Here is a 54,759-nt window from a genome sequence, read left to right on the forward strand (position 1 = left end):
GAACTGCCCGGCCCACTCGACAAGCAAACCGACGGCCTTGTCGGCGGCAGCGGTGCCGGCGGAGGTCTGGACCGTGTCGACGGTGTCGGCGATGACCCGGGCTTGGTCGACTGTGATGTCTCCGGTGGCCAGGGCGGCGCGTACCCCAGGGTTGCCGGCGTCCAGGGCGGCGGCGAGGTCGACGAGCCGGCGGGCGGTGGGAACGGTGAGGCGGAGTCGCTCACGCAACCACACGGCTGTCGACGATGCTCCCTGCGTCACGGCCGTGCCACGGCCGTCCAGCTCTCGAACCAGGGACAGCTGCACGGCCGCCAGGCGCTGCTCGAGCCGGTGTGCGGCGTCGAGTGCCGCGACGAGGTCGGACTCCGAAAGAGCCCAGGTCGACGCAACGGCGCACGTGGCGACTTCCGCCTCGGCCTGCGTCAACTCCTCCAACATGAACCGAGAATAGAACAGGTGTACGACAATTTTCCGGCCCCTGCCGGGGACGGGCCGCTGTGCCGAGGGGCGGTTCAGCGGGGGATGCCCCTCTGGGTTTCGGCAGGGAATCGGGTCGGCGTCGGCGCTGTGGTACGGGCAGGATGGTGTGGTGCCTGATCTGCTGTGGGATGACGTCAGGTGGTTCTTCGATCCCGCGGTGATGGGGTCGTTGCCAGACGTTTACGTGCCTGGCGCCTCGATCGAGGACTGGCAGTCGATCCTTGATCTCGTCGTCGCTCATGACTGGGAGTTCCAGTACTCCGAAGGCGCGGCGGTGCTGCCGCTGCCCGCGGCGGCGGCCGTGTTGTCCCGCCCGGCTGACGCCGAGTGCCCGGCACTGCGGGTCTGGCCGTCGGTGGATGTTCTGGCGATCTTCCGGTTCTCTGCGGCGAACGAGATCGACTTCGATGTCGATCTGCGGGAGCTCCAGGGGCAGGAGCGGCTCGATGTGTTCTGCGGTTTCCTGACCGCGATCGGAAGGTGCCTGGGCAAAGCCGTGCTGATGGATTCCGAAGGCGGCGACGGGAGCCATCCGGTGCTCGGCTTCGACGTCGAGGCGGACCGCGTTGTGGTGATGGCGGAGCCGCCGGTCAGGTGAGCATCTATCCGGTGAGTCGTTCGCGTTATCAGCTCGACAGCGCCGTGAGGAGACACGTCGACCACCAGCGGCTGGTGACCACCCCGTGTGGGTGGCCACCAGCCGTACCGGTCAGGACAGCGAGCAGGGGTTGCCGTTGACGGTGACCAACCCCGGGCTGGGGTTGGCGCCGCCGGAGGTCGTCGCGTTGAAGCCGAACATCACACTGCCGCCGGGTGCGATCTTGGCGTTGTGCGACTCGTTGCGCGCGGTTACGGTCGCGCCGGACTGGGTGACCTTCGCCAACCATGCCTCGCGGACCCGCTGGTCGCCGGTGAACGCGAAGCGCACGTTCCAGCCGTTGACAGCCGTGGCGCCGGTGTTGCGGATGGTCAGCTGGGCGGTGAACCCGGTGCCGCCCTGCCAGGTGCCGAAGTTGCTGTAGCTCACCGAGCAGGTGCTGGCCGGCACCGCGCCGGCGTCACCCTGGTCGGCCAGGAACGAGGAGATCCAGGCCAGCGCCGAGTTCCAGTTGATCGCCACCTCGTTCGTCGAGTACGAGTTGATGTCGTCGACGTAGCAGAACATCGGGGCGCAGCCGGTGAGCAACTGGGCCACGAACGGGTCCTGCAGGGCCGCGTTCGCCCCACCGGCGAGCGAGCCGGCGGGCGGGTGGGGCAGGTCCGGGTTGAGCTGGTTGCCGAAGATCCGACTGTGCTGGTTCTGCGCCGCGTGCTCACCCCAGCCGGTGACGTAGGAGATGTTCAGGGCGTTGCGGCCGAAGATGTAGTCCATCGCCTGCACGGCGCCGTCGCGGTAGGCGGGGTTCCGGGTCAGGTCGAACGCGGTGGCCAGCACGACTGCGTTGTTGATGATGCTGCTGTTGCCGCCCCAGAAGTAGCTGTTGGCGTCGCCGGGCATCGGCAGCCCGTACGCCTGCCGGCGCAGCTCGGCGAGGTACGCGTCGGCAGCGGTGGTGACCGAGGCGCGGACCCGGGTGAGGTCGGCGGCGGGCAGGCCATTCGGCACGGTGGCCAGGTCGAGGCGGCCCAGTGCGGCGACGCTCTGCCAGCCGAAGCCGCGCGGGTCGAACACGTCACCGGTGTGGTGCGGCGACGAGGTCAGGTCGGTCAGGTAGGTCGACGCGCCGGTGGTCAGGTACAGCTCGACCGCCGCCCAGTAGAACTCGTCTGTGACGTTGCTGTCGTCGTACGCGCCGCCGCCGGTGCCGTCGGTCGGGCTGGCGTACACCGCGGGGTGGGCCTTGGCGGCGCTGTAGGCCGTCTTCGCGGCGGTGCCGCAGCGGGCCGCGAACGCCGCGTCGTAGGGGGCGAAGAGCCGTGCGCACTGCGCGGCGGTGGCGGCCAGGTTGAGGGTGGCCGCGGTGGACGGTGCATGCAGCTCACGCGGCTGCGGGTCGTCCTGCGGGGCGAGCGGCAGCCCGGTCCAGTTCTGGTCGTGGATCTTGTGGTGGACCATGCCGGCCAGCGGCTTGCCGGCCGGTACCTGCATGCGCAGCAGGAACTCCAGCTCCCAGCGGGCCTCGTCGAGGATGTCCGGCACGCCGTTGGCGCGTTCGGGCACCCGCAGTGTGCCGTCGGCGAGTTCGGCGCCGCCGTCGGCGGTGGCCGCGGTCTTGGTGCGCTCGAAGGTGTTCAACAGTTGGTAGGTGGCGATGCCACCGTTGACCACGTACTTGCCGTGGTCGCCGGCGTCGTACCAGCCGCCGCGTACGTCAAGCGAGTAGTCGCAGACGCCCGGCTGGCAGGGCACGTTGGTGTCGCCCTTGTTGGGTGCCACGTCGAGGTGCCCGGCGGGGCGGGCGTACTCGTCGCCGATCAGGTCCCCGTCGATCGCGATGCCACTGCGCTGCGCGTAGAAGAACTGCAGCGAGTCGGAGCGCAGTTGGTCGTAGAGGGCGCCGGAGATGGTGAACGGGTGACTGGTCTCGCCGTCGACGGTGAGCGTCAGGCCGTTGCCCGGGGTGCGGTAGCTGGAGAAGTCGACGGTCTGCACGTTCTGCGCCGAGGCGGCGTCGACGCCGCGGGTGGTGGTGGTGCCGCTGGCCACGACGGCACCCGCGGCGTTGCGCAGCTGCCAGGGCAACGGGGTGGTGGCCTCGGTGACGACTGTGGCGTTCTTCGGGCCGCCGGGCAGGTAGCCGACCTGGTTGACGCGGACCCGTGGCCCGGTGTCCGGCACGTACGGCTCGGGCGGCTCGCCGCCGCGCAGCGAGACGTCGTCGAGGCAGATGGTCTGCGCCTGGGCGGAGCCGCCAACCTGGAAGATCAGTTGGGCGTTCGGGTTGTCGTCCGGGACGGTGAAGGTCTGCTCGACCCGCTGGGCGGTGCCGGTCGCTGTGGCGTCCACTGCCGCGTACGTGGTGTAGGGGGCGCTGCCGAGTTGCAGCACGGCCTTGACGGCGGCGCCGGGGGTGGCGGAGACGGCGAAGCCGAGGGTGTATTCGGCGCCCGCGATCAGTGGCACCCCGTCCTGGCCGATGCCGGCGTCCCAGGGGTTGGCCAGCCCACCCGCGACGGTGGTGCAGAGCCGGCCGTCGGTGACGGCGAGCGCACCGGTGCCGAAGGAGAACCAGGGGCTGACCCCTTCGCTGAAGTCGCCGTTGTCGATCTGCTCGGGGGCGTCCGGTGGTGGTTCGGCGTAGGCCGCGCCGGCGCCCGCGCCGGTGAGGGCCAGGGTGGTCGCCGCGGCCAACAGGAGGCGGCGTCGGGATCTCGTCACGGGGAGTCCTTCCGGACGGGTGGGGGACGGTGGTGGTGGAAAAACTTGGGAGCGCTCCCAGGTATCGGCTCGATGTTTCCAGTGGCGGCACCCCGTGTCAATTGATCTGACTGGATGGGTTCTGGCGTGCGACGAGGGCGACCACCCCGCCCGGCCCGACGCGGCGGACCGGCGTGCGGACGTGAGATTGGCCGCGCCACGCGCTGTCGTCCTGATCTCCTAGAGACAACTGCGCCCTTCGCCTGGCAGGCTGCCTCCCATGACCCTGAAGCTGCGTTCCGTCGGAACGAGCGACCGTGGGCTGATCCGCAGCGGAAACCAGGACGCCCTACACGCCGGAAACTGGCTCGTCGCCGTCGCCGACGGCATGGGCGGGATGGCCGCCGGCGACCTGGCCAGCGCCCTCACCATCGACGCGGTGGCTCCGCTGGACGTGGAGACGCCCGAGGACGCCCTGGTCGCCGCGCTCGAAGGTGGCATCGCGTTGGCCACCTCCCGGATCCGGCAGGCGGTCGCCGAGGATCCCGAGCGCCAGGGCATGGGCACCACACTCACGGCCCTGCTCTTCGCGCGTACCGGCAGCTGCCTGGCGCTGGCGCACATCGGCGACTCCCGGGCCTACCTGTTCCGCGAGGGCGTGCTCAAGCAGGTCACCCGGGACGACACGTTCGTCCAGATGTTGGTGGACCAGGGCGTGATCACCGCGGACCAGGCCAGCAGCCACCCGCGCCGCGCCGTCGTCACCCAGGCCCTGCAGGGGGACGAGGTCACCCCGTCGTACTCGACGATGGTGCCCCGGGTGGGCGACCGCTGGCTGTTGTGCAGCGACGGCCTCTCCAACGTCGTCCGTCCGGACACCCTCACCGAGGTGCTCAGGGACTATCCCGACCGGACCGCCTGCACGGGCAAGCTCATCGATCTGGCCCTGCACGCCGGAGCACCGGACAACGTGAGTGTCGTGGTGGCCGACGTCCTGGAGGAGTAGGGCCGGCGTTCAGCGTCGGCGTGGCGTGACGCGTCGGGTGGGCGTCGCCGTTCGCGGATCCTCCGGCCAGGGGTGCCGGGGATAGCGCCCGCGCAACTCGCCACGCACCTGCGGGTAACCGGTCCGCCAGAACGACTCCAGGTCGGCGGTGACCGCCACCGGCCGGCCCGCGGGGGAGAGCAGGTGCAGCAGCACCGGCGTCCGCCCGGCACCGACGCGGGGAGCCACCGACCAGCCGAACGTCTCCTGAAGCTTCACGGCGAGCACCGGCGCGGCCGGATCGGAGTAGTCCACCCGCACCCGGGAACCACTCGGCACCTCGATCCGCTCCGGGGCGAACTCGTCCAGGCGGGCCGCCTGCGCCCAGGGCAGCAGCCGGCGCAGCGCCGACGGCACGTCCACCCGGGCCAGGTCGGCGCGACGCCGGGCCGCGGCCAACTCGGGGCCCAGCCAGGTCGCTGCGGCGTCGAGCAACGCCTCGTCGGTGACCTCGGGCCACGGGTCGCCCAGGTGGTGCCGGAGGAAACCGAGGCGTTCGCGTAGCGCCCGTGCCGCCGGCGTCCAGGTCAGCAGCCCCAGCCCCTCCTGGCGGAGACCGGTGAGCACGGCCGCCGCCACCGCTTCCCGCTCCGGCCGGTCCAGCCGCCGCTGGAGCAGCTCGATCGCGCCCAGTCGGGTCACCTCCCGGGCCACCACGTCACCGTCGGACCAGCCGACCTCACGACTGGTCCGTAGCAGCGGGCCGGCCGCCTCCCGGGCCGTCGCCTCGTCCACCGGCGAGGCCCGGCGGATCCGGGCCGACGGCGCGCCGGGGGTGCGGTCCGCGACCGCCACCGCCAGCCAGTCGGACCCGGCCAGCCCCGACCCGGCCATCAGCTCCGCGGCGGTCCCGCCGGTCATCAGGTACGCCGATCCGCCCGGCCGCCGCACCCGGGCCAACCGCTCCGGGTACGCCAGCCCGACCAGAAGCCCAGCGGCGAGATCGTCAGTGAGCCCACCCGTGCGGTCAGCCCGGTGCCCTTCGACACGGTTGGCCCCAGCGCGGCCGGCTCCGGCCCGGTCGACTGCGATCTCGTCGGCTTCGGTCCGGCGGCCTGCGGGGCTCGCTGCGGTGCTGGCCTCGGCGCGGCCGTCGGTGCTGGTCTCGGCGCGGCCGCCGGTTGGGGAGCCGGAAGGCAACGCGGCGCGCAGCCGGCGTACCTCGGTGCGCCAGCGTGCTGTCGCACCCGCGTCGACGCCGGCGCGCAGCCGACGCCAGCCGGCGACCAGGTCGTCGCCGGGGCCGGCAGTGCTCTCCTCGGCGAGCAGCGCCACCACCTCGGCCGCCCGGTCGGCGCCGACCCGACCGGCACCGTCCAGCAGTGCCCGGGCCAGTCGGGGGTGTGCGCCGGCGGCGGCGATCGCCCGTCCCCGTGTGGTGATCCGCCCGTCCGCGTCGACAGCGCCCAGGGTGCGCAGGGTGTCCCGGGCCACCGTCAGCGCGGCAGCCGGTGGCGCGTCGGGCAGCGCGAGCCCGACGCCGTCCGGCCGGCCCCAGGCGGCCAGCTCAAGCGCGAAGCCGGTCAGGTCGGCGGTGGCGACCTCCGGCTCGGCTCGGGCGGGCAACCGTTCGTGGGTCGCCGCGGACCAGCACCGGTAGACGTACCCCGGCGCCTCCCGGCCGGCCCGACCGGCCCGCTGGGTGGCGGCGGCCCGGGAGACCGGCACGGTGACCAGCGCGCCCAGCCCACGGGCCAGGTCGATGCGGGGCACCCGGGACAACCCGGCGTCCACCACCACCCGCACGCCCGGCACGGTCAGGCTGGTCTCGGCAAGCGCGGTGGCCAGCACGACCCGCCGTCGATCAGCGGGGCGCAGGGCCGCGTCCTGCTCGGTGCCCCGCTGCCGACCGTGCAGCGGCAGCAGCGCGACGGTGTCGCGCAGGTCGGCCAGCCGACCGCTGACCGCCGCGATCTCCCCGGCTCCGGGCAGGAAGACCAGTACGTCACCGGCACGTTCGCGCAACGCCCGCCGGACGGTCGCGGCCACGTGGTCGAGCAGCGCCCGATCCACCGGCCCGGCTCCGGAGGCGACGATCGGGCGGGCCGGCGGTGCCCAGATGCGCTGCACCGGGTGCAGCGCCGACTCGGCCCGTACCACCGGGGCCGGGGCGGACCCGCCGAGCAGCGCGGCGAAGCGGTCGGTGTCCGGGGTGGCGGACATCGCCAGCAGCCACAGATCCGGCCGGAGGGCGGCCCGCGCCTCCACAGTGAAGGCCAGCGCCAGGTCGGCGTCGAGTTGCCGTTCGTGGCACTCGTCGAGCAGCACCGCGCCCGTGCCGGGCAGCTCCGGGTCGTGGTGCAGCCGGCGGACCAGCAGGCCGGTGGTGACCACCTCCACCCGCGTCGCGGAGCTGACCCGACGCTCGCCGCGCACCGCGTAGCCGACCCGGTCGCCGACCCGCTCGCCGAGCAGTTCGGCCATCCGCCGGGCGGCGGCGCGTGCGGCCACCCGACGGGGTTGCGCGATCACCACCCGACCACTCACCCGGTCGGCCACGGCCAGCGGCGCGAGGGTGGTCTTGCCGGTGCCCGGCGGGGCGACCAGGACGCCGGCCCCGGCCGCGTCGAGTGCCGCGACCAGCGCCGGCAGCACCGGCCGTACCGGCAGGTCCACTGTCACGTCGGAGAGCACGGCCCAGTCTCGCACCGGCGCGGGTGCCGCCGGAGCGGCGGACCTCGGCCTCGCGGGACTACGCGGGCTCGTCACGCGCGCGGGACAAGGGGGTATGACGATGGGCCGGGTCTGTCGACCCGGCCCATCGTGGTGAGCTACCTCAGTACGTGCCGTCGAGCTGGCCGCGCAGCTTGGTCAGCGCCCGGGTCAACAGCCGCGAGACGTGCATCTGCGAGACACCGATCTGGTCGGCGATCTGCGACTGGGTCAGGTTGCCGTAGAAACGCAGCGTGAGGATCTTCTGCTCGCGCTCGTCGAGGGTGGCCAGCGCCGGGCCGAGGGCGACCCGCAGCTCCGCCAGCTCGAACTCGCTGTCCTCGCCGCCGAGCATGTCGCCCAGCTCGGTGGCGCGCTCGCCGTCACCGGTCGGGGTGGACAGCGATACCGCGTTGTAGGCGCGGGCGCCCTCCAGGCCCTCCAGCACCTCTTCCTCGGTGAGCTTGAGGTGGGCGGCGATGTCGGCGACCGTCGGCGAGCGGCCGAGGGTCTGCAGCAGCGAGCTGTTGGCGTCGGAGATGGCCAGCCGCAGCTCCTGGAGCCGGCGGGGCACCCGGATGTCCCAGGTGCGGTCCCGGAAGTGCCGCTTGAGCTCGCCGATGATGGTGGGGATCGCGTACCCGGCGAAGTCGACACCGCGCGACGGGTCGAACTTGTCGATGGCCTTGATCAGGCCGACCGCGGCGGTCTGGGCCAGGTCGTCGGTCGGCTCGCCACGGCCGCTGTAGCGGTGGGCCAGGTGGTTGGCCAACGGCAGCCAGGCCTCGATGGCCCGGTCCCGCAGTGCGGCGCGCGACGGGTGGTTGACGGGCAGCGCCGCCATGGCGTTGAGCAGGTCGGCGGCGCTGTCGGTGAGCGCACGCGGGTCGAGCTTGGTGGTGGCCTTCGCAGTGGTGCTCGGCTGCTCGGTGATCGTTGGCGCGGTCATGGGTGGTCCTCCCTGCACCTCGTCCGCGGACAAAAAGGTGTGACGCTTTGGTTTAGCTTTCAATGGGCCGTTCGGGACTCACCTTAACCTGATCGTCTTCCCAAAATCTAGCCGAAAGGTTGATGTACTTAAGGTGTGTCACACCACAAAGGGTGCGAATAGGGCAGAGTTGCGGGCGATGTGATCACCCTTACCCACTGCTGACTGCCGCTCAGCCGCTCAGTGGGCCGGTCCCTCCGGTCAGCCCGGCCGGATCAGCCGACCGGTCAACACGAAATCCGACAGTCGGCCAGCAGTGTCGACTATCCGTCCTTGTCCCGCCGGTGGGACCGGCCGTAGCGTCGCGGGTACACACCCGGTTCGGAGGCACCGTGCTCGATCCAGCCGCTCCCCAGCTCGTCGTGAACAGCCGTACCCTCTACTTCAGCTGGATCCCGGCGGACCCGGACGCCGTCGCCGCACTCGTCCCGCCGGGCCTGTGCCCGCGCCCCGACCACCAGGTGTTCCTCAACCAGTACGTCGTCGAGGACGAGACGCAGACCTCCGGCTTCGGCGCGTACACGCTCACCTATCTCGGCATCTCGCTACTCGGCGTGGACGCGCCCGGCGGGCTCAACCCGGGCGGCTGGTGGACCGCCTACGTGGCCTCCAGCCGGCTGGTCCGGGAGTACGCGGCCGCCCGCGGCGCCCCGGTGTCCACCGGCCGGACCCGGATCGAGGTGAGCGGCGAGACCCTGCTCTCCGAGACGGAGATCGACGGGACGACGTTGCTCCGGGCGCGGTGCCGGGTGGGGGAGACCGGCCACGCGATCAGCAGCGGGCACCACCGCTACTTCACCCGCCGTGACGGCCAGCTGCTCAGCTCGGTCTACCCGTTCGTCGCCGAACCGGTAGCCCCGTTCGAGATCGAGTCGGTGGAGTTCCTCCAGCCGGGGCATCCGATCTACCAGCTCCGCCCGGCCAACCCGCTCACCATCGGCTTCGGCTACTACTCACCGCGCTCCTCGTTCGCCTACCCCGGCGGGCTGAGCGTCCATCCGGTCGTCGCCGCCACGGTGGAGCCGATCCGGTCGACTCACCAGGTGCCGGCCACCCTTGCCCGCAGCGGCCTGCCATCCGGGTCGTAGACCAGCCGGTACACGGGCAGCGCCCAGGCGCGGGTGTACCACGGCAGCCGCTCCGGGCGGTGCGGGCGCAGCCGGCCGGGCGGTCGTTCGCCCACCTGGCCGTCGTCGTACCACCGTTGGAGCGCGTCGGCGGCGGCCGTGACGGCCGCGACGGCGTCCGCCGGGTCGAGCAGGTCGGCGTCGTCCGCGCCGTCCGGGTCCCGGTCCAGGTGCTCGCGCCACAGCCGTAGCCGCAGGTCCCGGGCGAAGACCCGCGCCCCGTCGCCGCGGCCGCCCGGGTCGGTGGGCGCCCGCTGGTCGCGGGTGTCGTCGAGCACCGCGCAGGACAACTCGCTGTCGTGGGTCCAGGACCGGCGGTTGAAGTTGTCGCTGCCGACACTGGCCCAGACGTCATCGACCACGCACACCTTGGCGTGTACGTAGACCGGGCCGCCGGTGCGGTTCTCCACGTCGAACACGTGCACCCGGTCCGGTGCGGCCCGTTCGCACAACGACAGCGCCTGCTCGCGGCCGACCATGTTCGGCGGCAGGGCCAACCTGCCGTCGACGTCCGGGTGCCGGGGCACCACAGCGACCAGGTGCAGCTCGGGATTGTCCCGCAGCGCGCGCGCGAACAGGTCCGCCACCTCGGCCGACCACAGGTACTGGTCCTCCAGGTAGATGAGTCGACGGGCGCGGCGTACCGCCTTTGTGTAACCGCGGGCCACGGTCCGTTCGCCGTCGGGTGCGAACGAGTAACGCGGGCGCACGGCGGGGTAGGTGCGCAGCACCTGAATCTGGTGCGGGCCACACTCGGGCGGGTCGGCCGGTTGCTCGGGCAACGGATCCGGTCGCAGGTCCGCGCCGCGCAACCGGTCCCGCAGGTAGGCCATCGGGTTCTCCGAGTCCAGTGGCATCGGGTCGGTCCAGCGCTCCCGGAACAGCGTGTCCAGCGCGCCGACCACCGGCCCGCGCACCGCGAGCTGCACGTCGTGCCAGGGCGGGTTGGGCCCGTACCGGGGCGACATCTGCACCGGCTGCGGATCACCGTGGTGAGCGGCGTCGTCACGTCGGCTGTGGCACAGGTCGATCCCGCCGGCGAACGCGATGTCCCGTTCGGGTGCGCCTGGGTGCCGCAGCACCACGAGCTTCTGGTGGTGCGAGCCGCCGCGGCGGACCCGCTGGTCGAGCAGCACCTCGCCGCCGGCGGCGGAGATCGTCTCGCTGAGGTCGCGGTTCTCCGCCTCGCTGTAGGCCATCGCGTCGAGGTGCGAACGCCAGATCAGTCCCTTGACCACCACGCCGCGCTGGGCGGCCTGGGCGAAGAGCTGGGCCACGGTCGGGCCGTCGGGACGCAGCCGCTGGTCCGGATCGCCCCGCCAGTCGGTGAAGAACAGGTGGTCGCCGGGCCCCAACGCCTGCACCTCGTCGACCAGCCGGTCGAAGTACGCGGCACCGTGAATCAACGGCTCGGCGAGGTTTCCCCTGGTCCAGACGGGTAACCCAGAGACCGGGTTGGCGCGTTCCTGTGCGGTGAGGAACCAGTCCTGCGACGGCAACGTCCAGCCCCCCTGGAGGTCGGCAACGTCCTCACGGTAGGACCCCGGACGCGGGTCCGCATGTCAGGCCGCCCGAGCGGTGACCTGGATGACGTTCAGCGCGAGCACGACAACCGAGGAGGCCACACCATGCCCCGCGAGACGACGAACCCCGTGACCGAGTACCGCGAGCCGGCGGTGGAGAGCGAACGGGGCGCGCTGGTAGCGGTGTTGCTGATGGTGATTCTGGGCGTCGCCGGGATTTTCGCGGTCTCCTGAGCCGCCCGGGCGCCCCGTGCTGTCGACGGGGCACCCGGGGTGATCTCGCTGACTCGGGTCAGGGACGCGGGCCCTGGCCGTCGGTGTGCGGGACCCGCTCGGCGGGGATGACGCCGAGCCGGCCGGCCTTGAAGTCCTCGAACGCCTGGAGCAGCTCGTCGCGGGTGTTCATGACGAACGGGCCGTACTGCGCCACCGGCTCCCGGATGGGCTGACCGCCCATGATGTAGAGGTCCAGCGCCGGGGTGTTGCTGTCCTGGGCGGGGTCCGCGCCGAAGCGCAGCGCGTCGCCCGGGCCGTGCACCGCGAGCTGACCGGTACGCACCGGTCGCCGCTCGGTGCCGACCGTGCCACGACCGCCGAGCACGTACACCAGGGCGTTGAAGTCGGGCTGCCAGGGCAGGTCGACCTGCGCGCCCGGCTGCACGGTGACGTGGGTGATGGTGATCGGGGTGAAGGTCGACCCCGGACCGCGGTGCCCGGCGATCTCACCGGCGATGACCCGGATCAGCGCGCCGCCGTCGGGGGTGCTGAGCAGGGCCGACTGCCGGCCCCGGATGTCCTGGTAACGGGGCGGGTTCATCTTGGCCGAGCGGGGCAGGTTCACCCAGAGCTGGGTGCCGTGGAAGAGCCCGCCGCTCATCACCAGGCGCTCCGGCGGCGCCTCGATGTGCAGCAGCCCGCTGCCGGCCGTCATCCACTGGGTGTCGCCGTCGGTGATGGTGCCACCGCCGCCCTGCGAGTCCTGGTGGTCGAAGATGCCGTCGATGATGTAGGTGACGGTCTCGAAGCCGCGGTGCGGGTGCCACGGCGTGCCCTTGGGCTCACCCGGCGCGTAGTCGACCTCGCCCATCTGGTCGAGGTGGATGAACGGGTCCAGGTCGGTGGTCGACACCCCGGCGAAGGCACGCCGGACCGGGAAACCCTCACCCTCGAAGCCGCTGGGCGCGGTGGTCACCGTGCGGACCGGGCGGAAGGTGGTGCCGTCGCCGAGTTGGGGCAGGCGCGGCAGGACAACGATGTTGTCAACGGTGATCGCGGGCATCGGAGGGCTCCTTAACGTGTGGCGTGGGTGCTCGACGTGGTCCGGGCCGCCCGCAGGCGGTGGCCGAGCCGGTCGAAGACCCGGGTGAGGCAGGCGACCTCGGCGTCGTCGAGGTCATCCATCAGGTGGGCCCGCACCGACGCGAGGTGGTGGGGTGCGGCTTCGGACAGGGTGAGCAGCCCGGCGGCGGTGAGCACCGCCTCGCTGCCGCGCCTGTCGTCCGGGCAGGGCTCCTTGCTGACCAGGCCGCGGCGCTGCATCGAGGAGATCTGGTACGTCAGTCGGCTGGGGGAGAAGACCAGTCGGCCGGCCAGCTCCCCCATCCGCAGTCGTTGCCCCGGTGCCTCGGAGAGCAGGACCAGCACGTGGTAGTCGGCGAAGGTGAGGTCGCTGTCGGTGCGCAGGTCGTCTTCCAACTGGGTGAACAGGCGCTGGCTGGCCTCGATGTAGGCACGCCAGGCGGCCGCTCGGGTGCTGTCCAGGCTCTCTGTCACGTCCACCACAGTAGCACTCGTTCAAAATTTAACTAGCGCTGTTTGGCGTTGCCTGCGTCACGTCTGCCCGGTGGGCGCCGCACTTGGTGCAGTTTTGAAGAAAGCGCGGGCCAGTCCGGCGGCGATGTCGGCGCGGTCTGTGCCAGACTCCGGCCTCGTGGAACACGTGGAACTCGCCGCCGCCGACCTGTTGCTGCGCCCCTGGCGAGACGAGGACGCCCCGGCGGTGCGCGACGCCCTCCGCGACCCGGCTATCGCCCAGTGGAACCCGCAGGGCGGCGGCCCGATCGACGACGAGTTCGCGCTGCTCTGGGTGCGCCGCCGGGCCGACTGGTCCACCGGCGGCCACGCCTCGATGGCGGTCACCGCGGCGGCCGACGGCGAACTGCTCGGTTCGGTGTCACTGCACAGCATCCACGACGGCAACGCGTCCATCGGCTACTGGACGGCGCCCGCCGCCAGGGGACGTCAGGTGGCAGTGCGCGCCGTCGTCCGGCTCACCGACTGGGCGTTCGCGGATCTGGGGCTGCACCGCGTGGAGTTGTGTCACGCGGTGGCCAACCCGGCGTCCTGCCGGGTCGCCGACCGTGCCGGCTACCCCGCCGAGGGGACGCTGCGCGAGTCGCACCGGTACGGCGACGGCCGCCGCTACGACGAGCACCTGCACGCCCGCCTGGCCACCGACCACTAGCCGGGACCGGGCCGGGGTCCGCACACGCTTCGGCCCCGGCCGCCTCGAACCGTCACTCGGTGACCTTGCGGAGGAACGTCGCCAGGGCCGTCCGGACGCGGTCGATCCGCTCCGGCAGGGGCAGCGGCTCGGGCGCGGGCGGCCCGGCGTGCTTCTTGCCCCGCAGATACAACGAGCAGGCCAGGTCGGAGCACAGATACGTGCCCACGGAATCGCCCTGCCGCCCGCTCGGGCCAGCCTTGGGGGCGGTCATCAACGAGACGCCTCCGCCGAGGTGCGTGGTCAGGCAGAACGAGCACATGCTGTGCCGTACGCGCCCCGTCTGGTGCGTCGCGGCCCGCAGCACCACCCCGGCCAGCTTGCCGTCGGTTTCGGCGACCAGGTAGGCCCGCTGCGGCGCGGAGGGATCCCGCCAGCCGAGGAAGTCGAGGTCGTCCCACTGTCGCATTTCAAGATCGTTCGGTACGGCCAGCCGCTTCGCCTCGCCCCGGCTGCAGTTGACGAAGGAGGCGCGGATGGCGGATTCGGTCAGGACCAACATAGGTAGTAGCCTAGCCCTCTTAGGCAAGCGTTTATTACGGCTAGGTTTGGAGTGTGCTGCATGGCACGTGCCGGCGTGACCGTCGAGCGCCTGACCCTGGCCGCGGCCGAGCTGGCCGACGAGGTGGGGGTGGACAACGTCACAGTTGCCGCGCTGGCCCGCCAGTTCGGGGTGAAGGACGCGAGTCTGTACTTCCACCTCAAGAACGCGCACGAACTGCGGGTCAGGATCGCCCTGCTGGCGCTTGCGGAGCTGGCCGACCGGGTCGCCGCCGCGCTGGCCGGTCGGGCCGGCAAGGACGCACTGGTGGCCTTCGCCAACGCGTACCGCGACTACGCCCGAGAGCATCCGGGTCGCTACGCCGCCATGCAGATCGACCTCGACCCGGAGACCGCCGCCGCGAGCGCGGGCGTCCGGCACGCCGAGATGACCCGGGCGATCCTGCGCGGCTACCGGCTCTCCGAGCCCGACCAGACCGACGCGGTGCGGATGATGCACAGCACCTTCCACGGGTTCGTCAGCCTGGAGAAGACCGGCGGCTTCCGGCACACCCCGCGCCCCACCGACGACTCGTGGTCGCGCACCCTGGACGCCCTCGACGCCGTCCTCACCAACTGGCCGTCGCGCTGACGGCCGAAGCTGAGGTGCGGGCTGACCCCGGCGGTAAGGTCGCGGGGTACGAACTCACCCAGAAGGGCAAGGATCTCGGCCAGGTCTTCGTCGCCGAGGTGGTGCGCTGCCAGGCGTGCGGCAGACCCGTCCGGTCCGGAGAGCTGTGATTCGATCAGGAGTCCCCAGCATGTTGAGCGATCTGGAGTTGGCCGACTGGCGGAAGCGGGTTGCCCGGCTGTACCTGTCCGACGCCGACCTGGTCGGCTTCCGCGCCGGCCGCGACGACCTGTTCGCCACCCACCCGCAGAGCCCGATCCCGGCGGGGGACCGGCCCGGCTTTTCCGGGGTGCGCTACTTCCCGCCCAATCCCGACGCAGTGGTCGAGGCACCCCTGCGTTCGGCAAGCGGGGAGCTGCGCATCGACACCGGCGGCCCGGACGGGGTGATCGCGTACCGGCGGGTCGCCGTGGCCGAGACGCCCTGGGGTCCGCTGACAGTGTGGTGGATCGAGGCGTACGGGGGCGGGCTGTTCGTTCCGCTGCGCGACGGCACCTGCGGGCGGGAGAGCTACGGGGGAGGGCGCTACCTCACCGACACGGTGAAGGGCACCTTCGGTCGGGGCGTCGAGCTGCTGCCCGGCGACCGGGTCCGGCTGGACGCCAACTACCTCTACAACCCGAGCTGCGCCTACGACGACCGCTGGGCCTGCCCCCTGGCACCCCCGGAGAACCGGGTCGAGGTCGACATCCGCGCCGGCGAGCAGACGTACCACTGACCGGCCGCCCCGGCGTGCGGCCGGGACGGCCGGTCGTTCGACAGTGGCTCAGCGGGCGCTCGACCCGGGCACCTGCATCCGACCCATCAGCTGGCGGGCCTGGTCGGAGAGCTGGGCGTCGACGGTCACCGCGTACTGGCCGGCGCGTAGCGAGCTGGCCGAGGTGAAGTCCCGCTGTCCGCCCGTCATCGCGTGCGCGACCGCGCCGAACACGGCACCCCAGATCGCGCCGATGACCAGCCCGACCAGGATCACCGCCAGCCAGTTGCCGACGGTGAAGATGCCGAACAGCAGGCCGATGAAGAGTCCGAACCAGGCACCGGTGCCGGCGCCGAGCAGTCCGGCCCGCCCGGTGGTCATCCGCCCGAGCACCGTCTCCACAAGGGTGAGGTTGGTGCCGACGATGGCGGTGTGCTCCACCGGGAAACGGTTGTCGGCCAGATAGTCGACGACCCGCTGGGCGGCCGGATAGTCCGGATACGATCCGATCGTCACGGTCGGCGGACCGGCCTGCGGCCCGTGACCGTCACCGGCCGGTGTCGACAGGCGGCCGGCCGGCCCGGTGGGAAGCAGGTCGCCATCCTGTGTGCCGGGCCGCCACGCGGCGGTCGGCCCCGAAGCTGACGTCATGAGCATCCTCCCTCGTCAGCCCTCCGGGTTCCCGTCCACGCCGAGGGGTAACACCGACGGACCCGGCGCGGGCCATCCCCACCGGGGGAATGGGCGCGGGCGGCCCGGGTAGCCAGTCAGGTGGAGAGCGGACAGATCAGCGAATACGGGTTCCTCGCCGACGGCCGCACCGCGGCACTGGTGGACGCCTCGGGCTCGGTGAACTGGTGGTGCCCGGGGCGGTTCGACGCCCCGTCGGTGTTCGGCCGGTTGCTCGACGACGACGCCGGGCACTGGTCGATCCGGCCGGAGATCGATTTCACAGTCGACCGCTGCTACCTCGACGACACCCTCGTGCTGCGGACCGTCTTCCGGACCGCCCAGGGGGAGGTCGCGCTCACCGACGCGCTCGCCTTCGAACCCGGCAGCCGTGGTCACGACATCGGGATGCGCTCCCCGCAGGTGCTGGTCCGCACCGTGCACGGGCTCAGCGGTGAGGTTCCGATGCGGGTGCACTATCGGCCGCGCTTCGAGTACGGCCGCGCCATCGCGTACCTGGTCGAGCGGGCCGACATGCTCGAAGCCATCGCCGGCGCCGCGCGGCTCACCATCCGTGGCAGCGTGCGGTTGGCGTGCGGCGACGACGGCGATGCCACAGCGACGTTCACCGTCCGCGCCGGCACCACCCACAACTTCACGCTCGGGTACGCCCCGACCTACGACGCCCCGCTGCCCGAGGTGCCGGACGCCGACGAGACGATCGCCGACACCGTCGCCGGCTGGCGGTCCTGGGCCGACGAGCACGGATACCAGGGCCTCTACGCCGAACAGGTGCGCCGCAGCGGACTGGTGGTCCAGGGCATGACGTACCGGCCCAGCGGCGCGGTGGTGGCCTCGGTGACCACCTCCCTGCCCGAGGAACTCGGCGGGGAACGCAACTACGACTACCGCTACGTCTGGGTGCGCGACTTCAGCCACACGCTGCGGGCGCTGTGGCGGTCGGCGTGCTACGACGAGGTGCGGCGGCAGTTCGTCTGGTTGGGCCGGGCGATGGGCCGGATCGACGACCAGCCGGTGCCCATCATGTACGGGGTGCTGGGCGAACGGGACCTCACCGAGCATCGGCTGGACCAGCTCGGCGGATACCGGGACAGCCCGCCCGTGGTGACCGGCAACGATGCGTGGCGGCAGCGGCAGAACGACATCTACGGCGCGGCGATGGAAGCCGCCTGGCTGATGCGGGACGAGTTGGAGCCGTTCGACCCGGAGGTCTACCACCTGCTCCGGGTGCTGGCCGACCAGGCCGAGCGGGGCTGGAAACTCCCGGACGCGGGGATGTGGGAGGAGCGTGGCGTCCAACACCACCACGTGTCCTCGAAGGTGGAGTGCTGGGTCGCGCTGGACCGGGCGGTCCGCTTCGGCGACCGGCTCGGCGAACCGCAGGACGTGGCCCGCTGGACGGCGGCCCGGGACGAGGTGCGCGAAGCGATCCTCACGCGCGGATGGAGCGACCGGCTCCAGTCGTACACCGGGATCTTCGATTCCGACCAACTGGACGCGTCGGTGCTGGTGATGCCGCTTGTGGGTTTCCTGCGGGCGGATGACCCGCGGATGCGCTCGACGGTGCGCGCGGTGGAGCGGCGGCTGTCACACGACGGCCTGCTGCGGCGCTGGGACGGCGACCCGGCGGGCTTCGTCATCTGTTCGTTCTGGCTGGTGAGTTGCCTGGCGTTGGCCGGTGAACGGGACCGGGCCCACGAGTTGTTTCGTGACCTGGCCGGTCGGGTCAATGACCTGGGCCTGTTCGCCGAGCAGATCAACCAGCACACCGGGGAGCAGTTGGGCAACTTCCCGCAGGCGTTCTCGCACATCGGCCTGATCAATGCCGCGGGCGTGCTCACCGACGTCGAGCAGAACCCGACGTTGCGTGACTGCGGGATGCCCCCGGCGTATTTCACCCCCCAGGGCCGTCGCTGAACCGGCCGCGTCCCCCGGCGGACAGTCGGGGTGCGGGAGAGAATGCCGGCATGCGGTTGGTGCTCACGGCGGACACCCACGTACCAAAGCGGGCCCGGGACCTGCCCGGCCCGCTCTGGGCGGCGATCGAGGCCGCGGACGTGGTGGTGCACGCCGGCGACTGGGTGGACGAGGCACTGCTCGACGCGATGACCGCGCGGTCACGCCGCCTGGTCGGGGTGTACGGCAACAACGACGGGCCGGCGCTGCGCGCCCGGCTGCCGGAGGTGGCCCGGGTCGACCTCGACGGCCTGCGGGTCGCCGTCGTGCACGAGACCGGGCCACGGACCGGTCGGGAGCAGCGGTGCGCGGCCCGGTTTCCCGATGTCGACGTCCTTGTCTTTGGGCACTCGCACATCCCATGGGATACCGAGGCGCCCGGCGGGCTGCGACTGCTCAACCCCGGCTCGCCCACCGACCGACGCTCCCAACCGCGGGCAACCTACCTCACCGCCGAGATACACGCCGGCACCCTGACCAACGTCCACCTCCACCCCCTACCCCGCCCAACCTAGCCCCACCCTGCCCCGTCGATCATGGAGTTGTGGTGGGTGACAAAGGTGTCAGTATCGCCTCAGGTCAGGCACCACAGCCCCATGATCGACGGAGCTGGTTACTGGCCTCGGCCTGTTTCGGCCTGGAGTTCGTCGATGCGCTTGGACGCCTCGGCCTTGGTCAGGTCGTCCGGGAGTTCCGCGTTGGCCTCCCGGGCCAGCGTGTTCAGGTAGGACTCCTGTGCGGCGGTCGGCGGCTCGTCACCGGTGACCCACTCGTCCGGGTCCTTGATCGCGGCACTCTGGTCGACCTGCTCGGTGCGGCGGTCCGTCATTGTCATCATCCTCTCGTTCGAACAGGTGTGCCAGTACCCCGATCGCCGGTGGTTCATGCCCGAACACCGGCACCTACGATCAACGGATGACGGTGGACCGGTCGGGTGTCGTGGTGGTCGGGGCGGGCATCGCCGGGGTGGCGTGTGCTGTCGAGTTGACCAGGGCCGGGGTGCCGGTCCAGGTCCGGGAACGCGGGCACGTCTGCGGCGGCCGGATGGCGAGCAAACGCTTCGCGGGCCGGCCCGCGGACATCGGCGCCGCGTACTTCACCGCCAGCGACCCGGACTTCGCCGCCGTGGTCGAGCGGTGGCACGCCGCCGGGCTGGTCCGCGAATGGACCGACACCTTCCAGTCCTACGACAGCGCCGGACGCCACGACGTGCCCGGGCCGATGCGCTTCGCCGCACCGCGCGGGCTGCGTTCCCTCGTCGAACAGTTGGCCGGCGAGGTGTCGGTGACCGTCGACCGGCTGGTGCTCAGCGTGAAACCCGGACCGACGGTGGACGGCGAGTCGTGCGCCGCGGTCGCGCTGGCCATGCCGGGCCCACAGGCCGCCCTGCTCCTCGACCCGGCCCTGACCGCCGCCACCCAGCTCGTGCAGGCGCAGCGCTGGTCACCGACAGTGGCCGCGGTGCTGCGGTTCCCGACCCGGCGCTGGCCGGACTTCCGGGGGGCGTTCGTCAACGACCACCCGGTCCTCACCCTCGTCTGCGACGACGGCGACCGACGCGGCGACGGTGCGCCGGTGCTCGTCGCGCACACCCTGCCGGAGTTCGCCGCCGGGCACCTGGCCCAACCCACCGGCGCCGGACCGGCCATCGAGCAGGCCGTCCGGGACCTGCTGGGACTTCCCGAGCCGGCCGTCGACGTGCACGTGCACCGCTGGACGTACGCGAAGCCGACCGGCCCCACCACCGGCGACACCCACCACCTCGACGCGGACGGGATCGGCCTGGCCGGCGACGCGTTCGGCAAGCCCCGGGTGCAGAGCGCCTGGCGCTCCGGCCGGGACCTGGGCCGGGCCATCGCCGCCCGACTGAGCTGACCCGCACCCGCCAGGGCGCGCCCAGGAGGCGGCTCGGCACGCTCAGGCGGCCCGCGGCGGGTGTGCTCAGGTGTGGCCGGCCGCGGCCACCGGCCGGGCGTCGGCGTCCCGCTCGGCCGGGTCGGAGGTCCGCTCGCCCTCCCGGTCGAGCAGCTGCATGACCGGGGTCGCCGCGATGCCGTGCACCACCACCGAGACGAGCACCACCAGCCCGACGGTCGCCCAGAGCAGCTCCGCCTGCGGGAAGTCCGCCTTCGTGGTGGCGTACGCGAGGTAGTAGAACGAGCCGACACCGCGGATGCCGAACAACGAGATCACCCAGTGTTCGGCCGGTCGCCCCGGCGCCCCGCGCAGCGACAACCAGCCGACGAGCGGCCGAATCAGGAACACCAGCGCCACCCCGACGGCAGCCGCCGACCAGGTCAGCGGGGCCAGCAGGCCACCCACGATCGCGCCGCCGAGCAGCAGCAACAGCACCAGGGTGAGTAGCCGTTCCACCTGCTCGGCGAAGTCGTGCAACACCGAGTGGAACTCGTGGGTCCGCTCGGCGGCCCGGATGGCCCGCGCGGCCACGAACACCGCCAGGAAGCCGTACCCGCCGATCACCTCCACCAGCCCGTACGCCAGGAACGTGGCAGCCAGCGCCAGGAAGCCCTCGGCGTGCCGGGCCAGTCGCAGCTCACTGGGCGCGCGGAAGAACAGCTTGCCGAGCAGCCAGCCGATCAGCAGCCCACCGCCGACCCCGGCGCCCACCTTCCAGAGCACGTCCACTGTGAACCATTCGGCCAGCCAGTCGCTCGGGGCGAGGCTGGTCGAGGCGATGGCGATGGCGGCGTAGACGAACGGGAACGCCAACCCGTCGTTGAGCCCCGCCTCCGAGGTCAACGCGAAGCGGACCTCGTCCTCGGAGTCCTCCACGTCCGTCGGCTCACCGACCTGCACGTCAGCGGCGAGCACCGGGTCGGTGGGGGCCAGCGCGGCACCCAACAACAGGGCGGCGGCCGGCACCAGGCCCGCCCACCACCAACCGAGCAGGGCCACCGCCGCGATGCACAGGGGCATGGCGATCGCCAGCAGCCGCCAGGTGGACGACCACCGCTGCCAACTCAACGGTCGGTCGATCTTGAGCCCGGCCCCCATCAGCGCGACGATCACACCGATCTCGGTGAGGTGGGTGGTCAGCTCCGGATGGGCCAGCGGGTCGGGTGTCGGCAGCCCGACCGGCAGCAGGAACACCACCATGCCGAGGGCGAGGAAGGCGATGGGCATGGACAGCGGACGCCGCTCCAGCACCCGGGGCAGGATGCCCGCGAGCAACGCACCCAGGCCCACAAGCGCGAACGCCACGTCTACCGGCTCCACGGCACCACCCTTCGGCCGCACCCGCGGGGCGCGGGGCAGGTGGTGACAGACCTTGCCCCGGCAGAGCTCCGGCTATGCGTGTACGCGTGGGTGAACCGGAGTGAACCTCACCTCGGCCGGGTCAGCGGCGAATCCGTCAACTCGTCGAGCAGCGCGGCGGGATCGTCGTACACCGCCACCGCGCCGGCACCCGCGAGCTCGCCGCGGCTGGTGCCGCCACAGGTCAACCCGACGCACGGGATGTCCAGCTTGCCCGCCGCCACCACGTCCCAGACCGAGTCGCCGACGAAGACCACCCGCTCGGCGGCCAACCCGGACTGCTCAAGCGCGGCGACCAGGATGTCCGGGGCCGGCTTGCTCTGCTGGGCGTCCGCCGAGGAGGTGACCGTGTCGATCACGTCCTCGGCGGCCAGCGCCCGGCGCAGCGCGCCCACCTCGGGTTCCGAGGCGGAGGTGGCGAGCACCACCCGCAGGCCGCGCTCGGCGCAGGCGCGCAACAGGTCGGCGGCCCGGGGCAGCGGGGTGAGACGTTCCCAGTACTCCGCGTAGAGGGTGTCGTGCGCGTCGCGCAGCCTCCCGTCGGCGTCCCGGTCCCGCTCGGGGCCGAGCAGGTGGTCGAGGAGCTTGTCCGAACCCATTCCGATCGAGCGGTGCACCACCGCCATCGGCACCGGCTGGTCGGTCTGGCGCAACGCCTCCCACCAGCTCACGGTGTGTAGGTAGGTGGTGTCCACCAGGGTGCCATCGACGTCGAAGAGGACTCCGGCGGGCTGGTCGGTACGCATGGTCGTCCTCCTACCCGGCGGGCCACTCAGGGATGCGTGGCCGGCGGCGTCAGAATCTCGAACCAGACAGTGGAGCCACGGACCGACGGGTCGGTGCCCCAGGCGTCGCTGAGCTCCTCGATCAGACCCAGCCCCCGCCCACGACTGCTCAACGTGTCGGTGCGGGTGCGGGTCACGGTGCCCCGCGTGCCGGAATCGGCTACCGAGACCAGCAGACGCTCGGGGCTGAGGTCGATCTCCACCCGGGCGGCGGTGCCGGCGTGCAGCAACGCGTTGGTGGTCAGCTCGCTCGTGCACAACACCGCGGCCCCGATCACCGAGTCGGCCACCTGCCACTCGGTGAGCTGCCCGGTCATCCAGTGCCGCACCCGGCTGGGCGCTGTCGGTTCCGCGGGGACCTCCATGCTCGCCGAACGGCTCGGCTTGAGCGCGTGCTCGACCGCCAGCACCGCCACGTCGTCCTCGGTGCTGCCGGGCACCGCCGCGGTGGCCACGGCGCAGAGCGCCCGGGGGTCGCCACTGCCGGCCTTCGCGACGGCGTCGCCGAGGGTGGCCAGCCCGGCGCTGAGGCTCTGCCGACGACGCTCCACCACCCCGTCGCTGAACAGCAGCACTGTGTCACCGGGGCGGAACGCGACAGTGATGGTGCCCGGCCGGCCGCCCAGACCCAGCGGGGGACCGGCCGGCACGTCGACGTACTCGGCGTGGCAGCGGCCCTCCGGGTCGCCACGACGGATCAGCGGTGCGGGGTGACCGGCGCTGGCCAGGGTCAGCTCCCGCCGCTCCGCGTCGATCACGCCGAACGCCACGGTGACGAAGAGTTCGTGCGTGCCGGCCTCCGCGCCCAGGCTGGTCACCAGCCGGTCCAGCCCGGCCAGCACCGCGTCGGGCGCCGGGTCGGCCAGGGCCAGCGCGCGCAGCGCCGCCCGGACCTGTCCCATCCGCGCGGCGGCCTGCACATCGTGACCCGCCACGTCGCCCAGCACCACACCGAGCGTGCCGCCGGGCAGGAGAAACGCGTCGTAGAAGTCACCGCCGGCGGCGTTGCCGTCCACCCCCGGGTCGTAGCGGGCCGCCACCCGCAACCGGGGCAGGTCCGGCAGGTGCTCCGGCAACATGCTGCGCTGCAACAACTGGGCGGTGCCGTGCTGGGTCTCGAACCGGCGGGCCCGCTCCGCGGCCTGGCCGATCAGCTCGACCGAGGCGGCCAGCAGCGCCCGCTCGGCGGGCGACCAGGTGTGCGGCACCTGGTAGCCGACCGCCAGCCCACCGCGCACCACCGAGGTGCCAAGCGGCAGGGCCGCCATCGAGCGGATCTTCTGGTCGTGGCGGTCCACCGCGATCTCCCGCAGCGGTTGCCCGTCGCCGACGAAGAACGGGCCGGCGGAGCGGGCCGCCTGCACCACCGGGGCCGACCAGCCCGCCGGAGCGCGCCGCCACAGCGGCGGAAGCCGCTCGTCGGCCTCGTCAAGCAGTTCCCCCCGGACCCGACGCACCATGCGCCAACCGCCGCCGCCCTCGTCGACCGCGAACGAGGCCTGGTCCGGGTCGAACGTGGTGATCGCGTACCGCAGCGCCACCCGGGCCACGTCGTCGAGGGTGAGCGTGCCGGCCAGCGCCGCGGCGACCTCGCTGAGGCTCTGCAACTGCTCGGTCACGTGGGTGGTCTCGGCGGCGACGGTCAACGTGCCGACGATCTGTCCGGTGCTGTCCCGCACCGGTGAGTAGCCCCGGGTGAAGACCGCCTGCTCCACCGTCGCGGAGTGCCCCCGCACCAGCGGCAGGGTGGACTCCTTCTCCAGGAACGGCACGCCCTGCCGGTAGGTGCGCTCGAACACCTGACCGACGCCGGGCAGCGCCCAGATCTCGGCGAACACCTCGGCGGCCGGGCGGCCGAGGGCGCTCAGGTGCTTGGTGCCCAGCAGTTCGGCGTACGCGGCGTTGTACAGCAGGACGAGGTCGTCGCCGTACGCCAGGGCCATCGGCATCGGCGAGGCGAGGATCAGGTCGATGACGGCCCGGATCGCCACGTCCCAGCTCTCCGGTGGGCCCAGCGCGGTGTCGGCCCAGTTGTGGGCGAGCACGGCAGCGGCCGTACCGGTGACGGTGGACGCACCCGGGACGGGAGTTGCTGGCGTGGGGACTCGCCCGACCGTTCCTGGCATGTCCGCAGCCTAGTCGGCTCGTCGGAAAAGGCATCCGATCATGGCGGCGGGGCGTCGCCGTCGGCGTCGTACTGCCCGTCTGGGCAGTTCAGGACCCCTGTTCGTCGGCCGGCTGGGAAAACACGGCGCGTTGCGCGGACTGCCGGACCGGTAGCCGGGTATGCGCCCGGCGCAGTCCATGCGACAGGAGGGACATCATGCTGAAAACCCTCGCGGTCCGGCAGGCCGACATCGGCGATGCCATCGCCGACACCTGGAGGTCGGTGCTGCTCTTCATCCCGAAGGCAGTGGCCTTCATCGTCATCCTGGTGGTCGGCTGGCTGATCGCCAGAGCCGTCCTCAAGATCGTGGATACGGTGCTGGAACGGGTGCACTTCGACCAGGCGGTCGAACGTGGCGGTATCAAACGGGCCCTGGAGAGAACGAAGTACGACGCCTCCGACATCCTGGCCAGACTGGCCTACTACGCCGTCCTGCTGTTCACGTTGCAGTTCGCGTTCGGCGTCTGGGGGCCCAACGCGATCAGTGACCTGATCAGCGGCGTGGTGTCCTGGCTACCGCGGGCGTTCATCGCGATCGTCATCGTGGTGGTGGCGGCTGCGATCGCCAACGCCGTCCGGGATCTGGTCACCGGGGCGCTGGGCGGGCTGTCGTACGGCAAGGTGCTGGCCGACCTCACGGCGATCTTCATCATCGCGCTCGGCGTGATCGCCGCGCTGAACCAGGTCGGTATCGCCACCACGGTGACGACCCCGGTGCTGATCGCGGTGCTCGCCACGGTGGCCGGCATCCTGATCGTCGGCGTCGGTGGTGGTCTGGTCAAGCCGATGCAGAACCGCTGGGACGGCTGGCTGGAACGGGCCGCCCGGGAGGCTCGGGCGGTGCAGCAGCAGCGTCAGGCCAACGTGGCCGGGCGCAGCGACGTGGAGCGGCAGATGGCCGACCGCGGGGGCGATCGCACCCAGGCGATGCCTCGGGTGGACGAGGAAGCTCCGCAATACCGTTCGTAGCGAGACCGCACGGCAGGTGGGGAGGGTGTTCCGCGTACGACGCGGGGTGCCCTCCCCGTCGTCGGTCAGTCGCCGAGCGAGCGGGCCAGCGCGCAGACCGCGAGCAGTCGGGTGAGCAGCCACTCCGGTTGGCTCCAGTCCACCGGCCCGTCCGGGGGCACCCACCCGTGCTCGAGCGCGGCGGCGCGGACCCCCTCGGCGTAGCCAGCGAGGGCGGCGGCGGTAAGTGGCTGGCGGTCACCGTCGAGGCTGTCCCGCACGGCGGCCGCGTGCTGGTCGACGAGGGCCAGCAGCCCCGGTCGCGCGGCGGCGGCCGCGAGCCCGACGGTGCCGAGGGAGACGGTGAGGGCGGCCAGGGTGGACCGCGCCGAGTCGACGGCGGTACGGGTGGCGACCCGGTTGAACGGCACACGCATGGTGACCGAGGCTAACCGACAGGTGACGACGTCGCCGTCGGCCACTCGGTGGATGTCTGCCGCGCCACTGGCCGTTCCGGCTGACCGTGGGGGTTGATCCGGCACAGACGGGTCAGCAGGAGAATCACCGGCGTTTCACCGCACCGCGCCGGCGATGCGACAGCGGCCGGGCGGACCGGATCAGCAGCCGCGGCCGACCGGGCGCGAAGCCCCGCCCGGCGGCGTGGGTCAGTCGCTTGTCGCGTCGGCCGGGCGACGCCGCGCCGCGTCGTCGGCGATGATCACGGTCGCCACCATCAGCGCGACGCAGAGGCTGAACAGCCACGAGTCGTCGGCGACCAGCCGGGCGGACACGGGTGCCTGCAGGGCGGCGAGCATGAAGCCGAGCCAGGCGAGCCGGCGCTGACGCGGCGAGAGGATTCCGGAGCCTTGATGCATCCCGAAATTCTTACGCGAGTCAGCCCGTTTGCCGTCCTCCGATCGGCCGATTCTGGATGAGCTGTCCGTTTTCTCGACCGTCCGGACACGACTTCTTTGCGCGCCGCGCGATCGGAGGTCGACGGTACTAGGGTGCCCTGCGGCAGGATGGTGTCCCGTGTCCACCGCGTCCGCGCGTCCCCGCGCCTCCCTGCTCCTGCTGGCCTACCTCGCCTTCGTCAGCCTCGGCCTGCCCGACGGCCTGCTCGGGGTCGGCTGGCCCTCGATCCGGGGCGACTTCGACGTACCGACCGAGGCGGTCGGCCTGGTGCTCACCGCGGGCACCGTCGGCTATCTGACCTCGAGCGTGCTCGCCGGGTTCACGCTGGCCCGCATCGGGGTGGGCGCGTTGCTCGCCGGCAGCACCCTGCTGGCCAGCCTGGCCCTGACCGGCTATGCCCTGAGCCCGGTACTGGCGGTGCTGGTGGGCTGTGCGCTGCTGCTCGGGCTCGGGTCCGGCGCTGTCGACTCCGGGCTCAACGCGTACGCGGCCGGGGCCTTCGGGCCGCGCCACATGAACTGGTTGCACGCCTTTTTCGGGCTGGGCGTGGCGATCGGCCCGCTGATCATGACCGGGGTGCTGAGCGCCGGACTGTCCTGGCGTTGGGGGTACGGCATCGTGGCCGCCGCCCAGCTCGCCCTCGCCACCGCGTTCGCGCTCACCGTGCGGGCCTGGCGCCGCGACCGTCCGACCCCCACCGAGGCCGCCCCGGGGGCCGCGCCCTCGCCGGCCGTCCGGGTCCCGATCCGGGCGACCCTGCGGCTACCGGCGGTGTGGTCCGGGACGCTCGCCTTCGCGTTGTACGTCGCCATCGAGGTGTCCACCGGCCTGTGGGCGTTCCTGCTGCTGACCGAGGGTCGGGGGCTGAGCGCGGCGGTGGCCGGCGGCTGCGTCTCCGCGTACTGGGGGAGTCTCTTCGTCGGTCGGGTCGTGCAGGGCGTGGTGGCCGAACGCCTGGGGGCCACGCTGGTGCTGCGCGTCAGCCTCGTCGGGATGGCCGTGGGCGCGGGCCTGATCGCCGTACCCGGTCCGGCCGCGTTGGCGGTGCTCGGCCTGGTCGTTGTCGGGTTCGCCGCCGCGCCGGTGTTCCCGCTGCTCACCCTCACCACCGCCGAGCGGGTCGGCACGTCCCACGCGGACCGGGCCATCGGGTTGCAGATCGGCGCCGCCGGTGTCGGCGCGGCGCTCGTCCCGGCCGGGCTCGGTGTGCTGATCGGCAACACGTCGGTGCAGGTGCTGGGCTCGGCCCTGGTGGTGCTCGCCCTGGCGTTGATCGCCCTCTACGAGTGGGGAGCCCGCCGCTCTACCGGCCGACCCAGCGGGCCGCCGGTGCCCACCCAACCCGAGGGTCAGACGTCCGGTCCGGTCCTTCCGGTGGTGGAGGGACGGTAGGGGCGCTCCGGGTCGGTCGCCTCCCGGCTGTTGCCCCGGGCCTGCCCGTCGCGGTCCGAGGCGGCCGGCCCGTGCCCGAACGCGGCTTCCTCGCCGGCGTCGTTGCCTGTCACGTCGTCGGCCTGCCCGTCGAGGCTGGAGCCCGACACGGCCTGCTCCAGCTCTTCCAACGGAAGCCGTTCCTCGTCCCGCCACACCCTGATGTCGTCGTCGGTCATGCCTTCAGCCGTACCCGGGCGCGATGATCGCAAACGGGCACGGCGATGGCCGCCGGGATTCCGGCGGCCATCGGGTGTCGGGTGGGCACGGATCAGGGCTGCGGACGGTCCACCGCGCCGCGCCACGCGCCGGTCTCCTGACCGCGCCGCTCGATGTAGGTCTTGAACCGCTCCAGGTCGCCCTTGGCCCGCCGGTCGACGATGCCGAGCTTGTCGCCGGCCTGCTCGACCACGCCGTGCGGCTCGAACTCGAGCTGGAGGGTGACCCGCGTCTTGTCCGCGTCGAGCCGGTGGAAGGTCACCACGCCGGCCTGCTGCGTGCCGTCGGTCGAGCGCCAGGCGACCCGCTCGTCGGGCAGCTGTTCGGTGATCTCGGCGTCGAACTCGCGCTTGACCCCGGCGATGTCCACGGTCCAGTGGGTCATCGTGTCGGAGAGCTGCCGAACCTCCGACACCCCCTCCATGAACTCGGGGAACTGCTCGAACTGCGTCCACTGGTCGTACGCGGTGCGTACGGGCACTGACACGTCCACATGTTCGGTAACGCCACTCATTCTGGGAACCTCCTTCAGCCGCTGGTGGTCATCGAGTCGGGGGACGACTCGTCACCAGCGAGTTGTCTCGTTCTTGTTGCCGAGAGCGGCCCACACCTCGGAGACCGTCTGGTAGAGGGTGCCCTCGGGCAGTCGTTCCAGCGCCGCCACGATGTCGTCCGGCGCCTCGTTCTCGCGGGCGCTGGCGATCAGCACCAGGCGGTCGCCCGGCAGCGCGCTCATCGAGATGAACCGGCCGAGCCGGCTACGCTGCTCGACGTCCGTGGAACTCATCCCCTGCGGGGTGCCGGTGCGCAGGTCGCCGGCCGGGGCGGTGGTCGTCTCCGGCTGGTCCTCGCCCGCCGGCTCCGGCACCCGCGACTCGTCGACCCGAGAGCCACCGGTCCCCGGCCCCTGCACGAGGCCGCTGACCTCCTGACTCATCTGTTCGTCGATCCTCGGTCCGTGCTTGCTGTTGCCACGCTCCATGCCTTCTGCGCTACCCGGCACCCTGCCGGCTAAACCGGCACCGGGCCACGAACGGACCCAGGGTCCAGCGCCGAACCGGACGGGCGGCCCGAAACCGGCGGCTCAGTCGTCGGCGGGCCGGCGGGGCGGCAGCACCGGGTCGTCCGGGTCGGGGTCGCCGGCCTGCAACTGCCGTCCGCGCTGCACCTCGGCGTTGATCTGCACGCCCAGCATCAGCGCCGAGTTGGACAGGTAGAGCCAGACGAGGAAGGCGATGGCCGCGCCCAGGCTGCCGTAGGTCGTCTTGTACGAGGCGAAGTTGGCCACGTAGAGGCCGAAGCCGAAGGAGACAGCCGCCCAGGAGACCAGAGCCACCGCGCCGCCGGGGGTGAGCCAGCGGAAGCGGGGTTGGCGCACGTTCGGCGCGATCCAGAACAGCAGCGACAGCAGCACCATCATGACCATGGCGAGCACCGGCCACTTCGCCACGCTCCACACCGTCCGGGCCAGGCCCCCGGCGTTGATCAGGTCGCCGACCGCGTCGGTGACCGGGCCGCTGACGATGAGCGCCAGGGCGACCACAGCGAGCAGCACCAACGTGATCGCGGCAAGGCCGATCTGCAACGGCCGAAGCTTCCAGACCGGCCGGCCCTCGGTCACCCCGTAGATGGCGTTCGAGGCCCTGGTGAACGCGCCGATGAAACCCGACGCGGACCACAGCGCACCGAGCAGACCGAAGCTCAGCAGCAGCTTGGGGTTGCTCTGCTGGAGCACCACCGCCCGGATCACACCGATCACACCGTTCTCGTCGTCGGTGAGCACCGAGCCGGCGCCCACCTGCCGGGCCAGGTCGACGACGGTGTCGACGGTCTGCTCGCCGCTGGAGACCAGACCGACCAGGGCCACCACCACGATGGCGGACGGAAAGAGCGCCAGGACCCCGTAGTAGGTGAGCGCGGCGGCCCAGTCGGAGCAGTTGTCGTTGACGAAGTTCTGTCCGCTGCGGACCAGCACCCCGCGCCAGGTCCGCCAGCTCAACTGCCGCATCCGGTGGGGAACGGCGGGGTCGCGCGCACCGCGCGTCGTACCGGGCTCCGTGGTCGTCATGTCCCGCTCCCTGCGCCCCGGCCACCGGATGACCGGTCGTCCGGTCGGGCCTGGCCCGCCGGTACCCGCACCGGGAAATCGACAAACCCGACCGCCGCGCGCGACCGTTTAGGCAGGGAAGCCCGGGGAACGTCAGGGGGATCCGACCGACGCGGAGGAGGACGAGATGCCCGGGCGCGAAGACCTGCCCAGCACGCTGCGACGCTCCCCGGAGAAGGCGCAGCGCACCTGGGAGAAGACCCACGACTCGGCGGTGGAGACCTACGGCGAGGGGGAGCGGTCGCACCGCACCGCCTTCGCCGCGGTGAAGCACCAGTTCGAGAAGGTTGGCGACCACTGGGAGCCGAAGGACCGCAAGGGTCCGAGCGACGAGCAGGCCGCTGGCGGCGGGCCGGAACGGCGTGCCCCAACCGCCGGTGGCGTGGACGCCAACGCCAGCAAGGACCACCTCATGTCGGTGGCCCGCGAGCTCGACGTCCCCGGCCGGTCAAGCATGACCAAACCGGAGCTGGTCAAGGCGATCGAGAAGGCGAACGACAGGGCCACCCGCAAGGCCCGCGGCGGCTGAGCACCGCCGGGGCGGACAACACCGACACGGTACGGGCGGACGCGCCACCCCTGCGTCCGCCCGTACCGTTCACCAGTGCCCGCCGCCCGGCGCCTCGATGTGCACCGCCTTCGTGGCGGTGAACTCGTCGAGCAGTTCCGGGCCGTAACCGAAGCCCTGCCCGCTGGCCCGTCGTGGGTGCGCGGCCCCGCCGGGCGCGCCGCCGAACACCGCGTTGATTTTCACGGTGCCCACCGGCAACTCCCGCCAGGCCCGCTGGGCGTGGCTCATCGACGTGGTCAGCACCGTGGCGGCCAGCCCGTACGGGGAGTCCGCGGCGCAGCGCAGCGCCTCGTCGAACGAGTCGACAACCACCACCGGGGCGACCGGCCCGAACGTCTCCTCCCGCACCAACGGCATGTCGTGCCGGCAGTCGGTGACGACTGTGGCCGGATAGAACGCCCCCGGCCCGTCCGGCACCGCGCCGCCGACCCGCACCCGGGCGCCGGCCGCCACCGCCGCCGCGACCTGACCGTGGACCTGATCCCGGTGCCGGCGGTCGACAAGCGGGCCCAGTTCGGCGCCGGGGTCGCGGCCCGGCCCGAGCCGCAGTGCCGTGGCGCGACGGACCAGCGCCGCCACGAACTCCTCGGCCACCTCCCGGTGCACGTAGAGCCGCTCCACCGCCACGCAGATCTGCCCGGCGTTGGCGAACGCACCGAGCGCGGCCTGCTCCGCCGCCCACTGCGGGTCCACACCCGCGTCGACGATGAGCGGATCGCTGCCCCCGTTCTCCAGCAGCACCTTCGCGCCGGTGCGGGCCGCGGCGGCGGCGATCGCCCGCCCGGTCGCCGTGGATCCCACGTGCGCCACCACGTCGACCTCCTGGGCGGCCAGCGCCGCACCGACCTCGGGACCGCCGGTGAGCAGCGACAACACGCCGGCCGGCAACGCCGCGTCCAGGGCCCGGGCCAGCAGCCAACCCGTCGCGGGGGTCCGTTCGCTCGGCTTGTAGAGCACGACGTTGCCGGTCACCAGGGCGGCACCGAGCAGCCCGCAGGAGACCGCCACCGGGTCGTTCCAGGGCGTCAGCGCCGCGACCACGCCGCGCGGTTGCGGAGTCAGGAAGTCGAGCGCGTCGACACCGCCGTTGAGGGTCCGCCCTCCGCGCAGCGGAGCCAGCTCCGCGTACTGTCGCAGGGTGCCGATGCCCGCCTCGACGCCGCCGCGGGCGTCCGCCAACGGCTTGCCCATCTCCGCCGTGACCGCCTCGGCCAGTTCCCCGGCGGTCGCCGCCACCGCGTCCGCGGCCCGGTGCAGCGCCGCGGCCCGCTCGGCCGGCGGGGTCGCCGCCCACTCGGCGGCCGCGTTGCGGGCCGCCTGCGTCGCCTTGCCGACCTCGTCGGCGGTGGCCACCGGCACCGTGCTGACCGGCGAGTCGTCTGCCGGGTCACGGACCACCAGCTCACCGCCGTCGCCGCCCGCGCCCCACACCCCACCCACCAACTGCGTAACCGTGTACATGCGGCGCTGGATGCCCCGGCCCTGGCGGGGCAAACGCGTTTCGCCCGGTTGCGTGCCGGGTAGCCGGATCGGATGACAACCACCGCCGCGCAGAGCGTGGACGCCGTCGTCGTCGGGGCCGGTCACAACGGCCTGGTGGCGGCCAACCTGCTCGCGGACGCCGGCTGGGAGGTGGTGGTGCTGGAGGCGACAGCGGTGCCCGGCGGCGCGATCCGCTCCGCCGAGGTGACAGCGCCCGGCTACCTGAGCGACCTCTACAGCTCCTTCTACCCCCTGGGGTACGCCTCACCGGTGCTGCGCGGGCTCGACCTGGGTCGGCACGGCCTGTCCTGGCGGCACGCGCCGGACGTGCTGGCGCACCTGTTGCCCGACGGTCGGGCCGCGGTGATCAACCGGGACCCGGACGTCACGGCCGCCTCGCTCGAACAGTTCGCCCCCGGCGACGGCAAGCGCTGGCTCAACGCCTACACCGACTGGGTCGACGTGGCCGAGCCGATGCTGACAGCGATCACCACGCCGTTCCCACCGGTACGCGGCGGGCTGGGCCTGCTGCGTCGGCTGCACGTCGCCGGTGCGTTGCGACTGGCGCGACGCCTGGTGGTACCGGTCCGCAAGCTCGGCGACGAACTCTTCGACGGTGCCGGCGGGCCGGCCCTGCTGGCCGGCTGCGCCCTGCACACCGACCTGTCCCCGGAGGAGGCCGGCTCCGGGGTGTACGGCTGGCTGCTGGCCATGCTCGGCCAGCAGATCGGCTGGCCGGTGCCCGAGGGCGGGGCGCAGCAGATCACCAACGCGCTGGTGGCCCGGCTTCAGGAGCGCGGAGGGACGATCCGCTACGGCGCCCGCGTCGACCGGGTGCTCACCGCCCGCGGCCGGGCGATGGGCGTACGCACCGACGGCGGCACCCTGTGGCGGGCCCGCCGGGCCGTGCTCGCCGACGTGCCCGCGCCCGCGTTGTTCCTCGACCTGGTCGGCGCGGCGGCGCTGCCGTCGCGGCTGGTGGAGGATCTGGCGCACTTCCGGTGGGACGGGTCGACGCTGAAGGTGGACTGGGCCCTCTCCGCGCCGGTGCCCTGGACCAACCGGGAGCTGGCCGGCGCCGGCACCGTGCACCTCGGCGCGGACCTCGACGGATTGACCCACTACGCGGGTGAGCTGGCCCGGGGCGAGCTGCCCCGCCACCCGTTCCTGCTGGTCGGGCAGATGTCGGTGGCCGAGCCCAGCCACTCCCCGCCGGGCACCGAGTCGCTCTGGGCGTACACCCACCTGCCGTTTCGACGGGACTGGCGGGCCGAGGACGTCGCCGGGCACGTGCAGCGGATGGAGGACGCGCTGGAGGCGGCGGCACCGGGTTTCCGACAGCTGGTCGTCGGCCGACACGTGGCCGGACCGGCCGAGCTGGAGCAGGCCAATCCGAGCCTGGTCGGTGGCGCGCTGGGCGGCGGCACCGCTGCCGCGTACCAGCAGCTGTTCCTGCGCCCGATCCCTGGCCTGGGCCGCGCGGACACCCCGGTGGACCGGCTCTTCCTGGCCAGCGCGTCGGCGCATCCCGGCGGCGGGGTGCACGGCGCGCCCGGGGCGAACGCGGCCCGCGCCGCGTTGGCCCGTGACCGCGCCCTCACCGGCCGCGCCTACGCCGCGGCCATCGCCACCGCCCACCGGGCCGTCTACCCCAACTGACCCACCCCCCCAACCCCCCAACCCCCCTCGCCTCGTCCGTTGATCATGAGGTTATGGCGACGACACGCCGAGGCGAGTGGCAATAACCTCATGATCAACCGGGGAGGCCGGGGTGGGGGAGGGCCGGGTGGGGTGGGTTTGGGTTCAGCGGGTGATGTTGCGGTGCTTGCTGCGCAGGCGGAACGGCATCAGGGCGCTCTCCACCTTGGTCGCGGTGGTCATCTTGGACAGGCCCTCCTGCCGCTCCTCGAAGCGGATCGGCACCTCCAGGATGGTGTGCCCAAGCTTGGTGGCGAGGTAGTGCATCTCCACCTGGAAGCTGTAGCCGTTCGACTGCACCCGGTCCAGGCCGATGTCGCGCAACGCCTCGGCCTGCCAGATCTTGAAACCGGCGGTGAGGTCCCGGATGCGCACCCGCAGCAGGGTGTGCACGTAGAGGTTCGCCCAGCCGCTGAGGGCCCGCCGGTACAGCGGCCAGTTCTCGTCTAGCTCGCCACCGGGCACGTAGCGGGAGCCGATCACCACGCTCGCCTGGGTGGACAGCAACGCGCCGAGCATCCCCGGCAGCGCCTCCGGCGGGTGCGACAGGTCCGCGTCCATCTGCGCCACGTACTCGGCGCCACCCTCGATCGCCCGGGTCATCCCGTCGACGTACGCCCGGCCGAGGCCCTCCTTGCCCGCCCGGTGCACCACCTCGATCCGGTCCGGGTGCTCGATGGCCAGCTTGTCGGCCACGTCGCCGGTGCCGTCGGGGGAGTTGTCGTCGGCGACGAGGATGCGCAGACCGGGCAGTGGCAGGGCGAGCAGCCGCTCCACCAGCGTGGGCAGGTTGCCCGCCTCGTTGTAGGTGGGCACGACGACGGTCAGGCGTGCGTCCCGCCACGGCGACGGTAGCTGCACAGGCTCGATCATGCGGACATCCTCGGTTTGCGGACAGGGGGCTCCCGGAAAGGGTATCCAGTTGTCACATTCGGGTTGAAGAGGCACCCCTTCCGGGCGTTGCGTACGGCGATGTCCCGGCGAGGGCGGACATCGATCCCGCTGGTCGCGTACGGTGCGGGCCGGTCGCCGCGACAGGCGGCCGACCGCTGCGACGGCGTCGATGCCGTCGGACAGGCGGTCACCACCACCGTCGGCTTCACCGCTGCCCGGGCTGTCGGGTGGCGATGTCGGCGAGTCGGTCGAGCGTCTCCCGGTTGCGCAGGTGCAGCACCAGGTCGTTGACCTTGTTGCGGACCCAGCGCAGCGGACCGGCGGCGAAGTCCTCACCGATGCGGACCCGGGTGGCGCCACCGTCGACGGGTTGCAGTGTGAAGGCCACTATCGCCTCACCTGCCGGCCAGAGACCCGCCCTCAGCACGAGCCGGTGCGGCGGCTCGCAGACCAGCACCGTCGACGCGTCCTGCAGGGAGAACGGCCACGGCCCGGCCCGGTGGTGCAGTTGGCTGCCCACCCGGGGCCAGGCGTCGTCCACGTCGCGTACATGTGCCGTGCCGACCACCCAGTCGCTGTACGTCCACCCGTCGGCGAGCACGTCGAACACCCGCTGCGGGGGCGCGTCGATCACTTTCTCCACAATCGCCACTGGATTGCCATACCCCGGGCGGGGCGCTGGCTAACGATCGACGGGTTAGCTTCTCCCGGGCGACGGGTAAGGCCGACCCGGGCGCCGCCGGCCCACCCGCCGACCGACCACGTTTACTCCTTCGGGCGCCGGGAACCCGCCGGCTGTGCGACAGGACCAGGAGGATCCGTATCAGCGCAGGTCAGCCCCGGTTTGCGCCGCTGCTGACCGCGCCGGCACGGCCGGGTCCCGGCATCCCGCCGCCGGCAGCTCCCGACCCGTCCTGTACGACGCGGTGCTGCTGGACCGCGACGGCACCCTGATCGAGGACGTGCCGTACAACGGCGACCCGGAGAAGGTGCGGCCGGTGCCGGGGGCGCGGGCCGCGCTTGACCGGTTGCGGGCGGCCGGGCTGCGCCTGGCGGTCGTGACGAACCAGTCGGGCCTGGCCCGGGGCTATTTCACCGACGCGCAGATGCGAGCCGTGCACGCCCGCGTCGAGGAGTTGCTGGGCGGGTTCGACGCCTGGCTGGTCTGTCCGCACGACGACGCCGACGGCTGTGCGTGCCGCAAGCCGGCGCCCGGCCTGGTGTACGCCGCCGCCCGGGAGTTGGGCACTACCGCGTCCCGGTGCGTGCTGGTGGGCGACATCGGCCGGGACGTCGCCGCCGCGCTGGCCGCCGGGGCGGCGGGGGTGCTGGTGCCCACGCCGGTGACCCGACCGGAGGAGACCGCCGCCGCCGGCGGGGTGGCCGCCGACCTGCCGGCGGCGGTGGAGGAGATCCTGCGCCGCCAACAGGCAGTGCGGCCGGCTACCCCGCCGGCCGAGGAGGTGCGCACGGCGTTGGTGGTCCGCTCGGATTCGGCGGGGGACGTGTTGGTGACCGGGCCGGCGATCCGTGCCGTCGCGGCCGGGGCCCGGCGGGTGGTGCTGTTGTGTGGGCCACGCGGACGGGCGGCCGCCGATCTGCTGCCCGGCGTCGACGAGATCATCGAACACCCGTTGCCCTGGATCGACCCCACGCCGGGGCCCGTCGACGCGGACGCCCTGCGGAGCCTCACCGCGCGGCTGAACGCGGTCGACGCGGAGCAGGCGGTGGTGTTCACCTCGTTCCACCAGTCCGCGCTGCCGCTGGCGCTGCTGCTGCGGATGGCGGGAATCGGCCGGATCGCGGCGATCAGCGACGACTACCCGGGTTCGCTGCTGGACATCCGGCACCGGGTGCCGGTGGGCGTTCCCGAACCCGAACGTGCCCTCTCCCTCGCCGCCGCCGCCGGCCACCGGCTGCCCGACGGCGACGAACCTGTGCTCCGGCTGCGCCGCGACGCCGTGCCGCCGCGCCCGCCCGGCCTCGGCGACCCGGGGTACGTGGTGCTGCACCCCGGCTCGGCAGCGTCGAGCCGGGCCTGCCCGCCGGAGGTGGCGACCCGGATCGTCGGGGCGCTGGCCGCCGCCGGGCACCGGGTGCTCGTCACCGGCGGCCCGGACGAGCGTGAGGTCACCGCCCGGGTCGCTGCGGCCGGCGGCACCGACCTGGGTGGGCGGACCGACCTGGCCGAGCTGGCCGGCATCATCGCGGACGCCAGCGCGGTGGTGGTCGGCAACACCGGGCCCGCGCACCTGGCCGCCGCGGCCGGCGTGCCGGTGGTGAGCCTGTTCGCGCCGACCGTCCCGTTCGGCCAGTGGGGACCCTACCGGGTGCCCACCGTCCGGATCGGCGACGCCGCCGCACCCTGCCGGGACACCCGTGCGCCCAACTGCCCGGTCCCCGGGCACCCCTGCCTGCGCGGCATCGACCCGGACGAGGTGGTCGAGGCGCTGCGGACGCTCACCGTCAGCGGCGGTGGTGGCCGACGATGAACATCCTGCTCTGGCACGTGCACGGTTCCTGGACCACGTCGTTCGTGCACGGCGCTCACCGGTACCTGATCCCCACCACACCCGACCGCGGCCCCTACGGCCTCGGCCGGGCCCGCACCTACCCCTGGCCGGACAGCGCGGTCGAGGTCACCCCGGAGGACCTGCCGGGCGCCGACGTCGACGTGGTCATCCTGCAACGACCCGAGGAGATCGACAGGGCCGAGGCGTGGCTGCGCCGCCGACCCGGGCGCGACATCCCGGCCATCTACGTCGAACACAACACCCCGAAGGGCGACGTGCCCAACACCCGGCACCCGATGGCCGACCGCGACGACCTGCTCATCGCCCACGTCACCGGGTTCAACCAGATCTTCTGGGACACCGGGACCAGCCGCACCACAGTTGTCGACCACGGCATCGTCGCCCCGGCCGTCTCCTACACCGGCGAACTCGACAGGCTCGCCGTGGTGATCAACGAGCCGGTCCGGCGGGGTCGGGTCACCGGCACCGACCTGCTGCCCCGGTTCGCCGAGATTGCGCCGCTGGACGTGTTCGGGATGGGCGTCGCCGGTCTGGCCGACCACCTCGGGCTGCCCGCCGACCGGCTCATCAGCCACGACGACGTGCCCCAGGACCGGATGCACGCCGAACTGGCCCGGCGGCGCGCGTACCTGCACCTGTGCCGGTGGACCTCGCTCGGGCTCAGCCTCATCGAGGCGATGGCGATCGGCATGCCGGTCGTCGCGCTCGCCACCACCGAGGCGGTGACGGCGGTGCCACCGGAGGCGGGCGCCCTCGCCACCCGGACCGACACCCTGCTCGACGCCGCCCGCCGGTTCATCGCCGAACCGGCGACCGCGCGCCAGGCCGGCGCGGCGGCGCGCACCGCCGTGCGGGACAGGTACGGCCTCGACCGTTTCCTCGCTGACTGGGACCGGCTGCTGGAGGAGGAAGTATGCGGATCGCGATGATCTCGGAGCACGCCAGCCCGCTCGCCGTCCTCGGAGGGGAGGACGCCGGCGGCCAGAACACGCACGTCGCGGAGCTGTCCGCCGCGCTCGCCGCCGCCGGACACGAGGTGCGGGTCTACACCCGCCGGGACGCGCTCGACCTGCCGGTGACCGTCCGCAGCCCGGACGGGTACGACGTGGTGCACGTGCCCGCCGGCCCGGCCGAGCCGGTGGCCAAGGACGCGCTGCTGCCGCACATGCGCGAGTTCAGCAGCTGGCTGATCGAGCGCTGGCGCGGCGGGGACTGGGTGCCCGAGGTGATCCACGCGCACTTCTGGATGAGTGGCCTGGCGGCGTTGACGGCCGGTCGACAGACCGGGGTGCCGGTGGTGCAGACGTACCACGCCTTGGGCACCGTGAAGCGCCGCCACCAGGGCGTGCAGGACACCAGCCCGGCCCGTCGGGTGTCCTACGAGCGCGAGTTGGGCCGCTCGGTGGACCGGATCGTCGCGCAGTGCCGCGACGAGGTGGGCGAGCTGGTCCGGATGGGCGTGCCCCGGTCCCGGATGACTGTGGTGCCCTCGGGCGTCAACCTCGCCACGTTCGCTCCGCTCGGGCCGGCCGCCGACCGTGAGCCGGGCCGGGCCCGGATCCTCACCGTGGGCCGACTTGTCGAACGCAAGGGCTTCCAGACCGTGATCCGGGCGATGGCCCTGGTCGGTGACGCCGAGTGCGTGGTGGTCGGCGGCCCGCCCGAAGGGCTGCTGGAGACCGACCCGTACGCCCGGCGGTTGCGGGCCCTGGCCGAGACCTGCGGAGTGGCCGACCGGGTGCACCTGGTCGGCGCGGTACCCCGGGAGGAGATGGGCCGCTGGTACCGCTCGGCGGACCTGCTCGTCGCCGCACCCTGGTACGAGCCGTTCGGGCTGACCCCGCTGGAGGCGATGGCCTGTGGGGTGCCGGTCGTCGGCACCGCCGTCGGCGGCATCCGGGACACCGTTGTCGACGGGACGACAGGTGACCTCGTGCCGGCCCGGGACCCGCAGGCGCTGGCCGGCGCCATCCAGGGCCTGCTCGACGACCGGATCAGGCGTTTCGCGTACGCCACGGCGGCCCGCGAGCGGGCCCGCACGCGGTACTCGTGGGCGGCCACCGCGGAGCGGCTGGTCGAGGTCTACAGCGAGGTCGCCGCCGTTCGCCGGCCCGCCCGGGTGGTGGCCTGATGCCGGCCGGCAGCCTGCTCGACACCCACCTGACGAACCTCGCCGCGGCGCTGGTGCCGTACCGGCGGTGCGAGTCGCAGCTGGCCCGCTGGGGCGCCGACCTGGCCCACCGGCTGGCCGCCGGGGGACGCCTGCTGGTGGCCGGCAACGGCGGCAGCGCCGCCGAGGCCCAGCACCTCACCGCCGAGCTGGTCGGCAAACTCCACAACGACCGCCAGCCGCTGTCCGCGATCGCGCTGCACGCCGAGACGAGCGCGCTCACCGCCATCGCCAACGACTACGGCTACACCGACGTGTACGCCCGTCAGGTGCGCGCCCACGGCCGTCGCGGCGACGTCCTGCTGCTGCTCAGCACCAGTGGCAGCAGCCCCAATCTGGTGAGCGCCGCCCAGGCCGCCCGCGCCGCCGGCCTGACCACCTGGGCGCTCACCGGCGCCGCCCCGAATCCGCTCGCCGACGCCTGCGACGAGGTGCTGGCCGTCGCGTCGCCGGACACCCAGGTCGTGCAGGAGTTGCACCTGGTGACAAGCCACCTGCTCTGCGAGTACCTCGAACAGGAACTGGCCGCGAGCACCGACCCGGCGGTGGGCCGGCACCTGCCGGCGGATCCCGATCCGGCCGGCCGGCTCCGCTCCGGACCGGTGCGCACCGGGGTGGAAGTGGTGCTCGACGGTGGCTCCGGACAGCAGGTCGACGCGTGAGGGACGGGGAGGTAGGCGTGAGGGGACCGGTGGTGGTGCTCGGGGACACGCTGCTCGACCGGGACGTGGAAGGGGTGGTGAACCGGCTCTGCCCGGACTCCCCGGTGCCGGTCCTGGACGAGGCCGCCGCCAGCGACCGACCGGGTGGCGCCGGTCTGGCGGCGGTGTTCGCCGCCGCGCAGGGCGCCGAGGTGGTGCTGGTGACCGCGCTCGCCGACGACGCCGGCGGGGCCCGGCTGAGCGCGCTGCTCGCGGCGGCCGGCGTGCAGGTGTATCCGCTGGCCCTGTCCGGGGCGACGCCGGAGAAGATCCGGCTGCGGGCCCGGGGGCGGGTGCTGCTGCGCCACGACCGGGGCGGCACGTCGGGGGAGCCGGGGGAGCCCTCCGACGAGGTGCTCCGGGTGATCGGCTCGGCATCCGCGGTGCTGGTCAGCGACTACGGCCGGGGAGTGGCCCGGCAGCCGGCGCTGCGCGACGCGTTGTCCGCCACCCGCGCGCCGGTGGTGTGGGATCCGCACCCGCGCGGACCGGCCGCGGTCCCCGGCGTCCATCTGGCCACGCCGAACGAGTCGGAGGTGCGGGAACTGGTCCCCGCCCTGCCCGGCGCCTCCCGGCTGGCCGCCGCGTCGCGCGGCGCGCAGGGGCTGCGCCGCCGCTGGCGGGCCGGTGCGGTAGCGGTGACCCTTGGCGGGGACGGCGCGCTGCTCTGCCACGCCGGGTCGACACCGCTTGTGGTGCCGACCCCGGGCAGCGCCGAGGGGGACACCTGCGGGGCTGGCGACCGGTTCGCGGCCGCCGCCAGTCTCGCGTTGGCCCAGGGGGCGCTGGTCTCCGAGGCGGTGCAGGCGGCGGTCGCCGAAGCGTCCGCGTACGTGGCCGGTGGGGGAGTGGCGGCGGCGCTGCCACCGCCGGTGCGTCCCACGCCGACGAGCGTCGCCGGTCCGGGCGGCGAGCGGGTGGGCATCGCGGCGGTCGCCGCGCTGCTCGGTGAGGTACGGGCCGAGGGCGGCACCGTGGTGGCCACCGGCGGTTGCTTCGACCTGCTGCACGCGGGCCACGTGGCCACCCTGCAGGCGGCCCGGCAGCTCGGCGACTGCCTGATCGTCTGCGTGAACTCGGACGCCAGCGTGGCCGCGCTGAAGGGGCCGGATCGACCGGTGATGAACGAGGGGGACCGCGCTCGGCTGCTTGCCGCACTGAGCTGCGTCGACGCGGTGCTCATCTTCGACGAGCCGACCCCGGACGCGGCGCTGTCCTGGGTCCGCCCGGACATCTGGGTCAAGGGCGGCGACTACGCCACCGGCGGTGGCGACGCCGCAGCGACCCTGCCGGAGGCGGAGGTCCTCCGCCGCTGGGGTGGGAACACGGTGGTCGTGCCCTACCTGGACGGTCGCTCCACCACCGACATGATCGTTCGTTCCGTCGGGGAGCGCACCCGATGACCGCGACGCGGCCCGGCGCCGGGCCCACCGTCCTGGTCACCGGCGGCGCGAGCGGGCTGGGCGCCGCGGTGGTCGCCGCGGTGGCCGCCTCCGGTGGTCGGCCGATCGTGCTGGACCGGCAACCGCCGGCCGACGGGGTGTCCTGGACCGAGTGCGACCTGGCCGACACCCGGGCCGCCGAGGTGGCCACCCGACACCTCGCCGAGCAGGCCGGCGGCCTGGACGCGGTGGTCACCGCCGCCGGCACGGACGTGCCGGGTCGACTCGCCGACGTGCCGGGCGAGACCTGGGACCGGATCGTCGCAGTGGATCTGCTCGCCACGGCGGCGGTGATCCGGGCTGCCCTGCCGTTCCTGCTGACGTCCCGGGGTCGCGTCGTCACTGTCGCCTCCACCCTCGGCGTCAAGGCGGTGAGCGACGCCACCGCCTACTGCGCGGCGAAGTTCGGCGTGGTGGGCTTCACCCGCGCGCTCGCCGCCGAGCTGGCCGGCCAGGTCGGTGTCACGCTGCTGATCCCCGGCGGGATGCGCACGTCGTTCTTCGACGAGCGTGACCCGCAGTACAAGCCGGGGCCGGACGCGATCCTCAACGATCCCGTCGACACCGCCGCCGCGATCATGTTCGCGCTCAACCAGCCGCCCGGCTGCGCGGTGCGGGAGCTGGTGGTCTGCGCCGAGCAGGAGACGTCGTACCCGTGATCCTCGTGCTGCGCGCGCTCGGCGTCGGCGACCTGCTCACCGCGGTGCCCGCGCTGCGGGCGCTGCGGGCCGCGTACCCGGCGCCGGAGTTGGCGCTCGCCGCCCCCGCCTGGCTGGCGCCGCTCGTCGACCTGGTCGGCGGCGTCGACCGGCTGGTGGACACCACCGGGCTGGATCGGCCCCTGCGGGTCGGGTCGACCCCGTCGGTCGCGGTCAACCTGCACGGGCGCGGTCCGCACTCGCACCGGTTGCTGGCGGCCACCCGGCCTGGCCGGCTGCTGGCCTTCGCCAACTCCGCCGCCGGCTGCGCCGACGGTCCCCGGTGGTCCGTCGACGAGCACGAGGTGGACCGGTGGTGCCGGCTGCTGTCCTGGTACGACATCCCGGTCGACGGCACCGACCTCGGTCTGCGTCGGCCCGGGTCGGCGGGGTGGCCCACCGGGGTCACCGTGCTGCATCCGGGCAGCAAGATCCCGGCCAAGCGGTGGCCCGCCGAGCGGTTCGCCGCGCTGGCCCGGACGCTCACCAACCAGGGGCACCGGGTGCTGCTCACCGGCTCGGCCGACGAACGGGCGCTGGCGGCCCGGGTGGCGGAGGCAGCCGGCTTGCCGTCCGACGCCGTGCTGGCCGGCCGGACCGACCTCGGTGCGCTCGCCGCGGTGGTGGCGAACGCCCGGCTGGTGGTCAGCGGGGACACCGGGGTGGCCCACCTGGCCACCGGGTTCGGCACCGCGTCGGTGGTGCTGTTCGGGCCGGTCCCGCCGGCGCGGTGGGGGCCGCCGGTGAACCGGCCCCGGCACCGGGTGCTCTGGGCCGGCGAGGGGGATTGGCCCAGGTGGGACGGGGTAGGAAGCCACCCGAGCATGGCGGCTCTGCGTCTCGACGAGGTGCTGGCCGCGGTGACCGAGGTGGAGAGGACGGTGCGGGTCTCCGGTGCGGTTGCGGCGTAGTGACCCGGCTCGGCCGGGGTACGGGCGGCGTCGGCGCGGTCGGGGCTGGCTCTTCGTCGACCCGACCGGTGCGCCGGTCCGGGATCCGGCGGTGGTGGCCCGCCTGCGTGAGCTGGTCATCCCGCCGGCCTGGCAGCAGGTCTGGATCGCGCCGCACCCGAACGGGCACATCCAGGCGATCGGGATCGACGCCGCCGGTCGAAAGCAGTACATCTACCACCCGCTGTGGCGCGAGCAGCAGGACGAGGCGAAGTTCGACCACATGCTGGAGGTGGCCCGGCGGCTGCCGGCGTTGCGGGAGCGGGTGGGCCGTGACCTGGACGGCCGAGGGCTGAACCGGGACCGGGTGCTGGCCACTGTGGCCCGCCTGTTGGACATGGGCATGTTCCGGGTCGGCAGCGACCAGTACGCGGCCGGCGACGACCCGACGTACGGGGTGTCCACGTTGCGTCCCGAGCACGCCCGGTCCCGGCGCGGCTGTGTGGTGCTTGTGTTTCCCGCCAAGGGTGGCATCGAGCAGGTACGCCGGATCGAGGACCCGGAGCTGTGCCAGGTGCTTGTCAATCTGCGGCGTCGGCGGCGGCGGGCGGACCGGCTGTTCGGCTACTGGGACGGTCGGGACTGGCGCGACGTGCGCAGCGACGAGGTGAACGGTTATCTGCGCGACGCCAGCGGTGGGGAGATGACCGCCAAGGATTTCCGCACCTGGCACGCCACGGTGCTGGCCGCCACCGAGTTGGCCACCGCCGGCCCGGCCCGCTCGGTCACCGCCCGGCGCAGGGCGGTGGTCGCGGTGATGCGCGAGGTGGCCGAACTGCTGGGCAACACCCCGACGGTGGCGCGCGCGTCGTACGTGGATCCGCGGGTGGTCGACCTGTACCACGACGGGGTGGTGGCGTCGGTGGACCCGCGCGCGCCCCGCGAGGAGACCGAGCGGGTGGTGTTGGAGTTGCTGGAGAAGGCCTGAGCGGGCGCGGGGTTAGGCCGATCGCCGCCGGATCAGGGCGTCGATGCCGTCGAGGATCCGGTCCAGGCCGAAGGTGAACTCGTCGTCGGGGTCGTCGTCCTGGCTGAGCACCCCGGCTGCCAGCACCCGTTGGAGGGCCGGGAAGCGGGCCGGGTCGATGAGCCGGGCCACCAGTCGGCCGTACGACCGCATCAGCTCGCTCGGGTCGGCGCCGGCCGCCCGGCTGCCCTCGGCGAGTTGTGCGGTGAGGGTGGCCTCGTTGCGGACGTACCCGGTGACCAGCAGGAGCGTCGACATCTTCTCGCCCTCGGCGAGCGCGGTGCCGTCGAGGCAGCGCAGCCCGTCCTCGAGCCAGCCGAGCTGGTGTGGGGTGACCGGTGGGCCGGTGATGGGCACGTGCAGCAGCCAGGTCCGGTGCCGCAGGACGTCGTGCTCGGCCCAGGCCCACCGGGTCAGCCCGGCCCGCCAGTCGGTCCCCGGCGGGGGCGGGCCGGGCGGCGGGCCGTAGCCGGCGTCGAGCATGAGCGTCAGCAGCTCGTCCTTCGACCCGACGTGGCGGTAGAGGGCCATGGTGGCGGAGCCCAGCTCCTTGGCGACCCGGCTCATCGAGACGGCGGCCAGCCCGTCGGCGTCGGCCACCCGGACGGCGGCGTCGACGATGGCGGGCACGCTCAGGCCCGGCCGGGGGCCCTTGGGTGGACGGTCCCGCAGCCCCCAGGCGCTTTCGATGGCCGCTGGGAGCGTCGGCCCGCTGTCGTCTGTCTGTGCCGCCACTTTTCCTCCTTGCCTGGCGATCCTAGTTCTGCGTATGGTCTACGCAGAGCAGCGTACGCCATACGCAGAGAGGAAATGGATCATGACGACGATGACCACACCGGCACCGCGGGCCGGCCGGCGGGAGTGGATCGGCTTCACCGTGTTGATGTTGCCGCTGCTCCTGGTCTCGATGGACGTGTCGGTGCTCTACTTCGCCGTCCCGTTCATCAGCGCGGAGCTGCGCCCCACCGGCAGCCAGCAGCTCTGGATCTTCGACATCTACGGCTTCGTACTGGCCGGGCTGCTCATCACGATGGGTGCGCTCGGAGACCGGATCGGCCGCCGCCGGCTCCTGCTCGTCGGCGCTGCCGCCTTCGGAGCGGCGTCCCTGCTGGCCGCGTACGCCGACAGCGCCGCGACGCTGATCGCCGCACGCGCGGTGCTCGGCGTCGGTGGGGCCACCCTGATGCCCTCCACGCTCGCCCTGGTGCGCAACATGTTCCACGACGCCAAGCAGCGCGGCACCGCGATCGCCATCTGGACCGCCACCCTCACCGGTGGCATCGCCATCGGACCCGTGCTCAGTGGCATCCTGCTGGAGCACTTCTGGTGGGGCTCGATCTTCCTGATCAACATTCCGGCGATGCTGATGCTGCTAGTGCTCGCCCCGCTGCTGGTGCCCGAGTTCCGCCACCCGGCGACCGGACGGTTCGACCTGCTCAGCGCCGCGCTGTCGCTCGGCGCGCTGCTGCCGGTCATCTACGGCATCAAGGAGATGGCCCGCGACGGGGTCAGCGCGCCGAGGGTGCTCGTCATCGTGGCCGGCCTGCTGGTGGGTGCGCTGTTCCTGCACCGGCAGCGGACCCGGGCGTACCCGATGGTCGACCTCGGGCTGTTCCGCCGCCCCGGCTTCGCCGGATCGCTCGCGGTCAACCTGCTGGCGATGTTCGCCATCGTCGGATTCGCCATCTTCACCACCCAGCACCTGCAGTTGGTGCTCGGCCTGAGCCCGCTGCGGGCGGCGCTGTGGAGCCTGGTGCCGTCCCTCGCCGTGGGCGGAGTCGCGCCGGCCGCCGCCGCGCTCGCCCAGCGCGTCGAGCGGGCGTACCTGATCGGTGCGGGCTTCGCGATCGCCGGGCTCGGCTTCGTGGTGCTGACCCAGGTCACCCCGGACTCGGCGCTGTGGGTCCTGCTTGTCGGCGCGAGCATCTACGCGGGCGGCCTGGTGATGGTGATGTCGCTCGTCACCGAGTTGGTCCTCGGCGCGGCACCGCCCGAGCAGGCGGGTGTGGCCTCGGCGCTCACCGAGTCCAGCAGTGAACTGGGCGGCGCGCTGGGCATGGCGATCCTCGGCAGCGTGGGCGCGGCGGTCTACCGGCGTGAGGTGCTGGACGGCCTGCCCGCCGGGCTGCCGGCGGACGCCCGCGACGCGGCCCGGGAGACGTTGGGCGGTGCGCTGGCGGTGGCCCACGGCCTGCCCACCGACCTCGCCGACACGGTGCTGCACGCGGCCCGGGTCGCGTTCACCGACGGCCTCCAGTTGGCCGCGCTCGCCGCGCTGGCGGCGATGCTGGTGGGCGCGGTGACAGCGCTCGTGGCACTGCGCGGCATCCGGCCGGGCGACCCGGCGGCGGTGGCCGCCGAGCCGACCGGTCCGGTCGACGCCCCGCTGTCGTCGGTCAGTCGGTGAGCACGTGGGCGAGCCGGTCGCGGAAGCGCCGCTCGGAGTCGCTGACGGCCTCGCCCCCGATGCCCAGCAGCCCACCGCTGGACGCGGCACCCACCACCTGCTCGGCGATCTTCACGAGCCAGTGCTTGTACGCGCCGGCCTCGCCCTCGTCGACCCGGCCGGCCAGCAGCGCGGCGGCTTGGCCGGCCCGCACCAGCACGTCGTCGATAAGCGCCCGCGGATCGTCGGGCGCGATGACCGGCAGCTCCGCGCCGGTCTCCGGGTCACCGACCCGGGTGACGATCTCTCCGGCCACTGCGGCGACCAGCGGGCTGGCCGACTCCCGGCCAGCGGAGATGGTCTCCAGCCCGGCCGCGGTCTCCGCCATGGTCCGGCGGGTGCCGTCGGACTCGGCGGCACTCGCCGCGGTCAGGACCGACTGCGGCAGACCGACAAGCAGCCCCCACTCCTCGTCGGAGAAACCGAACCCGGTGTACGCCGGCTGCTCGATCACGGCAACGCCCCTTCCGCAGTGCTCTACTTGGTCAATCGGTGCTCTGCTTTGTCGATCCACCGGGCGCGCGCCGGCGCCCGGGTCAGGCTAGTCCAGGGTCAGCAGGCCCTGTTCGGACACCACGCGCACCGACAACGTCTTGTACCCGACCTCCTCGAAGAGGACAGTCATCTTGTCCTCCTCGTAGGAGAGCACCATGCCGGTTCCCCACTCTGGGTGACGCACCTGGCTGTGCACCGGGAACGGCCCGACCGCGCCCTGGTCGGCGACGCTGGTGCCGGCGTGGCAGTTGTCGCAGTGCCCGCAGACCTCGGTCATCTGCTCACCGAAGTAGGCAAGCAGGGTCTGCATCCGACAGGAGTTGGTCTCGGCGAAGGCCCGCATCATGTCGGTGCGGGACCGGGTCACCGTCTGCTGGCGCTCCGCCTCGGCGAGCGCCGCCGCGGCGGCCTCGGCCGGGGCGGGGGAGTAGCGCGGGGCGCCGATGCGCTGGCGAGCCCGCGGCTCGGCCGCGCCGATCTGCTCCAGCAGGGACAGGTACTGGCCCAGCTTGCGCGGCCCGAGGCCGGTGGTCTCGCGCAGTTCGGTCTTGGTGGCCGGCTTGCGCCGCAGCAGCGCGGCCAGGTCCCGCAACTCGTCGGCGTCCGGCAGGCCGCCGCTGAAGAAGCGTTGCAGGCCGACGTCCTCGGCCCGCCAGAGCAGCAGCACCCGGGCCGGTTGCCCGTCGCGGCCGGCCCGGCCGATCTCCTGGAAGTAGCTGTCCGGCGAGTCGGGCAGGGCCATGTGCACCACCCAGGCGATGTTCGGCTTGTCGATGCCCATACCGAACGCCGAGGTCGCCACCATGATGGGGACCTGGTCGGCGAGGAACGCCTCGTGCAGCTCGGCACGCGCGCCGGCCGGCATCCCACCGTGGTAGAACTGCGCCGGGAAGCCGGCGTCGGTCAACCGGGTGGCCAGCTCCTCGGCGGCGCGGCGGGTCGGCACGTAGATGATGCCCGGCCGGCCCTCGTCGCTCAGCAGCGTCATCAGCCGCCGCCACCGGTAGTCCTCGTCGGGGCAGTGCGCCACCTCGATGAACAGGTTGGGCCGGTCCAGCCCGGAGACCACCACCTCCGGGTCGCGCAGCCGCAGCCGGGCGATGATGTCGTCGCGTACCGGCGGTGACGCGGTAGCGGTCAGCGCGACCACCGGCGGCCGGCCGATGCCGTCGATCAGGTGCCCGAGCGCCAGGTAGTCGGGCCGGAAGTCGTGCCCCCAGGCCGAGATGCAGTGCGCCTCGTCGATCGCCACGAGCGCCGGTTTCAGCGCGGCGACCTCCGCCATCCGATCCGGGTTGCTGAGCTGCTCGGGCGTGATGAACAGGAACTCCGCCCGGCCCTCGCGGACCTCGGTGATCGCCTGGGCCTGCTGGTTCGGCGACTCGTTGGAGCTGATCCGCACCGCCCGCAACTCCGGGCGTTGCCGCTCGTTGAGCGAGGCGATCTGGTCCTGCTGCAGAGCCAGCAGCGGGGAGATCACCACGGTGGGGCCGGGGATCAGGCTGGCCGGAATCTGATAGATGGCCGACTTGCCGGCACCGGTGGGCAACACCACAAGGGCGTCCCGTCGCTTCATCACCGCGCGCATGGCGGCAAGCTGGTTGGGCCGCAGTGCCTTCCAGCCGAAAAGGCTGCGGGCCGCGCGGCGCAACGTCATCGAATGCGTGGACAGTTTCATCGAGGGCCGGAGGTACCCGACCCCATGACCGCCGAAACGCGTTCGGGCGATCATGGGGTCGGCGGAGCCGGGCTCAGCGCAGTCGGGGCAGCACCTCGCGCTGGTAGAGGTCGAACAGGCCCTGGTAGTGCGGGCCGGTGTTGGCCACGTACACCTCGTCGAAGCCGGCCTTGGCGTACTTGTCGATCATCTCCAGGTGCGCGTCGACGCTGTTGCCGCAGACGAACGCCTCCTTGATCATCTCCGGCTTGACCAGCTCGGCGGCCTGCTCGAAGTGACGCGGTGAGGGGAGCACCTGGGACAGCTCACCCGGCACGCCCGCGTTCGGCCAGCGCTCGTACGCGATGCGCACGCCCTCGTCCTCGCTGTCCGCGTACGCCGCCTTGAAGCCGGCCTGGCACGGCTTGTCGCCGCCGCCGTTCTCGCGGAACCGCCGGACCATCTCGCCGTCGGGCATTGTGCTCACGTAGCCGTCGCCGATCCGGGCGGCCAGGTCGATGGCCTTCGGGCCGAAGCCGGAGACGTAGATCGACGGTGGGGTGTCGGGCAGCGTGTAGATCCGGGCGTTCTCCACTGTGTAGTGCGTGCCCCGGTGGTTGACGAAGCCGCCGCCCCACAGCTCGCGTAGCACCTCGACGGCCTCCTCGAGCATCTCCAGCCGGACGTCGGCCGGCGGCCAGGCGTCGCCGAAGATGTGCTCGTTGAGGGCCTCGCCGGTGCCGACGCCGAGCACGAAACGCCCGCCGTGCAGCACCGCGCTGGTCGCCGCCGCCTGGGCGATCACGGCCGGGTGGATCCGGACGGTGGGGCAGGTCACCGCGGTGGTCACCGGCAGCGAACAGACCTGGCTGAGGGCGCCGATCATCGACCAGACGAACGGGCTCTGGCCCTGTGCGTCCACCCAGGGGTGGTAGTGGTCGGAGATCCACAGCGCCTCGAAGCCGGCCCGCTCGGCACCGCGCGCCTGCTCCACCAGTTCGGCGGGCGTGAACTCCTCACTGGACAGAAAATAACCGATCTTCATGGCTTCTCCTTCGGCGCGCGGACCTGCTGATGGGGAAGCCGTACCCCGGTCGTCGTCGGCCACACCCGGCGCGGTCGGCACGACTGTGCTCAGCGCCGGCCGAACATCGCCCGGATCGCGGCGAGCAGCAGCAGGGCGCCGACCACCAGGCCGAGCAGGCGTACGCCGGGGATGTCGGCCGGGCTCGTCGCGTCGGCCAGCAGGGCGGGGTCCATCCCCGCACTCTTCCCCGGGAGCGGGCCGCCAGGCAACTGTAAGGTTTATTGACTATTCAATCGCCCGGTGTGACCATGGCATGACCGCCTGCCGTGGCGGCGCGCCGAGGGCGCGTGAGAGATGGGGTACGGGGGCCGCATGAGCGAGCGCAACCAGTGGGCCGACGGGGGCGCGTCGACGCCGGTTACCGACGCCGAGCGCCAGGAGACGGTGGCGTGACCACGTCCACCGGGCACCTCCCGGCCCTCGCCGCCGCCGTCCTGCAGCCCGGGTTCGTCGGCACCACCCCGCCACAGTGGGTGTGCCGCTGGCTCGGCGAGGGGCTCGGCTCGGTGGTGCTCTTCGCCCGCAACGTCGTCGACCCCGAGCAGGTGGCGGCGCTCACCGCGACCCTGCGCGCCGAGCGTCCGGACGTCATCGTGGCGATCGACGAGGAAGCCGGCGACGTCACCCGACTCGAATCGGTGCACGGCAGCTCCCGGCCCGGCAACCTCGCCCTCGGCGCGGTCGACGACGTGGAGCTGACCGAGGCGGTGGCCCGGGACCTCGGCGTCGAACTGGCCGCGACCGGGGTCACCCTCAACTACGCCCCGGACGCCGACGTCAACTCCAACCCGGACAACCCGGTGATCGGCGTGCGCTCCTTCGGTGCCGACGCGGCGCTTGTCGCCCGGCACACCGCCGCCTGGGTACGCGGGCTCCAGGCCGGCGGCGTGGCGGCCTGCGCCAAGCACTTCCCCGGGCACGGCGACACCCGCGTCGACTCCCACCACGACCTGCCCCGGATCACCGCCGACCGGGACCGGCTGGACGCCTGCGAGCTGGCCCCGTTCCGGGCCGCCGTGGCCGCCGGGGTACAGGCGGTGATGACCGGCCACCTGCTGGTTCCGGCGCTCGACCCGCAGCTGCCGGCAACGCTGAGCCAGCGCATCCTGGGCGGGCTGCTCCGCGACGAGCTGGGCTTCTCCGGGGTGGTGGTGACCGACGCGATGGAGATGCGCGCGGTCGCCGACCGGTACGGCTTCGCCGGGGCGACCGTCCGCGCCCTCGCCGCCGGCGCCGACGCGATCTGCGTCGGCGGCGAACGCTCCGACGAGCGGGCCGCCCGCGAACTGCGCGACGCCATAGTGGCCGCTGTCGTCTCCGGTGAGCTGCCCGAGGAACGCCTCGCCGAGGCGGCCAAGCGGGTGGGCCAACTCGCCGCCTGGACGATGACCGCGCGCAGTACCGGGCCGGCCGGAGCCCGCGGTCCCGCCGACGTCGGGCTGGTCGCCGCCCGGCGGGCCGTCCGGATCACCGCCACCGGCACCGCGCCGGACGCGCTGCCGCTGACCCGTGCGGCGTACGTCGTCGAGTTCGAGCCGCTGCGCAACATCGCCATCGGCGCGGAGACCCCCTGGGGCATCGGCGCACCGCTCGGTGAGCTGCTGCCCGGCACGCGCACGGTCCGCTACGCCGAACCCGACGTGCCGGCCGACCCGGGTGCCGCGGCGGGGACCCGTCCCCTGGTCCTGGTGGTCCGGGATCTGCACCGGCACGACTGGATGCGCGCCGCCGTGCGACGGGCCCTCGCCACCCGGCCGGACGCGGTGGTGGTGGAGTTGGGAGTGCCCGAGCTGATCACCGGGGCGGTGCACCTGGCCACCCACGGCGCCACCCGGGCCAGCGGCCGGGCCGTCGCCGAGGTGCTCACCGGCACCCGCTGAGCCGACCGGGCCGCCGGCGGGTCAGCGCCCGCCGGCTGACCCGCGTTACGGCAGGTCGGCGACCAGGTCGGCGTACTCCGGGTGCTTGTCGATGAACGCGGCCATGAACGGGCACTGCGGCACCACCCGGCCGCCTCGGGCGCGGACCTGGTCCAGGGTGCCCCGCATCAACGCCCCGCCCACGCCCTTGCCCTGGAAGCTCTTGTCCACCTCGGTGTGCGTGAAGACCAAGACCTCCCCACGCATCAGGTACGCGGTGAAGCCGGCAAGCGCGTCGTCCACCAGGATCTCGAAGCGGTGCTTCGCCGGGTTGTCCTCGACCAGGGTGCTCATCCGGCCATTCTCCCCGCCCCGTCGGCGAGCGCGTCCAGTTCGGCGAGCAACCGGTCCACCTCGTCGGCGGTGTTGTAGTGGTAGATGCTGGCCCGCACCGCGCCGCCGCTGTCGCGCAGACCCATCAGCTGGAAGTACTCGTAGGCGTAGTAGTCGCCGACGGAGAGGCAGAACCCGGCGGCACCCAACGCCTCCTGGGTGGCCGCCGGGGACATCCCGGCGACCCGGAACGACACAGTCGGGCAGCGCCGGGCCGGCGAGCCGTACACGGTGATCGCGGGCCGCTGGGCGAACCCGGCGAGCAGCCGGTCCAGCAGCGCCTCCTCGTGCGCCTGGGCGGCGGTCAGCCCGGCGTGCAGCCGTGCCCGCCGGTCCCCGACCGCGTCCGGGTCCAGCCCCGCCAGGTGGTCCACCGCGGCGGTCACGCCGGCCAGCAGCGCGAAGCTGGGGGTGCCGTACTCGAACCGGTCCGGCACGGCGTCGGAGGATGGCACCAGCTTCGTCGGGCGCAGCGCCGCCCACCGGGCCGGGTCGGCCACCATCGCCGCCAGGTGCGGACCGGACCACTTGTACGCGCTGGTCAGCAGCACGTCGGCGCCGAGCGCGGTCAGGTCGGTCGGCCCGTGCGGGACGGAGTGCACCCCGTCGACGCAGACCAGCGCGCCGACCGCGTGCGCGATCTTGGCGATCGCCGGCACGTCCGGCACGGTGCCGATGGCGTTGCTGCCGGCGGTCACCGCGACCAGCCGGGTCCGCTCGCCCACCAGGTCGGCGTACTGGGCGGCGGGTAGCTCGCCGGTGTGCCGGTCGACCTCGGCCCAGCGCACCGTCGCGCCGGCCGCCTCGGCGGCCTGCACCCACGGTCGGATGTTCGCGTCGTGGTCGAGCCGGGAGACCACCACCTCGTCACCCGGACGCCAGTCCGCGCCGAGCGTGCGGGCCAGCGTGTACGTCAGCGCGGTGGCGCTCGGACCCAGCACCACCCCGGCGGGGTCGGCGCCGAGCAGGTCGGCCACCGCCGCGCGAGCCTCGGCCACCAGGTCCAGCGACCGGCGACCCGGTACGGAGGCGGCGCTGCGGTTGCCGACCGCCGCGCGCATGGCGTCGGTGACCGCGTCGATCACACCGGTGGCGGTCTGGGTGCCCCCGGCGCCGTCGAAGTGCACGAATCCCTCGGTCAGGGCGGGGTAGGCGGCCCGGGTGCGGGCGATGTCGAAGGGCATGCCCGGACCCTAGCCGGTGCGCCAGGTGCCCTGGTCGGCCGCCGGGTGGATCACCAAGCGGCGGGGTTGTCGCCACCGTCTCGTACTCTTGGCGAGGTGACGAACCGACCCGCCACCATGCCCATTCCCCTCGCCCGCCGCACCGCCGGTCTGTTCGCCGGTCTGGCGCTCGGCCTCGCCGTGCTCGCCGGGTGCAGCTCGCAGGGCGCTTCCACCGACTGCGGGCTCGACGCCTGCACCGTCACCTTCGAGCGGGGTGTCGAGGCGAGCGCCACCATCTTCGGCGTCGAGGCCAAGCTGGTCGGCGCCGAGGGTGACCAGGTGACAGTCGAGGTCGCCGGGGAGCAGCTCAGCCTCACCATGGGGCAGCAGGCCGCCGAGGCCGGCGGCTTCGCGGTCACCGTGGACAGCGTCACCGACCAGCAGGTCAAGATCCGCGTCTCGCGCAATCCGGGTAACTGATCCGCCGGGCGGCGGTGGCCGACGTTTGGGAACCTGCCGAAACGGAGATTGTGACGCCATGTCACTCACCCGTAGCGCCGAAGCCACCGCCTCCCGAACGGCGGACAGCCGGTGGCTGGAACTCCTCGCCCGGGCCGGCTTCATCGGCTACGGCATCGTCCACCTCCTCTTCGCCTGGTTGGCGTTGCAGATCGCGTTCGGCACGTCGTCCGACGACGGCGACCAGTCCGGCGCGCTGCGTACCCTCTCCGAACAGCCCCTGGGTAAGTTCCTGGTCATCGCCGTCGCGGTCGGCCTGCTCGCGATGGCGATCTGGCAGGGGCTGGAGGCGGCGGTCGGGCACCGCGCCGAGCGCGGCAAGGAACGCGTCACCGAGCGGCTCGCCTCGGCCGGCCGGACCATCGTCTACCTCTACTTCGCCTGGACCGCCTTCAAGGTCTTCAAGGACGCCGGGTCGAACAGCGCCGACCAGCAGGAGGCGTTGACCGGCAAGCTGATGACCTCCAGCGGCGGCCGCTGGCTGGTCGGCCTGGCCGGGCTGGTGCTCGCCGCGATCGGTGTCGGCCTGGTCATCTACGGCGCCCTCAAGAAGTTCGAGAAGCACCTCAAGACCGGCGAGATGAGCCCGAAGACCCGCCAGTTGGCCCGCCGGCTCGGCATGGCCGGATACATCGCCAAGGGCGTCGCGTACGGCATCGCCGGTCTGCTGGTCATCGTCGCGGCGGTGAACTACGACCCGGAGAAGGCCCGTGGTCTGGACGCCGCGCTGCGCACCCTGCAGGAGCAGTCCTACGGCACCTTCCTGCTGACCCTTGTCGCCCTGGGCATCGCCGCCTTCGGCATCTACTGCTTCCTCCAGTCCCGGTACCGCAAGGTCTGAACTGGTCGACAGCCGGACCGTCGGGCACTCTTGGGCTTTTGCCCGGAGTGCCCGACGTTTTGTCGAAGGGAAGCATCGCAACCGTGCAGAACTATCTCGAAACGGCCGCCGCCGCGCTCATCGCGGCCGTGGTCGCCCTGTTCCTGGTCGAGGTCGTCCACCGGCTGACCCGACGCTTCGGCCGCCGGTCACTGCTGTTCACCGAGTTGAC

At 72.8% G+C, this 54,759-nt stretch carries 57 protein-coding genes (1 of these 57 only partly in view); 28 read left to right on the forward strand and 29 right to left on the reverse strand.

From position 1 onward, the window contains the following. Positions 1 to 438: DUF222 domain-containing protein (locus AB0B85_RS26915; protein WP_357411746.1), on the reverse strand; the 438-nt coding region annotated here is incomplete at its 3' end. A gap of 151 nt (positions 439 to 589) precedes the next feature. Between AB0B85_RS26915 and AB0B85_RS26920 the strand changes: the two genes are divergently transcribed. Then, entirely contained in the window at positions 590 to 1,078 is a 489-nt protein-coding gene (locus AB0B85_RS26920; protein WP_357411747.1) for a hypothetical protein, read from the forward strand. Between the two features lie 111 nt (positions 1,079 to 1,189). On the opposite strand, the gene AB0B85_RS26925 is transcribed toward AB0B85_RS26920, so the two are convergent. Next, on the reverse strand, positions 1,190 to 3,799 hold the full coding sequence (locus AB0B85_RS26925) for a glycoside hydrolase family 9 protein (RefSeq protein WP_357411748.1): 2,610 nt from the start codon (positions 3,797 to 3,799) through the stop codon (positions 1,190 to 1,192). Positions 3,800 to 4,058: 259 nt separating this feature from the next. Between AB0B85_RS26925 and AB0B85_RS26930 the strand changes: the two genes are divergently transcribed. Further along, positions 4,059 to 4,784, forward strand: coding sequence for a protein phosphatase 2C domain-containing protein (locus AB0B85_RS26930; RefSeq protein ID WP_357411749.1), 726 nt, complete (start codon positions 4,059 to 4,061; stop codon positions 4,782 to 4,784). Positions 4,785 to 4,793: 9 nt separating this feature from the next. Here the strand turns inward: AB0B85_RS26930 and AB0B85_RS26935 are convergent, their stop codons facing one another. Both AB0B85_RS26935 and AB0B85_RS26940 read right to left on the reverse strand, forming a co-directional pair. Continuing rightward, positions 4,794 to 7,457, reverse strand: coding sequence for an ATP-dependent helicase C-terminal domain-containing protein (locus AB0B85_RS26935; RefSeq protein ID WP_357411806.1), 2,664 nt, complete (start codon positions 7,455 to 7,457; stop codon positions 4,794 to 4,796). Between the two features lie 142 nt (positions 7,458 to 7,599). Continuing rightward, positions 7,600 to 8,424 carry a SigB/SigF/SigG family RNA polymerase sigma factor gene (locus tag AB0B85_RS26940; RefSeq protein WP_357411750.1) on the reverse strand — a complete coding sequence of 275 codons (825 nt, stop codon included), beginning with the start codon at positions 8,422 to 8,424 and terminating at the stop codon, positions 7,600 to 7,602. A gap of 371 nt (positions 8,425 to 8,795) precedes the next feature. Here AB0B85_RS26940 and AB0B85_RS26945 point away from each other — a divergent pair, with 371 nt between their 5' ends. Next, positions 8,796 to 9,551: a hypothetical protein gene (locus tag AB0B85_RS26945; RefSeq protein ID WP_357411751.1), complete on the forward strand. Its 756-nt coding sequence runs from the start codon at positions 8,796 to 8,798 to the stop codon at positions 9,549 to 9,551. Here AB0B85_RS26945 and AB0B85_RS26950 read toward each other — a convergent pair. Further along, positions 9,500 to 11,089: a phospholipase D-like domain-containing protein gene (locus AB0B85_RS26950; RefSeq protein WP_357411752.1), complete on the reverse strand. Its 1,590-nt coding sequence runs from the start codon at positions 11,087 to 11,089 to the stop codon at positions 9,500 to 9,502. The genes AB0B85_RS26945 and AB0B85_RS26950 overlap by 52 nt on opposite strands. 129 nt (positions 11,090 to 11,218) lie before the next feature. Here AB0B85_RS26950 and AB0B85_RS26955 point away from each other — a divergent pair, with 129 nt between their 5' ends. Continuing rightward, positions 11,219 to 11,347: a hypothetical protein gene (locus AB0B85_RS26955; protein ID WP_255787601.1), complete on the forward strand. Its 129-nt coding sequence runs from the start codon at positions 11,219 to 11,221 to the stop codon at positions 11,345 to 11,347. A 58-nt stretch (positions 11,348 to 11,405) separates the two neighbouring features. Here the strand turns inward: AB0B85_RS26955 and AB0B85_RS26960 are convergent, their stop codons facing one another. Further along, on the reverse strand, positions 11,406 to 12,392 hold the full coding sequence (locus tag AB0B85_RS26960; protein ID WP_357411753.1) for a pirin family protein: 987 nt from the start codon (positions 12,390 to 12,392) through the stop codon (positions 11,406 to 11,408). An 11-nt stretch (positions 12,393 to 12,403) separates the two neighbouring features. Further along, positions 12,404 to 12,886, reverse strand: coding sequence for a MarR family transcriptional regulator (locus tag AB0B85_RS26965; RefSeq protein WP_357411754.1), 483 nt, complete (start codon positions 12,884 to 12,886; stop codon positions 12,404 to 12,406). A gap of 157 nt (positions 12,887 to 13,043) precedes the next feature. Between AB0B85_RS26965 and AB0B85_RS26970 the strand changes: the two genes are divergently transcribed. Beyond that, the gene (locus AB0B85_RS26970) at positions 13,044 to 13,577 is read left to right on the forward strand and encodes a GNAT family protein (RefSeq protein ID WP_357411755.1); all 534 of its coding nucleotides are present in this window, start codon (positions 13,044 to 13,046) and stop codon (positions 13,575 to 13,577) included. A 52-nt stretch (positions 13,578 to 13,629) separates the two neighbouring features. On the opposite strand, the gene AB0B85_RS26975 is transcribed toward AB0B85_RS26970, so the two are convergent. After that, positions 13,630 to 14,118: an FBP domain-containing protein gene (locus tag AB0B85_RS26975; protein WP_357411756.1), complete on the reverse strand. Its 489-nt coding sequence runs from the start codon at positions 14,116 to 14,118 to the stop codon at positions 13,630 to 13,632. Positions 14,119 to 14,193: 75 nt separating this feature from the next. Here AB0B85_RS26975 and AB0B85_RS26980 point away from each other — a divergent pair, with 75 nt between their 5' ends. The 3 genes from AB0B85_RS26980 to AB0B85_RS26990 are packed head-to-tail and all read left to right on the forward strand — an operon-like array spanning position 14,194 to position 15,505. After that, the gene (locus AB0B85_RS26980; RefSeq protein ID WP_357411757.1) at positions 14,194 to 14,748 is read left to right on the forward strand and encodes a WHG domain-containing protein; all 555 of its coding nucleotides are present in this window, start codon (positions 14,194 to 14,196) and stop codon (positions 14,746 to 14,748) included. Positions 14,749 to 14,762: 14 nt separating this feature from the next. After that, positions 14,763 to 14,897 carry a hypothetical protein gene (locus AB0B85_RS26985; protein WP_357411758.1) on the forward strand — a complete coding sequence of 45 codons (135 nt, stop codon included), beginning with the start codon at positions 14,763 to 14,765 and terminating at the stop codon, positions 14,895 to 14,897. 23 nt (positions 14,898 to 14,920) lie between these two features. Beyond that, positions 14,921 to 15,505, forward strand: coding sequence for a DUF1684 domain-containing protein (locus AB0B85_RS26990; RefSeq protein ID WP_357411807.1), 585 nt, complete (start codon positions 14,921 to 14,923; stop codon positions 15,503 to 15,505). Positions 15,506 to 15,553: 48 nt separating this feature from the next. On the opposite strand, the gene AB0B85_RS26995 is transcribed toward AB0B85_RS26990, so the two are convergent. After that, the gene (locus AB0B85_RS26995) at positions 15,554 to 16,135 is read right to left on the reverse strand and encodes a general stress protein (protein ID WP_357411759.1); all 582 of its coding nucleotides are present in this window, start codon (positions 16,133 to 16,135) and stop codon (positions 15,554 to 15,556) included. A 120-nt stretch (positions 16,136 to 16,255) separates the two neighbouring features. Here AB0B85_RS26995 and AB0B85_RS27000 point away from each other — a divergent pair, with 120 nt between their 5' ends. Together AB0B85_RS27000 and AB0B85_RS27005 are read left to right on the forward strand one after the other, a co-directional pair. After that, complete coding sequence (locus AB0B85_RS27000) at positions 16,256 to 18,091, forward strand: glycoside hydrolase family 15 protein (protein WP_357411760.1); 1,836 nt, start codon at positions 16,256 to 16,258, stop codon at positions 18,089 to 18,091. Positions 18,092 to 18,141: 50 nt separating this feature from the next. Beyond that, positions 18,142 to 18,645 carry a metallophosphoesterase gene (locus tag AB0B85_RS27005; protein ID WP_357411761.1) on the forward strand — a complete coding sequence of 168 codons (504 nt, stop codon included), beginning with the start codon at positions 18,142 to 18,144 and terminating at the stop codon, positions 18,643 to 18,645. 98 nt (positions 18,646 to 18,743) lie between these two features. On the opposite strand, the gene AB0B85_RS27010 is transcribed toward AB0B85_RS27005, so the two are convergent. Further along, entirely contained in the window at positions 18,744 to 18,968 is a 225-nt protein-coding gene (locus AB0B85_RS27010) for a DUF3072 domain-containing protein (protein ID WP_357411762.1), read from the reverse strand. A gap of 77 nt (positions 18,969 to 19,045) precedes the next feature. Here AB0B85_RS27010 and AB0B85_RS27015 point away from each other — a divergent pair, with 77 nt between their 5' ends. After that, on the forward strand, positions 19,046 to 20,005 hold the full coding sequence (locus tag AB0B85_RS27015) for an FAD-dependent oxidoreductase (protein ID WP_357411763.1): 960 nt from the start codon (positions 19,046 to 19,048) through the stop codon (positions 20,003 to 20,005). A 66-nt stretch (positions 20,006 to 20,071) separates the two neighbouring features. Here AB0B85_RS27015 and AB0B85_RS27020 read toward each other — a convergent pair whose 3' ends face one another. The 3 genes from AB0B85_RS27020 to AB0B85_RS27030 form a co-directional block, all read right to left on the reverse strand. Beyond that, positions 20,072 to 21,367, reverse strand: coding sequence for a cation:proton antiporter (locus AB0B85_RS27020; protein WP_357411764.1), 1,296 nt, complete (start codon positions 21,365 to 21,367; stop codon positions 20,072 to 20,074). Between the two features lie 107 nt (positions 21,368 to 21,474). Continuing rightward, complete coding sequence (locus tag AB0B85_RS27025; protein WP_357411765.1) at positions 21,475 to 22,152, reverse strand: HAD family hydrolase; 678 nt, start codon at positions 22,150 to 22,152, stop codon at positions 21,475 to 21,477. Positions 22,153 to 22,178: 26 nt separating this feature from the next. Further along, positions 22,179 to 24,317, reverse strand: a complete 2,139-nt coding sequence (locus AB0B85_RS27030) for a SpoIIE family protein phosphatase (RefSeq protein WP_357411766.1) — start codon at positions 24,315 to 24,317, stop codon at positions 22,179 to 22,181. A 197-nt stretch (positions 24,318 to 24,514) separates the two neighbouring features. Between AB0B85_RS27030 and AB0B85_RS27035 the strand changes: the two genes are divergently transcribed. Next, entirely contained in the window at positions 24,515 to 25,327 is an 813-nt protein-coding gene (locus tag AB0B85_RS27035) for a hypothetical protein (protein ID WP_357411767.1), read from the forward strand. Positions 25,328 to 25,392: 65 nt separating this feature from the next. Here AB0B85_RS27035 and AB0B85_RS27040 read toward each other — a convergent pair whose 3' ends face one another. Continuing rightward, positions 25,393 to 25,743 carry a DUF6401 family natural product biosynthesis protein gene (locus AB0B85_RS27040; RefSeq protein WP_357411768.1) on the reverse strand — a complete coding sequence of 117 codons (351 nt, stop codon included), beginning with the start codon at positions 25,741 to 25,743 and terminating at the stop codon, positions 25,393 to 25,395. Positions 25,744 to 25,971: 228 nt separating this feature from the next. Next, positions 25,972 to 26,181 (reverse strand): hypothetical protein, encoded by a 210-nt coding sequence (locus tag AB0B85_RS27045; protein ID WP_357411769.1) that lies wholly within the window; start codon positions 26,179 to 26,181, stop codon positions 25,972 to 25,974. A gap of 157 nt (positions 26,182 to 26,338) precedes the next feature. Here AB0B85_RS27045 and AB0B85_RS27050 point away from each other — a divergent pair, with 157 nt between their 5' ends. Next, entirely contained in the window at positions 26,339 to 27,613 is a 1,275-nt protein-coding gene (locus AB0B85_RS27050) for an MFS transporter (RefSeq protein WP_357411770.1), read from the forward strand. Here the strand turns inward: AB0B85_RS27050 and AB0B85_RS27055 are convergent. The 4 genes from AB0B85_RS27055 to AB0B85_RS27070 form a co-directional block, all read right to left on the reverse strand. Next, complete coding sequence (locus tag AB0B85_RS27055; protein ID WP_357411771.1) at positions 27,571 to 27,831, reverse strand: hypothetical protein; 261 nt, start codon at positions 27,829 to 27,831, stop codon at positions 27,571 to 27,573. The two genes, AB0B85_RS27050 and AB0B85_RS27055, sit on opposite strands and share 43 nt — an antisense overlap. A 92-nt stretch (positions 27,832 to 27,923) precedes the next feature. After that, the gene (locus AB0B85_RS27060; protein WP_357411772.1) at positions 27,924 to 28,385 is read right to left on the reverse strand and encodes an SRPBCC family protein; all 462 of its coding nucleotides are present in this window, start codon (positions 28,383 to 28,385) and stop codon (positions 27,924 to 27,926) included. 51 nt (positions 28,386 to 28,436) lie between these two features. Next, positions 28,437 to 28,853, reverse strand: a complete 417-nt coding sequence (locus AB0B85_RS27065; RefSeq protein ID WP_110564927.1) for a DUF2795 domain-containing protein — start codon at positions 28,851 to 28,853, stop codon at positions 28,437 to 28,439. Positions 28,854 to 28,955: 102 nt separating this feature from the next. Continuing rightward, positions 28,956 to 29,939, reverse strand: coding sequence for a YihY/virulence factor BrkB family protein (locus AB0B85_RS27070; RefSeq protein WP_357411773.1), 984 nt, complete (start codon positions 29,937 to 29,939; stop codon positions 28,956 to 28,958). 166 nt (positions 29,940 to 30,105) lie between these two features. Between AB0B85_RS27070 and AB0B85_RS27075 the strand changes: the two genes are divergently transcribed. Continuing rightward, complete coding sequence (locus AB0B85_RS27075) at positions 30,106 to 30,507, forward strand: ChaB family protein (RefSeq protein WP_357411774.1); 402 nt, start codon at positions 30,106 to 30,108, stop codon at positions 30,505 to 30,507. 69 nt (positions 30,508 to 30,576) lie between these two features. Here AB0B85_RS27075 and AB0B85_RS27080 read toward each other — a convergent pair whose 3' ends face one another. Beyond that, entirely contained in the window at positions 30,577 to 32,010 is a 1,434-nt protein-coding gene (locus AB0B85_RS27080) for an aldehyde dehydrogenase family protein (RefSeq protein WP_357411775.1), read from the reverse strand. Between the two features lie 72 nt (positions 32,011 to 32,082). Between AB0B85_RS27080 and AB0B85_RS27085 the strand changes: the two genes are divergently transcribed. Continuing rightward, positions 32,083 to 33,690 (forward strand): NAD(P)/FAD-dependent oxidoreductase, encoded by a 1,608-nt coding sequence (locus AB0B85_RS27085; RefSeq protein ID WP_357411776.1) that lies wholly within the window; start codon positions 32,083 to 32,085, stop codon positions 33,688 to 33,690. A gap of 144 nt (positions 33,691 to 33,834) precedes the next feature. On the opposite strand, the gene AB0B85_RS27090 is transcribed toward AB0B85_RS27085, so the two are convergent. Together AB0B85_RS27090 and AB0B85_RS27095 are read right to left on the reverse strand one after the other, a co-directional pair. Continuing rightward, the gene (locus tag AB0B85_RS27090; RefSeq protein WP_357411777.1) at positions 33,835 to 34,602 is read right to left on the reverse strand and encodes a polyprenol monophosphomannose synthase; all 768 of its coding nucleotides are present in this window, start codon (positions 34,600 to 34,602) and stop codon (positions 33,835 to 33,837) included. Between the two features lie 226 nt (positions 34,603 to 34,828). Next, positions 34,829 to 35,275, reverse strand: coding sequence for an SRPBCC family protein (locus AB0B85_RS27095; protein ID WP_357411778.1), 447 nt, complete (start codon positions 35,273 to 35,275; stop codon positions 34,829 to 34,831). Positions 35,276 to 35,537: 262 nt separating this feature from the next. Between AB0B85_RS27095 and AB0B85_RS27100 the strand changes: the two genes are divergently transcribed. From AB0B85_RS27100 to AB0B85_RS27135, 8 genes are read left to right on the forward strand one after another with little or no spacing between them, the layout of a single operon-like run. Beyond that, positions 35,538 to 37,115, forward strand: a complete 1,578-nt coding sequence (locus AB0B85_RS27100; protein WP_357411808.1) for an HAD-IIIA family hydrolase — start codon at positions 35,538 to 35,540, stop codon at positions 37,113 to 37,115. Further along, the gene (locus AB0B85_RS27105; RefSeq protein WP_357411779.1) at positions 37,112 to 38,086 is read left to right on the forward strand and encodes a glycosyltransferase; all 975 of its coding nucleotides are present in this window, start codon (positions 37,112 to 37,114) and stop codon (positions 38,084 to 38,086) included. Before AB0B85_RS27100 ends, AB0B85_RS27105 begins: the two co-directional genes overlap by 4 nt. Beyond that, the gene (locus tag AB0B85_RS27110; protein WP_357411780.1) at positions 38,071 to 39,288 is read left to right on the forward strand and encodes a glycosyltransferase; all 1,218 of its coding nucleotides are present in this window, start codon (positions 38,071 to 38,073) and stop codon (positions 39,286 to 39,288) included. The genes AB0B85_RS27105 and AB0B85_RS27110 overlap by 16 nt, the downstream gene beginning before the upstream one ends. Further along, complete coding sequence (locus tag AB0B85_RS27115) at positions 39,285 to 39,989, forward strand: SIS domain-containing protein (protein WP_357411809.1); 705 nt, start codon at positions 39,285 to 39,287, stop codon at positions 39,987 to 39,989. The genes AB0B85_RS27110 and AB0B85_RS27115 overlap by 4 nt, the downstream gene beginning before the upstream one ends. A gap of 17 nt (positions 39,990 to 40,006) precedes the next feature. Beyond that, the gene (locus AB0B85_RS27120; protein ID WP_357411781.1) at positions 40,007 to 41,431 is read left to right on the forward strand and encodes a PfkB family carbohydrate kinase; all 1,425 of its coding nucleotides are present in this window, start codon (positions 40,007 to 40,009) and stop codon (positions 41,429 to 41,431) included. Next, the gene (locus AB0B85_RS27125) at positions 41,428 to 42,129 is read left to right on the forward strand and encodes an SDR family oxidoreductase (RefSeq protein WP_357411782.1); all 702 of its coding nucleotides are present in this window, start codon (positions 41,428 to 41,430) and stop codon (positions 42,127 to 42,129) included. The genes AB0B85_RS27120 and AB0B85_RS27125 overlap by 4 nt, the downstream gene beginning before the upstream one ends. Further along, the gene (locus AB0B85_RS27130) at positions 42,126 to 43,079 is read left to right on the forward strand and encodes a glycosyltransferase family 9 protein (protein ID WP_357411783.1); all 954 of its coding nucleotides are present in this window, start codon (positions 42,126 to 42,128) and stop codon (positions 43,077 to 43,079) included. The genes AB0B85_RS27125 and AB0B85_RS27130 overlap by 4 nt, the downstream gene beginning before the upstream one ends. After that, positions 43,063 to 44,046: a DNA topoisomerase IB gene (locus AB0B85_RS27135; protein WP_357411784.1), complete on the forward strand. Its 984-nt coding sequence runs from the start codon at positions 43,063 to 43,065 to the stop codon at positions 44,044 to 44,046. The genes AB0B85_RS27130 and AB0B85_RS27135 overlap by 17 nt, the downstream gene beginning before the upstream one ends. A 12-nt stretch (positions 44,047 to 44,058) precedes the next feature. Here the strand turns inward: AB0B85_RS27135 and AB0B85_RS27140 are convergent, their stop codons facing one another. Next, positions 44,059 to 44,820, reverse strand: a complete 762-nt coding sequence (locus AB0B85_RS27140) for a TetR/AcrR family transcriptional regulator (protein ID WP_357411785.1) — start codon at positions 44,818 to 44,820, stop codon at positions 44,059 to 44,061. 91 nt (positions 44,821 to 44,911) lie between these two features. Here AB0B85_RS27140 and AB0B85_RS27145 point away from each other — a divergent pair, with 91 nt between their 5' ends. Beyond that, positions 44,912 to 46,492 carry an MFS transporter gene (locus AB0B85_RS27145; RefSeq protein ID WP_357411786.1) on the forward strand — a complete coding sequence of 527 codons (1,581 nt, stop codon included), beginning with the start codon at positions 44,912 to 44,914 and terminating at the stop codon, positions 46,490 to 46,492. On the opposite strand, the gene AB0B85_RS27150 is transcribed toward AB0B85_RS27145, so the two are convergent. The 4 genes from AB0B85_RS27150 to AB0B85_RS27165 all read right to left on the reverse strand — a co-directional run bounded on the left by AB0B85_RS27150 (position 46,482) and on the right by AB0B85_RS27165 (position 49,943). Then, on the reverse strand, positions 46,482 to 46,985 hold the full coding sequence (locus AB0B85_RS27150; protein WP_357411787.1) for a hypothetical protein: 504 nt from the start codon (positions 46,983 to 46,985) through the stop codon (positions 46,482 to 46,484). The genes AB0B85_RS27145 and AB0B85_RS27150 overlap by 11 nt on opposite strands. A gap of 87 nt (positions 46,986 to 47,072) precedes the next feature. After that, positions 47,073 to 48,704, reverse strand: a complete 1,632-nt coding sequence (locus AB0B85_RS27155) for a RecQ family ATP-dependent DNA helicase (RefSeq protein WP_357411788.1) — start codon at positions 48,702 to 48,704, stop codon at positions 47,073 to 47,075. A gap of 73 nt (positions 48,705 to 48,777) precedes the next feature. Further along, positions 48,778 to 49,728: a TIGR03557 family F420-dependent LLM class oxidoreductase gene (locus tag AB0B85_RS27160; RefSeq protein WP_357411789.1), complete on the reverse strand. Its 951-nt coding sequence runs from the start codon at positions 49,726 to 49,728 to the stop codon at positions 48,778 to 48,780. Between the two features lie 89 nt (positions 49,729 to 49,817). Beyond that, positions 49,818 to 49,943 carry a hypothetical protein gene (locus AB0B85_RS27165; protein ID WP_255421242.1) on the reverse strand — a complete coding sequence of 42 codons (126 nt, stop codon included), beginning with the start codon at positions 49,941 to 49,943 and terminating at the stop codon, positions 49,818 to 49,820. 216 nt (positions 49,944 to 50,159) lie between these two features. Here AB0B85_RS27165 and AB0B85_RS27170 point away from each other — a divergent pair, with 216 nt between their 5' ends. Beyond that, positions 50,160 to 51,650: a glycoside hydrolase family 3 N-terminal domain-containing protein gene (locus AB0B85_RS27170; RefSeq protein WP_357411790.1), complete on the forward strand. Its 1,491-nt coding sequence runs from the start codon at positions 50,160 to 50,162 to the stop codon at positions 51,648 to 51,650. Between the two features lie 45 nt (positions 51,651 to 51,695). On the opposite strand, the gene AB0B85_RS27175 is transcribed toward AB0B85_RS27170, so the two are convergent. Further along, complete coding sequence (locus AB0B85_RS27175; protein WP_357411791.1) at positions 51,696 to 51,983, reverse strand: GNAT family N-acetyltransferase; 288 nt, start codon at positions 51,981 to 51,983, stop codon at positions 51,696 to 51,698. Continuing rightward, entirely contained in the window at positions 51,980 to 53,206 is a 1,227-nt protein-coding gene (locus tag AB0B85_RS27180) for a cysteine desulfurase-like protein (protein ID WP_357411792.1), read from the reverse strand. The genes AB0B85_RS27175 and AB0B85_RS27180 overlap by 4 nt, the downstream gene beginning before the upstream one ends. Positions 53,207 to 53,323: 117 nt before the next feature. Here AB0B85_RS27180 and AB0B85_RS27185 point away from each other — a divergent pair, with 117 nt between their 5' ends. From AB0B85_RS27185 to AB0B85_RS27195, 3 genes are all read left to right on the forward strand, one after another. After that, the gene (locus AB0B85_RS27185; RefSeq protein WP_357411810.1) at positions 53,324 to 53,668 is read left to right on the forward strand and encodes a hypothetical protein; all 345 of its coding nucleotides are present in this window, start codon (positions 53,324 to 53,326) and stop codon (positions 53,666 to 53,668) included. A gap of 58 nt (positions 53,669 to 53,726) precedes the next feature. Continuing rightward, positions 53,727 to 54,548 carry a DUF1206 domain-containing protein gene (locus AB0B85_RS27190; RefSeq protein WP_357411793.1) on the forward strand — a complete coding sequence of 274 codons (822 nt, stop codon included), beginning with the start codon at positions 53,727 to 53,729 and terminating at the stop codon, positions 54,546 to 54,548. Positions 54,549 to 54,631: 83 nt separating this feature from the next. Then, a protein-coding gene (locus AB0B85_RS27195) for a mechanosensitive ion channel family protein (RefSeq protein WP_357411794.1) crosses the window boundary here: on the forward strand, positions 54,632 to 54,759 show its start. The gene runs 1,060 nt beyond the window's last position; only the first 128 of its 1,188 coding nucleotides appear in the window; its start codon is at positions 54,632 to 54,634; its stop codon lies beyond the right edge, outside the window.

This window comes from Micromonospora sp. NPDC049044 (assembly GCF_040649215.1).
Classification (GTDB): Bacteria; Actinomycetota; Actinomycetes; order Mycobacteriales; family Micromonosporaceae; genus Micromonospora.

Excerpts from the sequence above, each read along its gene's own strand:
- AB0B85_RS27070 (WP_357411773.1), bottom strand. The coding sequence starts at position 29,939 with ATGACGACCACGGAGCCCGGTACGACGCGCGGTGCGCGCGACCCCGCC.
- AB0B85_RS27155 (WP_357411788.1), bottom strand. The coding sequence starts at position 48,704 with ATGAAACTGTCCACGCATTCGATGACGTTGCGCCGCGCGGCCCGCAGC.
- AB0B85_RS27080 (WP_357411775.1), bottom strand. The coding sequence starts at position 32,010 with ATGTACACGGTTACGCAGTTGGTGGGTGGGGTGTGGGGCGCGGGCGGC.
- AB0B85_RS27185 (WP_357411810.1), top strand. The coding sequence starts at position 53,324 with ATGCCCATTCCCCTCGCCCGCCGCACCGCCGGTCTGTTCGCCGGTCTG.
- AB0B85_RS26930 (WP_357411749.1), top strand. The coding sequence starts at position 4,059 with ATGACCCTGAAGCTGCGTTCCGTCGGAACGAGCGACCGTGGGCTGATC.
- AB0B85_RS26975 (WP_357411756.1), bottom strand. The coding sequence starts at position 14,118 with ATGTTGGTCCTGACCGAATCCGCCATCCGCGCCTCCTTCGTCAACTGC.
- AB0B85_RS26955 (WP_255787601.1), top strand. The coding sequence starts at position 11,219 with ATGCCCCGCGAGACGACGAACCCCGTGACCGAGTACCGCGAGCCGGCG.
- AB0B85_RS27035 (WP_357411767.1), top strand. The coding sequence starts at position 24,515 with ATGCTGAAAACCCTCGCGGTCCGGCAGGCCGACATCGGCGATGCCATC.
- AB0B85_RS27190 (WP_357411793.1), top strand. The coding sequence starts at position 53,727 with ATGTCACTCACCCGTAGCGCCGAAGCCACCGCCTCCCGAACGGCGGAC.
- AB0B85_RS27165 (WP_255421242.1), bottom strand. The coding sequence starts at position 49,943 with ATGGACCCCGCCCTGCTGGCCGACGCGACGAGCCCGGCCGACATCCCC.
- AB0B85_RS27060 (WP_357411772.1), bottom strand. The coding sequence starts at position 28,385 with ATGAGTGGCGTTACCGAACATGTGGACGTGTCAGTGCCCGTACGCACC.
- AB0B85_RS27085 (WP_357411776.1), top strand. The coding sequence starts at position 32,083 with ATGACAACCACCGCCGCGCAGAGCGTGGACGCCGTCGTCGTCGGGGCC.
- AB0B85_RS26995 (WP_357411759.1), bottom strand. The coding sequence starts at position 16,135 with ATGACGTCAGCTTCGGGGCCGACCGCCGCGTGGCGGCCCGGCACACAG.
- AB0B85_RS27030 (WP_357411766.1), bottom strand. The coding sequence starts at position 24,317 with ATGCCAGGAACGGTCGGGCGAGTCCCCACGCCAGCAACTCCCGTCCCG.
- AB0B85_RS27180 (WP_357411792.1), bottom strand. The coding sequence starts at position 53,206 with ATGCCCTTCGACATCGCCCGCACCCGGGCCGCCTACCCCGCCCTGACC.
- AB0B85_RS27025 (WP_357411765.1), bottom strand. The coding sequence starts at position 22,152 with ATGCGTACCGACCAGCCCGCCGGAGTCCTCTTCGACGTCGATGGCACC.
- AB0B85_RS27075 (WP_357411774.1), top strand. The coding sequence starts at position 30,106 with ATGCCCGGGCGCGAAGACCTGCCCAGCACGCTGCGACGCTCCCCGGAG.
- AB0B85_RS27175 (WP_357411791.1), bottom strand. The coding sequence starts at position 51,983 with ATGAGCACCCTGGTCGAGGACAACCCGGCGAAGCACCGCTTCGAGATC.
- AB0B85_RS27065 (WP_110564927.1), bottom strand. The coding sequence starts at position 28,853 with ATGGAGCGTGGCAACAGCAAGCACGGACCGAGGATCGACGAACAGATG.
- AB0B85_RS26960 (WP_357411753.1), bottom strand. The coding sequence starts at position 12,392 with ATGCCCGCGATCACCGTTGACAACATCGTTGTCCTGCCGCGCCTGCCC.
- AB0B85_RS27015 (WP_357411763.1), top strand. The coding sequence starts at position 19,046 with ATGACGGTGGACCGGTCGGGTGTCGTGGTGGTCGGGGCGGGCATCGCC.
- AB0B85_RS27040 (WP_357411768.1), bottom strand. The coding sequence starts at position 25,743 with ATGCGTGTGCCGTTCAACCGGGTCGCCACCCGTACCGCCGTCGACTCG.
- AB0B85_RS27045 (WP_357411769.1), bottom strand. The coding sequence starts at position 26,181 with ATGCATCAAGGCTCCGGAATCCTCTCGCCGCGTCAGCGCCGGCTCGCC.
- AB0B85_RS27105 (WP_357411779.1), top strand. The coding sequence starts at position 37,112 with ATGAACATCCTGCTCTGGCACGTGCACGGTTCCTGGACCACGTCGTTC.
- AB0B85_RS27090 (WP_357411777.1), bottom strand. The coding sequence starts at position 34,602 with ATGATCGAGCCTGTGCAGCTACCGTCGCCGTGGCGGGACGCACGCCTG.
- AB0B85_RS27145 (WP_357411786.1), top strand. The coding sequence starts at position 44,912 with ATGACCACACCGGCACCGCGGGCCGGCCGGCGGGAGTGGATCGGCTTC.
- AB0B85_RS27110 (WP_357411780.1), top strand. The coding sequence starts at position 38,071 with ATGCGGATCGCGATGATCTCGGAGCACGCCAGCCCGCTCGCCGTCCTC.
- AB0B85_RS27055 (WP_357411771.1), bottom strand. The coding sequence starts at position 27,831 with ATGACCGACGACGACATCAGGGTGTGGCGGGACGAGGAACGGCTTCCG.
- AB0B85_RS27010 (WP_357411762.1), bottom strand. The coding sequence starts at position 18,968 with ATGATGACAATGACGGACCGCCGCACCGAGCAGGTCGACCAGAGTGCC.
- AB0B85_RS27160 (WP_357411789.1), bottom strand. The coding sequence starts at position 49,728 with ATGAAGATCGGTTATTTTCTGTCCAGTGAGGAGTTCACGCCCGCCGAA.
- AB0B85_RS27005 (WP_357411761.1), top strand. The coding sequence starts at position 18,142 with ATGCGGTTGGTGCTCACGGCGGACACCCACGTACCAAAGCGGGCCCGG.
- AB0B85_RS26940 (WP_357411750.1), bottom strand. The coding sequence starts at position 8,424 with ATGACCGCGCCAACGATCACCGAGCAGCCGAGCACCACTGCGAAGGCC.
- AB0B85_RS27125 (WP_357411782.1), top strand. The coding sequence starts at position 41,428 with ATGACCGCGACGCGGCCCGGCGCCGGGCCCACCGTCCTGGTCACCGGC.